This window comes from Mycolicibacterium fallax, from assembly GCF_010726955.1.
In the GTDB taxonomy this organism is placed as follows: domain Bacteria; phylum Actinomycetota; class Actinomycetes; order Mycobacteriales; family Mycobacteriaceae; genus Mycobacterium; species Mycobacterium fallax.
Map to the genome: position 1 here is coordinate 2848725 of NZ_AP022603.1, position 56155 is coordinate 2904879.

A 56155-nucleotide genomic window follows, 5' to 3' on the forward strand; every position below is an offset into this window, starting at 1 on the left:
CGCCGTCGATGCTGACGACGGCGCGGCTGCCCTCGACGTCCAGATCGATGTCGCCGTCGAAGTCCAGCAGGTCCAGCAGCTCCTCCAGGTAGTCCCCGGCGATCTCACCCTCGGCGACCAGACGATCCTCGGGATCGCTCCCGGAATCCTCGGCCGTCTCCGCGGCGTCGTCCACCCCGCCGTCTTCCATCCCGGCGTCTTCCGCCGCGGATTCCTCGATCTCGAGTTCGCTCTGCTCGGTATCCATCACGATCAGCTCCTCATCTTCCGATACATCTGTGGTCAGCCCCTCTTCTTGGTGCCCTTGGCGGGCCCGCCGCGGCGGCCTCCGGCCCGTTTTCCACCCCGCTGGCCCTGCGGGCCGCGGGCGTTCGCAGCACCCTTACCCGCAGCACCTTTGCCCGCGGTGCCCTTTCCGGCACTGCTCGGTTCGGTCGCGGCGGCAGCCTCGATCGCAGCGACCGGCTCCGGCGCGGCCTCCAGCGCCGGGACGTCGTCCTCGGCGAACAGGTTCGTCGACGCCTCGGCGGACGCCCGGATCCCGGCGTCGCGAACCTGCGCGGACACCTCCTCGGTGCTGTCGCCGAGGTACAGGTTGGCGACCTGCTGCAGCGCGGCCTCGTACAGCCGGCGCAGCGTCTTGGCGGCCTCGCTGTCCTCACCGAGTTCGCGGGCCGCCTCGGCGGCCAGCTCACGCAGCTTCGACACCCCGCGGCCGGCCTCCTCGGCCCGCTGACGGCTGGCGGCGCGGTCACGCATCCGGCCCTTGCCCCGGCCGGCCGCCGCGATCATCAGCAACCGGGCATGTACCAGCGCACCGCCCGGCCGGTATCCACCGGGCAGCACAATGCCGCCCGGGGCGTCCTCATCCGGCCAGCCGCCGACGGCGTCCCAGACCTCCAGCGCGCGGCGGGCCTGCGCGGCCGCCGCATCGTTGCGGCCCATCCGGTGCAGCGCGGCCGCGGCCTGCAGGTGGATCCGGAACCGCAGATCCTGATCGAGATCGGCGTAGTTCCGATCCCACAGCGCCAACAGGGCCTCGTCGTCGGTGACCCGCTGGGAGACCTTTTCCCACTCCCCCAGTCGGTAGGCGGCGTCGATCTCCACCGCGCGCATCTCGACGAAGCCGGCCAGATCTTCCCGGCCCGGGTCCTGGTCGAGGACTTCCTTGATCATCGGGGTGGCGCGCTCGGAGGCGTAGAGCCGGCGCTGATTGACCTCGACGCGGCCGGTGTCGGCCAGTTCCGGCCGCTCACAGAGCCAGTCGGCGACCTCCGCGGCCAACCCGCCGGGACGCTGATCGCCGCCGGCGGTGCGCAGGCGGTTCTTGTCCAGATAGGTGATGACCCGCTCCGCAGTATCCAGCCCCTGCTTCTTCTGGCCGCTGTCGTACTGACTGACCGCCTTGCGGAACTCCGCGAGCGGATCCATCTTCGCCGGCACAGTGATCGGCTTCTGCCCCGGCCGCGGCGCGTTGGCCTTGGTGGCGGCCTTCTTCCGCTCCAGCGCCTCGGCCTCTTCGTGCTCGATCTTGCCGAAGACGTAGTGCTGCTGGCCGAACGTCCAGATGTTGTTGGAGAACCAGTACAGAATGATGGCCAGCGGCAGGAACGGCCCGCCGACGACGACGCCGAGCGGGAACACGTACAGCGCGAGCTTGTTCATCATCGCGGTCTGCGGGTTCGCCGCCGCCTCCGGGCTCTGGCGCTCCACCGACGCTCGGCTGTTGAAGTAGGTCGCGATGCCCGCGGCGATCATGATCGGCACACCGACGGCGATCACCGCGCCGCGGCTGAAGACCTCGAAGGCCTCCAAGCCGGAGGTCTGGATCATCGTGCCGCCCAGCGGTGCGCCGAACAGATTCGCGCTGAGGAAGTTGCGGACATCCTCGGCGGAGAAGAAGTAGTTCGCCGTGTTGGCGTTGTCCTCGACGGTCAACTTGGTCAGACCAAAACCACCGACAGTCCGGTTGAAGGACCGCAGCACGTGGAACAGACCGATGAACACCGGCACCTGCGCCAGCATCGGCAGACAGCCCAGCAGCGGGTTGAAGTTGTGTTCGCGCTGGAGCTTCTGCATCTCCTGCGCCATCTTCTGGCGGTCCTTGCCGTACTTCTTCTGCAGCGCCTTGATCTGCGGTTGCAGCTCCTGCATCTGCCGGGTCGTCCGGATCTGCTTGACGAACGGCTTGTAGAGCAGCGCGCGCAGGGTGAACACCAGGAACATCACCGACAATGCCCAGGCGAAGAAGTTCGTCGGCCCGAGCAGGAAGCCGAACAACTTGTACCAGAGCCACATGATCCCCGACACCGGGTAATACACGTAGTCCAGGCTGAACCAGTTGAAATTAGACATGGAACTCGTTCCTGTCGTCGAGACCCCGACGACTCTCTGGGACCGCAACCGCGGGCTCAGGGATCGGATCCCATCCGCCGCGATGCCATGGACCGCACTTGGCCAGACGGATCGCCGTCAACCAGGTGCCGCGAAACAATCCGTGCGCAACCAACGCCTCCACCGCGTAGCTGCTACAGGTCGGGGTGAACCGACAGGTCGGCAGCCGCATCGGAGAGATCATGTGCCGATACAGTTCGATCAGATAGACCAGCACGCACACCGCCAGGCCCGGTCGGGCCGGCGCCGCATCCTCGTCCTGCCGATTCGTCATGTCCGAATCCGGCGGCGAAGTCCGACGCGAAGCTGGCGTTCCAGATCCGCAGATGAGCTGTCCCGACTGCCCGGGAGTGCCCGGATCACCAGTCGATCGTCGGGCTCAAGTTCGGTCAGCAACCCGGCCATCACATGGCGGAGCCGGCGCGACACCCGGTGTCGAACGACCGCATTCCCGACGGACTTGCCGACGACGAGCCCCACGCGTGGACCCGGCGCGTCGTTCGCGTCGGAAGAAACCGCACCGCGATACAGATGCAGCACCACATCGGGTTGCCCGGCCCGAACACCGTTCTTGACGGTGTGGCCAAACTCGGTGGACCGCGTCATCCGGTGCTGAGCTGGGAGCACAGTCCCCGCCTGCCCGGCTGCGATCAGGCGGTCAGCGAGCGACGGCCCTTGCCGCGCCGAGCGGACACGATGGCGCGTCCGGCACGAGTGCGCATCCGCAGCCGGAATCCGTGCACCCGCGCACGACGCCGGTTGTTCGGCTGGAAGGTCCGCTTGCCCTTGGCCACGGCTGTGTCTCCTCGTCAACATTCTGGCGACCAGTCCCCCAGCGGCACATCACCGCTGAGCAACCAGGCCGCCGCTTTCCAAGCTTCGCGCGTCCCGCTCGCTAACCGGCGCGGTCCCCGAGAAGTCTCGGGTCGCAGCCGTATCGCCCATGGGCGGGCGACTGTTCGAGGGTACTTAGGCCTGTTCGCCCGGTCAAACCACGCCGCGACGACCTCGGGGAACACCGGCAATTGTTACCGATCGGTTGGCAGCCCGAGACAAACCTGTTAGCTTCTGCCAGATCGCTTTTCAACGAAGCGTCCACACAACTCCATGACGATGCCAGCCCACCGGCCGATATCCGTGTCACCGCAGGTCACAGCGTGTGTCGCATGAAATCGCCCGGCTCCTCCGATACCGGTGGCACAACTGTCCACACCTGTGGATAACCTTGTGGACGAATGTTCGTCTCGGACCGCGATCGGACCGGCCGAAACCACTTTGACCTAGGGGGATCACGTATGACCGATGATCCCGCCATCTCATTCGCCGTCCTGTGGACCGACGTGGTCGCCGAACTCAACGGCGACGACGGCACCGCCCCGGTCCTGACCCCGCAACAGCGCGCCTGGCTCAAGCTCGTCCGACCGTTGAACTTCGTCGAGGGCTTCGCGCTGCTTTCGGTGCCGAGCGGATTCGTGCAGAACGAAATCGAACGGCACCTGCGCAGCCACATCGTCGACGCACTCAGCCGCCGGCTCGGACAGCCCGTGGAACTCGGTGTGCGAATCGCCCCGCCGGACGCCGACGACGAGGATCCCGCGGCCTCCCCCGCCTCCGAGGACCTCGAGGAGGAGGTCCGCGACGACGACGAAGTCGACAACGCGCATGACAACTGGCCGAATCATTTCGCGCCGGATCGCAGCCAGATCGGCTCCGACGCTTCGGAGGCCAACAGCCTCAACCGTCGCTACACCTTCGACACCTTCGTCATCGGCGCGTCCAACCGGTTCGCGCACGCCGCCGCGCTGGCCATTGCCGAGGCACCGGCTCGGGCCTACAACCCGTTGTTCATCTGGGGTGAATCCGGTCTCGGCAAGACCCACCTGCTGCACGCCGCCGGCAACTACGCCCAGCGGCTCTTCCCCGAGATGCGGGTCAAGTACGTCAGCACCGAAGAATTCACCAACGACTTCATCAACTCGCTGCGCGATGACCGCAAGGTGGCGTTCAAGCGCAGCTACCGCGACATCGACATCCTGCTGATCGACGACATCCAGTTCATCGAGGGCAAGGAAGGTATCCAGGAAGAGTTCTTCCACACCTTCAACACCCTGCACAACGCCAACAAGCAGATCGTCATCTCCTCGGACCGTCCGCCCAAGAAGCTGGCCACCCTGGAGGACCGGCTGCGGACCCGCTTCGAATGGGGTCTGATCACCGACGTTCAGCCGCCCGACATCGAAACCCGCATAGCCATCCTGCGGAAGAAGGCGCAGATGGAGCGCCTGGACGTGCCCGACGACGTGCTCGAACTCATCGCCACCAGCATCGAGCGCAATATCCGTGAGCTCGAGGGCGCGTTGATCCGGGTGACCGCGTTCGCCTCGCTGAACCGCACCCAGATCGACACCGCGCTGGCCGAGATCGTGTTGCGCGACCTGATCGCCGACGCCGGCACCATCCAGATCAGCATCGCCACGATCATGGCGGCCACCGCGGAGTACTTCGACACCACCGTGGAGGAACTGCGCGGACCGGGTAAGACCCGCTCGCTAGCCCAGTCCCGGCAGATCGCGATGTACCTGTGCCGTGAGCTCACCGACCTGTCGCTGCCGAAGATCGGCCAGGCATTCGGCCGCGACCACACCACGGTGATGTACGCGCAGAAGAAGATCCTCAAGGAGATGGCGGTTCGCCAGGAGATCTTCGATCACGTCAAGGAACTCACCACCCGGATCCGGCAGCGTTCCAAGCACTGAATCGCTCCAAGCCCTGAATCGCTGCACGCCCTCAGTGGCTCCACGCCCGGAATCGGCCGCAATTCCGCGACACACCCCCACGACACGCCCAACCGTGGACGCCGCACCGGTCGCCGCGGTCAAGAAACTTCAGTCACACCCACCACAGGCGTTTGCACACCGGGGTGGGGACCGCCTGTGGACTACCGGGGGCCAATCCTGCGGGCCGGCTGTGACCAACCTGGACAACCGCCCGTCATCCACACCCACTCGCTCGGCCGCTGCGAGTTATCCCAACCGGCCACACAGTCTGATCTCCCGGTTGAACTGGGTGAACCCTGGGTTATCCCCAGATTGCACAAGGGCTAATACTGATACCGGTATATCTATCTAGATTCTTCTCAGAAGTAGCCCGTTGGGGATCAACGCCGCACAGCGGCGGCGGCCCGGGCCCGCGCCCGGCGGATCCGGGTCGGCCGATCCGCTTTCAACTTTGCGGAGAAAGCTCTACGGTTGTGATTCGATCGCCGATGTCGCCGCCAGGCGCCTCCGATCGGCGCAACCGTGGGTAATCCCCGTTCAGGTGGACTTCTTCGGCTGCGCGTTGCTCGTGATGGAAGCGAAAGGGACACTCCGTAGATGGTGGTTACACCGTGACCTCGACTGTCGGTCTGAGCGATCTCCGGTTCCGTGTCGTTCGTGAGGACTTCGCCGATGCCGTGGCCTGGGTGGCCCGCAACCTGCCGTCTCGGCCGACCGCGCCGGTGCTGGCCGGGGTGCTGCTGACCGGCACCGACAACGGCCTGGTGGTGTCCGGCTTCGACTACGAGGTCTCCGCGGAAGTTCGCGTCGCCGCTGAAATTTCCTCCCCGGGAAGCATTTTGGTCTCCGGTCGGCTGCTCTCGGACATCACCCGCGCGCTGCCGGGTAAGCCCGTCGACGTCAGCGTGGAAGGCACCCGGGTGCTGATCAGCTGCGGAAGTGCGAAGTTTTCGCTGCCCACCATGGCGGTGGAGGACTACCCGGCGCTGCCGGAGCTGCCCGAAGAGACCGGGGTGCTCTCGGCCGAGGAGTTCGCCGAGGCGATCAGCCAGGTCGCGGTCGCCGCGGGCAAGGACGACACCCTGCCGATGCTCACCGGCATCCGGATGGAGATCCTCGGCGAGACCGTGGTGCTGGCCGCCACCGACCGGTTCCGGCTTGCGGTACGGGAGCTGACCTGGTCGACCACCGGTGGCACCGAGGCCGCGGTGCTGGTGCCGGCCAAGACGCTGGCCGAGGCCGCCAAGGCCGGCGCGTCGGGCACCGAGGTGCACATCGCCCTTGGCGCCGGACCCAGTGTCGGTACCGAGGGGTTGCTCGGGATTCGCAGCGACGGCAAGCGCAGTACCACCCGGCTGCTGGACGCCGAGTTCCCGAAGTTTCGGCAGCTGCTGCCCGGTGAGCACACCGCGACCGCGACGATCAACGTCGGTGAGCTCGCCGAGGCGATCAAGCGCGTCGCGCTGGTTGCCGATCGCGGCGCCCAGGTCCGGATGGAATTCGCCGAGGATTTGCTGCGGCTGTCGGCCGGCAGCGAGGACGCCGGCCGCGCCGAGGAAGAACTCTCGGTGGAGTTCGCCGGGGAGCCGCTGACCATCGCGTTCAACCCGACCTACCTGACCGACGGCCTGGCCGCGCTGCATTCCGCGCGGGTGTCGTTCGGTTTCACCACGTCCAACAAGCCCGCGGTGCTGCGTCCGGTCGCCGATGACGCCGACCCGATCTCCGGTCCGGGGCCGTTCCCGGCGCTGGTGTCGGAGTACGTCTATCTGCTGATGCCGGTGCGGCTGCCGGGTTGATCACCCCCGGACCGGGATGTGTACGTACGTCAGCTCGCGTTGCGGGACTTTCGGTCCTGGTCCGCGGTGGATCTCGAATTGTCGCCGGGCCGAACGGTATTCGTCGGCTCCAACGGTTTTGGCAAGACGAATCTGATCGAGGCGCTGTGGTACAGCGCGACGCTCGGTTCGCACCGGGTGGCCAGTGATGCGCCGCTGATCCGGTCCGGCGCCGAGCGCGCGGTGGTCTCCACGATCGTCGTCAACGAGGGCCGCGAGCTGGCCGTCGACCTGGAGATTGTCACGGGCCGGGCCAACAAGGCCCGGTTGAACCGGTCGCCGGTGCGCAGTCCCCGCGAGGTGATCGGGGCGGTCCAGGCGGTGTTGTTCGCCCCCGAAGATCTGGCGTTGGTGCGCGGTGAACCGGGGGAACGACGGCGCTATCTCGACGACCTGGCGACGTTGCGCCGGCCGCGGATCGCCGGGGTTCGGGCGGATTACGACAAGGTGCTCAAGCAGCGCACCGCGTTGCTGAAGTCGGCGACCGGGGGCCGCTGGCACCGCGATCCCGGTGTCATCTCGACCCTGGAGGTGTGGGACCAGCAGTTGGTCGCGCACGGCGCGCAGCTGATTGCGGCCAGGCTCGAGTTGATCACCGAGCTCGCTCCGCAACTCGTCGGCGCCTATCACCGGTTGGCGCCGGCGTCGCGGGCCGCGGCCATCGGCTACCGCAGTGCGGTTCCGGCGATCGGCGAGGGAACCGCGAGTACCGTCGCGGATCTGGAAACCGCACTGCTGGAGGAACTCGCCCGTCGCAGAACTGCCGAGCTGGAGCGCGGGATATGCCTGGTCGGGCCGCATCGCGACGACCTGGAGCTGCGGCTGGGGGACCAACTCGCGAAGGGATTCGCCAGCCACGGCGAATCCTGGTCGATGGCGCTGTCGCTGCGGCTGGCCTCCTATGAACTGCTCCGCTCGGAGGGCACCGAGCCGGTCCTGCTGCTCGACGATGTGTTCGCCGAGCTCGATGTGGCGCGGCGCCGGGCGTTGGCCGAGGTCGCCGCGGCCGCCGAGCAGGTGTTGATCACCGCGGCGGTCGGCGACGACATCCCGGATAATTGGGATGCCCGCCGGATCGGCATCGACCTGCGGGATGTCGACGGACAGCGAACATCGGCGATGATCGAATGAGGTTCGGATGACTGCGGACAACGAGAACCAGCCGGGCACCGGCGCCGAGGATCCGGATGCGCCCCGGGGCATGGATCTGGTTCGCCGCGCCCTCGAGGAGGCCCGCGGTGCGGCGCGCACCCAGGGCAAGGATGTCGGTCGTGGCCGGTACTCCCCCGCCGAACCCCGGAAAGACCGCAGTTCCGGTCGGCGGCGGCGCTGGTCCGGGCCGGGCCCGGACAGCCGCGACCCACAGCCCTTCGCCTCGGCGAGCCGCGACCTGGCCAAATCACGGGGCTGGACACCACGGGTGGCGGAAGGAACGGTGCTGGGCCAGTGGTCGGTGGTGGTCGGTGAGGACATCTCCGCGCACGCCAGCCCGACCGGTCTGCGGGACGGAATACTGAGTATCACTGCGGAATCAACGGCCTGGGCCACCCAGTTGCGGCATATGCAGGCGCAACTTTTGGCCAAGATCGCCGCGGCGGTCGGGGACGGCGTGGTGACCAGCCTGCGGATCACCGGGCCGGCGGGGCCGTCCTGGCGCAAAGGGCCGCGCAGCATGCCCGGGGGTCGCGGACCCCGCGACACCTACGGCTGATTGTCCGCTGATTGCCCCGAGAACGCCGAATCGATCGATCTGAAGCGAAATGACGCACCCACCGCGGCGATAATCCGCCCACGGCGCAATTAGCGCGGTGGAAACGCGGCCTGAGCACCGGTGCTGTCGGCTGGGCACGGTAGACTATGCAGGAAACTCGCCTGCGCCGTGATCGGCCCGCAGGCCCCGTGAACTCCAAGGAGAGCGTCCGAACGTGGCTGCCCAGAAGAAGAACGCTCCCGCCGAGTACGGCGCCGACTCCATCAAGGTTCTCGAGGGTCTGGAAGCGGTCCGCAAACGTCCGGGCATGTACATCGGCTCCACCGGCGAGCGCGGTCTGCACCACCTGGTCTGGGAAGTCGTCGACAACGCGGTCGACGAGGCGATGGCCGGTTACGCCAGCAAGGTCGACGTCCGCATTCTGGAAAACGGCGGCATTCAGGTCACCGACGACGGCCGCGGCATCCCCGTCGCGATGCACGCGACCGGCATCCCGACCGTCGACGTCGTGATGACCGTGCTGCACGCCGGCGGAAAGTTCGAAGAGGGCGCCTACCAGGTTTCCGGTGGTCTGCACGGTGTCGGTGTGTCCGTCGTCAACGCGTTGTCGACGCGGCTGGAAGCCGATATCTGTAAGGACGGCCACGAGTGGTTCCAGGTTTACAACCGGTCGGTCCCCGGCACCCTGCGTCAGGGCGAGAAGACCACGAAGACCGGCAGCACCATCCGATTCTGGGCGGATCCGGACATCTTCGAGACCACCGTCTATGACTTCGAGACCATTGCGCGGCGGCTGCAGGAGATGGCCTTCCTCAACAAGGGCCTGACCATCGAACTCACCGACGAGCGGGTCACTCCCGACGAGGTGGTGGACGAGGTGGTCAGCGACACCGCCGAAGCGCCCAAGACCGCCGAGCAGCAAGAAGCCGAGAAGTCCGCGCCGCACAAGGTCAAGCACCGGGTCTTCCACTACCCCGGCGGCCTGGTCGACTACGTCAAGCACATCAACCGGACCAAGAGCCCGATTCAGCAGAGCATCATCGACTTCGAGGGCAAGGGTACCGGCCACGAGGTCGAGATCGCCATGCAGTGGAACTCCGGCTACTCCGAATCCGTGCACACCTTCGCCAACACCATCAACACCCACGAGGGCGGCACCCACGAGGAGGGCTTCCGTTCCGCGTTGACCTCGGTGGTGAACAAGTACGCCAAGGACAAGAAGCTCCTCAAGGACAAGGACCCCAACCTCTCCGGCGATGACATCCGCGAGGGACTCGCCGCGGTCATCTCGGTGAAGGTCAGCGATCCGCAGTTCGAGGGTCAGACCAAGACCAAGCTGGGTAACACCGAGGTCAAGTCGTTCGTCCAGAAGACCTGCAACGAGCAGCTCACCCACTGGTTCGAGGCAAACCCGGCTGAAGCCAAAACCGTTGTCAACAAAGCAGTTTCATCTGCCCAAGCCCGGCTCGCCGCACGTAAGGCCCGTGAATTGGTGCGGCGCAAGAGCGCAACCGATCTCGGCGGCCTGCCGGGCAAGTTGGCGGACTGCCGATCGACCGATCCGAAGCGTTCGGAACTGTACGTGGTGGAGGGCGACTCCGCCGGTGGCTCGGCCAAGAGCGGCCGCGACTCGATGTTCCAGGCGATCCTGCCGCTGCGCGGCAAGATCATCAACGTCGAAAAGTCCCGTATCGACCGGGTTTTGAAGAACACCGAAGTCCAGGCGATCATCACCGCGCTGGGCACCGGTATCCACGACGAATTCGACATCGAGAAGCTGCGCTATCACAAGATCGTGCTGATGGCCGATGCCGACGTCGACGGCCAGCACATCTCGACGCTGCTGCTCACGCTGCTGTTCCGGTTCATGCGTCCACTGATCGAGAACGGCCACGTCTATCTGGCGCAACCGCCGCTGTACAAGCTGAAATGGCAACGCCAGGAACCGGAATTCGCCTACTCCGATCGCGACCGCGACGCGCTGCTGAAGGCCGGCGCCGAGAGCGGCAAGAAGATCAACAAGGACGACGGCATTCAGCGTTACAAGGGTCTTGGTGAGATGGACGCCAAGGAACTCTGGGAGACCACCATGGATCCGTCCGTTCGGGTGCTGCGCCAGATCACCCTCGACGATGCCGCATCAGCCGACGAATTGTTCTCGATCCTGATGGGCGAGGACGTCGAGGCGCGCCGCAGCTTCATCACCCGGAACGCCAAAGACGTTCGCTTCCTTGACGTTTAACCACATCGCGCATATCGAAACTCACTAGAGACGTAACCGAGGAATAGATGACAGACACCACGCTTCCGCCCGGAGACGGCCCCGCCGACCGGATCGAACCGGTCGACATTCAGCTGGAGATGCAGAACAGCTACATCGATTACGCGATGAGCGTGATCGTCGGGCGCGCGCTGCCCGAGGTCCGCGACGGCCTCAAGCCGGTGCACCGCCGGGTGCTGTACGCCATGTACGACTCCGGCTTCCGGCCGGATCGCAGCCATGCCAAATCCGCCCGTTCGGTGGCCGAGACGATGGGTAACTACCACCCGCACGGCGACTCGTCGATCTACGACACCCTGGTGCGGATGGCCCAGCCCTGGTCGCTGCGCTACCCGCTGGTCGACGGTCAGGGCAACTTCGGTTCCCCGGGCAACGACCCGGCCGCCGCCATGCGCTACACCGAAGCTCGGCTTACCCCGCTGGCGATGGAGATGCTGCGCGAAATCGACGAGGAGACAGTCGATTTCATTCCCAACTACGACGGCAGGGTGCAGGAGCCGACGGTTCTGCCGAGCCGGTTCCCGAACTTGCTGGCCAACGGCTCCGGCGGCATCGCCGTCGGCATGGCCACCAACATCCCGCCGCACAACCTGCGCGAGCTGGCCGAGGCGGTCTACTGGTGCCTGGAGCACCACGAGGCCGACGAGGAGGCCACCCTCGAGGCGATGATGGAGCGGGTCAAGGGACCCGACTTCCCCACCCACGGGCTGATCGTCGGCTCCTCGGGCATCTCCGATGCGTACCGGACCGGCCGCGGCTCGATCCGGATGCGCGGCGTGGCCGAGATCGAGGAGGACAACCGCGGGCGCAGCTCGCTGGTCATCACCGAGTTGCCGTACCAGGTCAACCACGACAACTTCATCACCTCGATCGCCGACCAGGTGCGCGACGGCAAGCTGGCCGGCATCTCCAACATCGAGGACCAGTCCAGCGATCGGGTCGGCCTGCGCATCGTCGTCGAGCTCAAGCGCGACGCGGTGGCCAAGGTGGTGCTGAACAACCTCTACAAGCACACCCAGCTGCAGACCAGCTTCGGGGCGAACATGCTGTCCATCGTCGACGGGGTCCCCCGGACCCTGCGGCTGGACCAGATGATCCGCTACTACGTCGCCCACCAACTCGACGTCATCATCCGCCGGACCACCTACCGGCTGCGCAAGGCCAATGAGCGGGCCCACATCCTGCGCGGCCTGGTCAAGGCCCTCGACGCCCTCGACGAGGTCATCGCGCTGATCCGGGCGTCGGCGAACGCCGACGTGGCCCGCAGCGGCCTGATGGAGCTGCTCGACGTCGACGAGATTCAGGCCCAGGCCATCTTGGACATGCAGCTGCGGCGGCTGGCCGCGCTGGAGCGCCAGCGGATCATCGACGATCTGGCCAAGATCGAGGCCGAGATCGCCGACCTGGAGGACATCCTGGCCAGGCCGGAGCGCCAGCGCGGCATCGTCCGCGACGAGCTCGTCGAGCTGGTCGAGAAGTACGGCGACGACCGGCGGACCCGGATCATCGGCGCCGAGGGCGAGGTGACCGACGAGGATCTGATCGCCCGCGAGGACGTCGTCGTCACCATCACCGAGACCGGCTACGCCAAGCGGACCAAGACCGACCTGTACCGCAGCCAGAAGCGCGGCGGCAAGGGCGTGCAGGGCGCCGGACTCAAGCAGGACGACATCGTGGCGCACTTCTTCGTGTGCTCCACCCACGACTGGATCCTGTTCTTCACCACCCAGGGCCGGGTGTACCGGGCCAAGGCCTACGACCTGCCCGAGGCGTTGCGGACCGCACGCGGCCAGCACGTGGCGAACCTGCTGGCGTTCCAGCCCGAGGAGCGCATCGCGCAGGTCATCCAGATCAAGAGCTACGAGGACGCTCCGTATCTGGTGCTGGCGACCCGCAACGGGCTGGTGAAGAAGTCGCGCCTGACCGACTTCGACTCCAACCGCTCCGGCGGGATCGTGGCGATCAACCTGCGCGACGGCGACGAACTGGTCGGCGCGGTGCTGTGCTCGGCCGAGGAGGATCTGCTGCTGGTGTCCGGCAACGGCCAGTCGATCCGGTTCTCCGCCACCGACGAGGCGCTGCGGCCGATGGGCCGGGCCACCTCCGGTGTGCAGGGCATGCGGTTCAACGAGGACGACCGGCTGCTGTCGCTCAACGTGGTCCAGGAGGGCACGTATCTGCTGGTGGCGACGTCCGGCGGCTACGCGAAGCGCACCGCGATCGACGAGTACACCGTGCAGGGCCGCGGCGGCAAGGGCATCCTGACGATCCAGTACGACAAGCGCCGCGGCGCGCTGGTCGGGGCGCTGATCGTCGACGACGACAGTGAGCTCTACGCGATCACCTCCGGGGGCGGGGTCATCCGCACCACCGCGCGGCAGGTGCGCAAGGCCGGCCGCCAGACCAAGGGCGTTCGGTTGATGAACCTCGGCGAGGGCGACACACTGATAGCGATCGCCCGCAATGCCGAGGAGTCCGAGGACTTCGATCCGGCAGCCGATGGCGAGTAACCACTCGGCACCGTCGAGCGGCAGACACGAGGGAGCAGCGTGACGTCACCGAATGAGTCCGGATCGACGACGCCGTCGGAACCCGCCGGCGGCAGCGGGCAGCGGACGGGTGAGCACGCCGCCCGCCCGGTGCCCCGGCCCGGTGAGGCCGGCGCGCCGGTGCCGCGGCTGACCGAGTCCGGCGAGGCGCCGCCCTGGCAGCGCGGTTCGGGACGGGCGCAGACCTCGGGTCCGCGCCCGGTCGCCGAGCCGGACGCCCGGGCCAAGGCCCGGGTGACCGCGCACACCGGCCCGGCCGAGCCCAAGCGGCCCGCCGCCGACGCGGAGGGCGCTCGCGCCGAGGCCGGCCGCCCGGACGGTGCCCGTCCGGAGCCTGGACGCGCGGAGGCGACCCGCGGCAAGGATTTCGGCAGTGAACTGCCGGACCTGTCCGGTCCGCGGCCGGTCCGCAAGCCGGCGGCCGACCGGGAGCAGGAGTCCTCGCGGCCGGCCGGCCGACTTCAGGTGGGTGCGCGGTCCAAGACCTCCGGTCCGGTGCGCGCCAGCATGCAGATTCGCCGGATCGACCCGTGGAGCACCCTGAAGGTGTCGCTGCTGCTGTCGGTGGCGCTGTTCTTCGTCTGGATGATCGCGGTGGCGATCCTCTACCTGGTGCTCGGCGGCATGGGGGTGTGGACCAAGCTGAACAGCAACGTCGGCGACCTGCTGAACAGCGCGGGCGGGACCGGCGGTGAACTGGTCTCGGCGGGCTCCATCTTCGGTGGGTCCCTGCTGATCGGCCTGGTGAACATCGTGGTGCTGACCGCGCTGGCGACCATCGGGGCCTTCGTCTACAACCTGAGTACCGACATCGTGGGCGGAATCGAGGTCACCCTGGCCGACCGGGATTAGCCGGTTTGGTCGCGGCCAACGTGTGCGGTAATCTCGCTGCGCGGTTGTTCGCAAACGGGCCTATAGCTCAGGTGGTTAGAGCGCTTCGCTGATAACGAAGAGGTCGGAGGTTCGAGTCCTCCTAGGCCCACCGGCTTTCGCCGGCGGATTACCCCGGCACGAAAGGTCCCCGTGACTGCGCTGATACGGATCCTCCTCGCGGCGGTGGTAGCGGTCGGGGCCGCGGTCGCGTGGTCACGATTCCGCGGTGAGGTGTGGCACTGCATCCCCGAGGAGACCGAACAGCCCGCCGGTCGGCGGGTCGAGGGGCCTTAGCTCAGTTGGTAGAGCGCTGCCTTTGCAAGGCAGATGTCAGGAGTTCGAATCTCCTAGGCTCCACAAGTAATCGGCGGTGCTCGACGCCCGACAGGCTTGTCACCGAACCCGGCACAGCCGGCCCGTCGTCCGATAGCGTTGCGGACATGACTCGTAGCGCAAGCACCCGCATCCTCGGTGCGGCCGTCGGTGCCCTGGTCCTCGGCTTCGGCGGGGTGGCCTGCGGCACGAGTAACGACGAGCCGGAGCCGACCACCTCCACCACGACGACCAGCCCGTCTGCCGCGACGACCGTCAGTACGGCGCCGGCCGCCCCGACGGCGACCGAGACCGCCACCGGCACCCCCACTCAGACCGTGACGGTCACCTCGACGGTGCCGATGATGCCGAACCCCAACGGTGACGGCACCGAGGTGCCGTGCGAGGGCACCATCTGTACCAATCCCAACCACGGCGCGGGCACCGATCCGGCCGAAAACGGTGGCGCGGAGATGCCGAACCCCAACGGCGACGGCAGCGAGGTGCCGTGCGAGGGCACCGTCTGCACCAACCCCAACCACGGTGCCGGCGACCCCGAGGATGGCCCACCGGAGCCCGGCCAGACCGAGTTCACCGGGCCCGACGACGGCAATTGAGCGGCGGTGCGTCCGGCACGGGCCTGGCGGCCATGAGGTACGTCGGTGGTGTCCTGGGCTGGGCGGTGGTGGCCGCGGCGGCGGCGACGCTGGCCGGGTGCGGCGGGCAGACGTCGGGCGCCGGCCCGGTGCTGCCGCAGCGCCCCGACAACACCTCGGTGACCTTCCCATCGGCGACCACGCCGACGCTGCCGTGTAATGAGAAGGTCTGCATCAGCCCGGCCCCGCGCACGCCCAACACCGCGCGGCGCACCGCGACCGCCACGAAGAGCGACACGGCCGCCACCGAAACGGTGACGGTGACCGAAACGGCCCCGGCGACGTCGCCGCGGCACTGACTAGGGCCGCGGATCGACCTCCACGCTCGGCGGCAGCGGTGAGGGCTCGGGCTGCTGCGAGCGGCGGATCACCGTGACGGCGATCGCCGCCCCGGCGAGGGAGACCAAAGTGATGCCGGCGATCAGGCCGATGCGGCGCACCCGCCGGGACTTGCCGGCCTGTGTGATGGCCTCGGGCAGACCGGCCACCACCTCCTGGGCGGCGGAGAGCTCCTCGGACACCAACTGCTGGGCGACCTCGATCTGGCGGTGCAGTTGCGCGCGCTGCAAGCGAACCTGGGCGTTGGCGGTGGCTGCTCGCGCGCTGGCCACACCCAGCCCGACGATGCCGCGGCCGATGTCAACCGGGCCCATCGCGGTATTGGCCAGGCCACGGGTCAGTCGCCGCCCGGGCGTCAGCCGGGCCTCCAAGGTCGAAGTCATCCGCCACACCCTTCCTGCCGTCACTGCACTGCTTGCTCACCCTGCCACCCGGCAGGACGATTTGGGGCGGAACAGTTTTCAAACCCACCTCTGGGCGGATGGCACAGCGCCAGCACCGGATAGATCGCGAACGCGTTGAGCGCGGGCTCGGACCGCACTGCCCATGGTGCCTCACCGGCCGCGGTCAGGCCGATATTTCGCCTCCCGGGCGATGGCAACTCCGGATAGCTGGTGGACCTGTGCGCCGTCTGCGGGCGGCCGGGTGGCAGACTGTGCAGCCGTGACCAGTCCCATTCAGACCGCAACCGCCACGCTGCACACCAATCGCGGCGACATAAAGATCGCGCTGTTCGGCAACCATGCCCCCAAGACCGTCGCCAACTTCGTCGGCCTGGCCCAGGGCACCAAGGAGTACACCACCGAGAACGCCTCCGGCGGCAGCTCCGGACCGTTCTACGACGGCTCGGTGTTCCACCGGGTCATCGACGGCTTCATGATCCAGGGCGGCGACCCGACCGGCACCGGCCGCGGCGGCCCGGGCTACCGGTTCGCCGACGAGTTCCACCCCGAGCTGGTCTTCGACAAGCCGTACCTGCTGGCGATGGCGAACGCCGGGCCCGGCACCAACGGCTCGCAGTTCTTCGTCACCGTCGGTCAGACCCCGCACCTGAACCGTCGCCACACCATCTTCGGTGAGGTTGTCGACCCGGAGTCGCAGAAGGTCGTCGACGCGATCGCCACCACCGCCACCGACCGGTCGGATCGGCCCGCCGAGCCGGTGGTCATCGAGTCGATCACCATCGCCTAGGCACCGAGCAGCACTGTCGCGAGCGCTCATCGCGGTACGGATCCCGACGGAAACCCGTACCTCGGTGAGCGCTCGCGCTATTTGGGCGGACGCGGCGCGCGGGGTGCGGCGTAGCCGGCGGCGGTCAGCGCGTCCAGCACGGCGATCGGGTCGGTGCCCAGATCCCAGCGGGTGTAAACCCGCAACCATTCGCCGGCGGCCTCCAGCTCGAGCATCCGCTGCCGACGGCCGAACCGTCGGAACTCGGTGACCCGGATCAGCTCCAGATCTTCCCGGGTCAGGGTCTGCGCGCCGAACCAGCCGCGCAGCACCAGGCCGTCGGCGGTGATGGCCAGCGTCGGACGGGACCGCCAGGTCGCCGCGGCGAACAGCAGCAGGCCCGAGCCCACCAGCACAGCCAGCCACTTACCCGGCTCGTCGGTGACGAGCGTCAGCCCGCAGGCCAGCAGCGCGGCGCCGCCGACACCCAGCGCGACAATGCTGGCTGGGGCCGGCGCCCACTCAGTCTGTCCGGCCGCGGCCATCGCTGTCCCCAATCCGTCGAACCGACTTATCCACAGCGGTTATCCCCAATGTGGATGAACTACACGCATGTGATTGTGCAGGTGGCAGCGCTGCGGTCACCGCCACCGCATGGTCAGCAGCAGCCCGGTGATCATGAAGGCGAACGCGATCGCGTAGTTCAACGCGCCCAGGTCGGCCATCCACTGCAGCACCGCGGGCACGTCGAGGCCGCTGGCGCCGAGCTGGAACACGATCAACCAGAGCAGGCCGAACAGCATCAAACCGATGAACAGCGCGACAAACCACACGCTGGAGGGCCCACTCTTGACCTTCACCGGGGTACGGCTCACCGACCTGACGGTGAAATCTGTCTTCTTGCGGACCTTTGACTTGGGCATGGCTACCTTCGCGACTGGTGCACCGGGTGCGAGGATGGAATCCTTACGAGACTAACGCAGCGCCGTACCCAGCGAGAATTCCACTCCGGAGGCCCGATGACCCCGCCGCGCCGATCACCGTGGCGATTCGGCGTCCCGGTGGTCTGTTTGTCGGCCGGTTTACTGCTCGCGGCCACCCACGGGGTGTCCGACGGGGCAGACATCCGGCGCAGTGATGCACCCCGGTTGGTGGACCTGGTTCGTGACTCCCAGCGCTCGGTCGATCGCCTGACCGACGAACGCGATCGGCTGGTCGGCGAGGTCGACAGCTTCCACGGCCGCTCCGCCGACGCGGCGCTGGCCGCGATGAAGCTCCGGTCGGCCGAACTGTCCGAGGTCGCCGGGCTGGACCCGGTGCACGGTTCCGGGCTGGTGGTGACCCTGACCGACGCCCAGCGCGACGCCAACGGCCGCTTCCCCCGCGACGCCTCCCCCGACGACCTGGTCGTGCACCAGCAGGACATCACCGCGGTGCTGAACGCGCTGTGGAGCGCCGGAGCCGAGGGGATCCAGATTCAGGACCAGCGGCTCATCGCGGGCTCGTCACCGCGCTGCGTCGGTAACACGCTGCTGCTGGGCGGGCGCACGTACAGTCCCCCGTACACCATCTCCGCGGTCGGCGACCCCGCCGCCATGCAGGCGGCGCTGGCCGCCGCTCCCCTGGTGACGCTGTACCGCCAGTACGTGGTGCGGTTCGGGCTGGGCTATCGCGAGGAAGTCCGCGACAACCTGCAACTGGTCGGGCACGTCGAGCCGGTGCGGATGGCCCACGCGGTGCCGCTGGGCCCCATCCCCTACTGAGAATATTCGGTGGTGCGCGGGCGGTAACCTGGGTCCGTGCAGATCTTGGTCGTCGACAACTACGACAGCTTCGTGTTCAACCTGGTGCAGTACCTGGGCCAGTTGGGCGTGACGGCGCAGGTCTGGCGCAACGACGACGAGCGGTTGGCCGACCCGGCCCGGGTCGCCGCGGAGTTCGACGGGGTGTTGCTGAGCCCCGGGCCCGGAACCCCGGAGCGTGCCGGCGCGTCCATCGCCCTGGTCCGGGCCTGCGCGGACGCCGGTACCCCGCTGCTCGGCGTGTGCCTGGGGCACCAGTCGATCGGGGTGGCCTTCGGTGCCACCGTGGACCGCGCCCCCGAGCTGCTGCATGGCAAGACGAGCACCGTGTTCCACTCGAATGTCGGTGTGCTGCAAGGACTTTCCAGTCCCTTTACCGCAACCCGGTACCACTCGCTGACCATCCTGCCGGACACCGTGCCCGCGGTGCTTGAGGTCACCGGCGCCACCGAGGGCGGCGTCATCATGGCGGTTCGGCACGTCGACCTGCCGATCCACGGGGTGCAGTTTCATCCCGAGTCGATCCTCACCGAGGGCGGCCACCGGATGCTGGCCAACTGGCTCGGCTACTGCGGGCAGCGCCCCGACGAGGCGCTGGTGGCCCGGCTGGAGGACGAGGTCCGCGCGACCGTGGCCGCCGCGACCGCCCACGCCTGAGCCCTCCTCGCGGCAAGCCGCTCGTCGGATCAGGCCGAAAACCTGCGCCTGAGGAGACGTCAGGCGGCGAAACTCAGCGTGATGCTGCTGCCGAAGTTCACCCCGGAGCCCGCCGGCGGACTCTGCACGACCACGGCGTTGCTCTTCTGCCCGCTGTCGCGGACATCGCCGCCCTTGTCCAGCATGCCGGTCCAGCCCAGTGCCCGCAGCCGCGGTTCGGCATCGGTCCAGAACATCCCGGACAGATCCGGCATGGTGAACTGGTTGCCCCGGGAGACCTGCAACTCGATCACGGTGTCCATCGGGACCACGGCGCCGGTCGGCGGATTGGTGCCGACGATCTGGCCGGCCGGAGCGGTGTTGTCCACCGGCACCTGCGTGGTGCGGGTGAAGCCGTAGACGGTGAGGTTCTTCTCCGCCAGCTCCACCGTCTGACCGCGCAGCAACGGCACCTCCTTGGTGGCCGGGCCGGTCCCGACGATCACGGTGATCTCGTTGGTGATCGCGGAGGTCTGCCCGGCCGGCGGCACGGTGCCCACCACGTGATCCTTGAGTTCGGGTGTTGAGGGGGACGGGGTCTGCTTGAACCGGGTGAACCCAGCCGACTTCAGCTTCTGCACGGCCTGGTCGTAGGTCAGCGATGCGACGGTGGGCAGCTCACGCTGCTCGGGCCCGGTGGAGATCTTGACGGTGATGTCGTCGCCCGCCCCGGCGTTGCTGTTGGCCGGCGGATCGGTCTTGATGACGTGGTCCGGCGGGACCTCGGAGTCCGGCTGCTGCTGGGTGCGGGGATTGAACCCGAGGTTCGACAGCGTGGCGACGGCGTCGGCCGATGCCTGCCCCCGCACGTCGGGCACCTGGACGTCGCGGACGTTGCCGCCGAAGACGTTCAGCGCGATGGTGACGACGACGGTCAGCACCGCCAGCACCGCCACCGCGATCAGCCAGCGGGCCACCGGCGGGCGATCGCCGGAAACCCGGGGCAGTTCATCGGTGCGCTCACCGGTGCGCGACAACGGCGCGGCCTGCGACGGCGCGGACAGGATCGATGAGCGTTCGGCGTCGGTCAGCACCTTCGGGGCCTCCGGCGCATGCCCGCTGTGCACCCGGATCAGGTCCGCGCGCATCTCCGCGGCGCTCTGGTACCGGTTCTCCGGGTTCTTCGCCAGCGCCTTGAGCACCACCGCGTCCAGGAACGGCGACAGCCCGGGCAGCCGGTGCGACGGCGGCACCGGATCCTCCCGAACGTGCTGGTAGGCGACCGCAACCGGGGTGTCACCGACGAACGGCGGCTCGCCGGTGAGGATCTCGTAGAGCACGCAGCCCAGCGAGTACACGTCCGAGCGGGCGTCGACGGGCTCACCGCGGGCCTGCTCGGGCGACAGGTACTGGGCGGTGCCGATCACCGCGGCCGTCTGGGTGACGCTGCTGGAATCGGCAAGGGCCCGCGCGATGCCGAAGTCCATCACCTTGACCGCTTTGTTCTTGCTGATCATGATGTTGGCCGGCTTGACGTCACGGTGGATGATGCCGTGCTGGTGGCTGAAGTTCAGCGCCTGGCAGGCGTCGGCGATGATCTCGATGGCACGTTGCGGGGCGATCGGGCCCTCGGTGTGCACGATGTCGCGCAGGGTTACCCCGTCGACGTACTCCATGACGATGTAGGGCAGCGGCCCCGCGGAGGTCTCGGCCTCGCCGGTGTCGTAGACCGCGACGATTGCCGGGTGGTTCAGCGCCGCGGCATTCTGCGCCTCGCGACGGAACCGCAGGTAGAAGCTCGGGTCGCGGGCCAGGTCGGCGCGCAGCACCTTGACGGCGACGTCACGGTGCAGGCGGGTGTCGCGGGCCAGGTGGACCTCGGACATCCCGCCGAATCCGAGGATCTCGCCGAGCTCGTAGCGGCCGGACAGATGCTGTGGGGTTGTCATGTCGGTATCTCGTCGCTTGCAGTTGGCAGCAGCAGTATGGCGGTCGCCAGGAAGCGCTGCTGCTCGCTCACAGAATGACCCGGCAGTTGCCGCTGAGTCCAACCGGACGGCTCTGCGGGGACCGGCTCGGCGGTTTGCGGGGGCGGGGTCACGGTGTTGGTGATGGTCTGGCGCGGCGTCTCGGTCTTGTTTCCGTGGTTGACCAGGATCACCACCGCGATGATGATCGCCAGCGTGCCGAGCACCCCGGCGGCCCACAGCAGGGCCCGCTGTCCGGAGGAGAAGCTGCGCCGCGGCGGCGCCGGTCGATGACTGCCTGCGCCGGAACGCGGCCGCATTGCGGTGGCGGCGCTGCGTGGTTCGGCGGGTGCGACCGGCCGGTTCGCACCGCTGCCGGGGATGGTGGACGGGGTTGCCCGGCCCAGCGTCGGGTTGGTGTTCGGTCGGGGCGGACGGCGTCCGGCCCGCACGGCGGCGACGGCGTCGCCGAACTGGCCGCCGCTGCGGAACCGGGAGCCGGGGTTCTTGCTCATGGTGATCTCGATGAGCTCGCGCACATTGGGCGGCAGGTCCGACGGCAGCGGCGGCGGTGGCTCCTTGATGTGCTTCATCGCCACCGTCAGCGCGCCGTCGCCGGTGAACGGGCGACGACCCGACAGCGCCTCGTAGCCGACCACGCCGAGGGAGTACACATCGGAGGCCGGGGTGGCATCGTGCCCGAGCGCCTGCTCGGGGGCGATGTACTGGGCGGTGCCCATCACCATGCCGGTCTGGGTGACCGGGGCGGCGTCGACGGCCTTGGCGATGCCGAAGTCGGTCAGCTTCACCTGGCCGGTGGGGGTGATCATGATGTTGCCGGGTTTGACATCGCGGTGCACCAGCCCGGCGGTGTGCGCGACCTGCAGCGCCCGGCCGGTCTGCTCCAGCATGTCCAGGGCGTGCCGCAGCGACAACCGGCCGGTGCGCTTGAGCACCGAGTTCAGCGGTTCACCGTTGACCAGTTCCATCACCAGGTAGGCGGTGCGGCCCTCGCCGTCCATGTCGGTCTCGCCGTAGTCGTGCACGCTGGCGATGCCCGGGTGGTTCAGCATGGCGACGGTGCGTGCCTCCGACCGGAACCGCTCCACGAACTCGGGGTCCGAGGAGTATTCGGCCTTGAGGACCTTGACGGCGACACGGCGGCCCAGTCGGCTGTCGACCGCCTCCCAGACCTGGCCCATGCCGCCGGTGGCGATCAGCCGCTGCAGCCGGTACCGGCCGGAGAGCGTCACTCCTACCCGGGGGCTCATGGCGTTCCTCCCTGCAATGCCGCGCCGATTACCGCGCGACCGATCGGTGCGGCGACCGCTCCCCCGGTCGCCGACAGGCGTTCGCCGCCGTTTTCCACCACCACCGCGACCGCCACCTTGGGTGCCTCGGCCGGGGCGAACGCGATGTACCACGCGTGCGGCGGGGTGTTTCGCGGGTCCGTCCCGTGTTCGGCGGTGCCGGTCTTGGACGCGATCCGGACCCCCGGGATTGCCCCGGTTTGCTGGGTGTACTGTTCGGCCGCGACCATCAAATCCGTTAGCTTAGTCGCGATCTCCGGAGACACCGCACGCCGCTGCTCGCTGGGGGCGGTGGTGTCGAGATTTGCCAGGTTCGGGCCCTTGAGCCCGGCGACCAGATACGGCCGCATCATCATCCCGCCGTTAGCCACCGCGGCGGCCACCTGGGCGTTCTGCAGCGGGGTCAGGGCGACGTCCTTTTGCCCGATGCTCGACATCGCCAGCGCGGCCGCGTCGGGCAGCGGGCCGATCGTCGACGGCTCAACCTGCAGTGGAATCGGATCGGTGGGGGAGTCCAGCCCGAATGCGGTCGCGGTCTGGCGCAGCGCGTCCGCGCCGACCCGGGTACCCAACTGCACGAACGCGGTATTGCAGGACCGGGCGAAGGCGTCGCGCAGCGAGGTCGTCGGGGTCGGGCCGCACGGGGTGCCGCCGAAGTTCTCCAGGTGCGCGCTGCTGTCGGGCAGCGGGATCGACGCCTGCGAGGTGAGCTGGTCGTCGGGGGAGACGCCAGCCTCCAGCGCCGCCGCGGTGACCAGCACCTTGAAGGTCGAGCCGGGCGGGTAGGTCTCGGAGATGGCCCGGTTGGTCAGCGGCGAACGCGGGGCATTCGGGGCCGGCGCAGGATTGAGTTCGGCCCAGGCGGCCGCCTGCTCGTCGCTGTTGTGGGAGGCCAGCCGATTGGGGTTGTACGACGGCGCGGACACCATCGCCAGGATCTTGCCGGTGGCCGGCTCCAGGGCCACCACCGCCCCGCGGCACGGCCCGTTGTCGCAGCCCTCGGCCATGGCGTCGAACGCGGCGCGCTGGACCCGCGGCACCAGGGTGGTGTCGACGTTGCCGCCGCGGGGATCGCGACCGGTGAAGAAGTCGGTCAGCCGCTGGCCGAACAGCCGCTGGTCGGAGCCGTTGAGGATGGGGTCTTCGGCCCGCTCCAGCCCGGCGCTGGCGTAGCGCAGCGAGTAGAACCCGGTGACCGGGGCGTAGACCTCCGGCTCCGGATAGACCCGCAGGAAGCGGTACCGGCCGTTGGTGGCCTCGGAATACGCCAGCAGTTGCCCGCCAGCGGAGATCTGGCCGCGCTGGCGGGAGTACTCGTCGAGCAGCACCCGCTGATTGCGGGGATCCGCGCGCAAACCGTCGGCGGTGAACACCTGGGTGAAGGTGGCGTTGAGCAGCAGCAACACGATCAGGACCATGATCGACATGGCGACCCGGCGCAGCGAGGTGTTCATAGCTTGTCCATCACCTCGGTGCGGGCCGCCGCGATCGGCGTCTGCGACTTGCGCGGCTGGGTGACCAGCGGGCGTCGCGCCGCGTGCGAGATCCGCACCAGCAGCGCCAGCAGCAGGTAGTTGGCGACCAGCGAGGAGCCGCCGTAGGACATCCACGGGGTGGTCAGGCCGGTCAACGGGATCAGCTTGGTGACGCCGCCGACGACGATGAACAGCTGGATGCCCAGGGTGGCGGCCAGCCCGGCGGCCAGCAGCTTGCCGAAGCTGTCCCGGACCGCGATGGCGGTGCGCAGGCCGCGCACGATCAGGATGGTGTAGAGCATCAGCACCCCGGCCAGTCCGACCAGGCCGAGTTCCTCGCCGACGGCGGCGATGATGAAGTCGGTGGACGCGGCGGGCACGGTGTTGGGTTGGCCGTTGCCCAGGCCGGTGCCGAACACGCCGCCGGTGGCGAAGCTGAACAGTGACTGCACCATCTGGTAGCCGGCGCCGTCGGGGTCGGCGAACGGGTCCCACCAGGTCTGGACCCGGACCCGGACGTGCCCGAACAGGTGGTAGGCCAGCACCGAGCCGGCGGCGAACAGGGTCAGTCCCAGCACCACCCAGCTGAGCCGGTCGGTGGCGATGTAGACCAGCACCAGGAACGACGCATACAGCAGCAGTGAGGTGCCCAGGTCCTTCTCCAGCACCATCACCCCGACGGACAGGATCCAGGCCGCCAGCAGCGGGGCCAGGTCGCGGGGCCGCGGCAGGTCCATGCCCAGCACATGTTGCCCGGCGCTGGTGAACATGTTGCGTTTGGCGACCAGGACCGCGGAGAAAAAGATCAGCAGCAGGATTTTCGAGAACTCCGCCGGCTGGATGGAGAAGCCGGGGAACTGGATCCAGATTTTGGCGCCGTTCTGCTCGGAGTACGCCTTCGGCAGCAACGCCGGGATGACCAGCAGGATCAGACCGGCCAGGCCGCAGACGTAGCCGTAGCGGGCCAGCTGGCGGTGGTCGGGCAGCAGGATCAGCACGGCGATGAAGCCGGCCACCCCGACCAACGTCCAGAGCATCTGCTGGCCGGCGCCGGGCCCGCTGATTTCGGCGGAGCGGTTGGCCAGGTCGAGCCGGTGAATCATCACCAGGCCCAGCCCGTTGAGGACGGCCACGACGGACAGCAGGATCGGGTCGGCGTAGGGGGCGAAGCGGCGGATCGCGACGTGCGCCGCGGCGAACAGCACCAGGAACGCCAGCGGGTAGCTGATCAGGTCGGGGGACAGGCCCTGGTCCTGGTTGAGCTCGACGATCAGCAGGGCCAACGCGGTGAGCAGGGCGGCGAAGCACAACAGCGCGAACTCGGTGTTGCGCCGGTTCGGCTGTGGCTCGACCACGGCCACCGGCTGCTGCGGTTCGGTCGTCGTCACGCCGCTTCCCGGCAGTCGGTGCCCGGTACCGGTGCCGCGGTGGTCGGAGCCGGAGCCGGCGTCGTCACCTTGGGTCCGTGCGGCACCGGGGTCGCCGATGGCGCCTCGGGGAGTTCGGTGTCGTCGGCCGCGGTGTCCGGACGGTTGCCGGGCGCTGGGGGAGCGGTCGTGGTCGCCGGGGCGGGCGGCGCCGACGTGGTCGGGGTGGCCGAATCCGTCGGGCTGGCCGACGGGGTAGGGGCGGTGGCGCTGGTGGCCGGGCCCGGCGCGGGCGGCTTCGGTGCTTGCTTTCGGGGGGCGGGCACCGGGCACAGCGGCAGCAGCGAGGTGTCGGCCAGCTGGTGCAGCTGACGGATCGCGTCGTCGAGGGTTCCGGTGGGCAGACCCTGGCTGACCTGGTTGCGTTCGGACGGGCGCAGGTCCTGCATGCGCATCAGCCGGCAGCCCGGGGCGTCGTCGCCGTAGCTGATCTGGGACAGCTCCCCGCGCTCGTTGAGGCAGCCCTGGAAGTGCGGGGACTGCAGCGAGATACCGAGGATCGACCCGGGCACACCGCGCATGATCGACACGGTGTCCTGGTGGGACGCCACGTAGTAGTTGCTGCGGATGATGCCGGTGGTGGCGATGGCGGCGAGAACCAGCAGCACGATCAGGATCGCGGCGATGGTAAGCCGACGCCGTCCCCGTGGCTTGCGCGGCGGGGACGGCTCGGGTTGGGGTTCGGGGCGCGGGGCCGGTGGCTGGCGTTGGTTGATCGCCGACGCCCGCCCGGCGGCGGTGTTCGGTGGCGCCGACGCCTCGTCGATGCCGGAAACGGCCCCGGCGAGGATCGGTTGGGTCTGGCCGGCGAAGTCGTCGTCGACGACGTCGGCGACCACCACGGTGACGTTGTCGGGGCCACCGCCGCGCAGCGCCAGCTCGATCAGCCGGTCGGCCGCGGCGGTGACGTCGGGGAGCTGTAGGGCCTCGTGGATGGTCTCCTGGCTGACCGGATCGGACAGGCCGTCCGAGCACAGCAGGTAGCGGTCGCCGACCCGGGCCTCCCGCATGATCAGGGTGGGCTCGACCTCGTGGCCGGTCAGCGCCCGCATGATCAGCGAACGCTGGGGATGGCTGTGCGCCTCCTCGGCGGTGATCCGACCCTCGTCGACGAGGGTCTGCACGAAGGTGTCGTCCTTGGTGATCTGGGTCAGTTCACCGTCGCGCAGCAGGTAGCCGCGGGAGTCACCGATGTGCACCAGACCCAGCCGGTTGCCGGCGAACAGGATCGCCGTCAGCGTGGTGCCCATGCCGTCGAGCTCGGGTTCGGCCTCCACGTGCTCGGCGATCGCCGCGTTGCCCTGGTGGACGGCGTCGTCGAGCTTGGACAGCAGGTCGCCACCGGGCTCGTCGTCGTCGAGGTGGGCGATGCCGGCGATGACCAGCTGGGAGGCCACCTCGCCGGCGGCGTGGCCGCCCATGCCGTCGGCGAGCGCAAGCAGCCGGGCACCGGCGTACACCGAATCCTCGTTGTTGGATCGGACCAGGCCGCGGTCGGAGCGCGCGGCGTATCGCAAGACCAGTGTCACGGGCGCAGCTCGATCGCTGTCTTGCCGATTCGCACCGGTGTGCCTAGGGGAACTCGTACCGCCGTCGTCACCTTCGCCCTGTCAAGGTAAGTACCGTTGGTCGATCCTAAGTCCTCCACGTACCACTCCGATCCGCGTTGTGAGAGCCGCGCGTGCCGTGTCGACGCGTAGTCGTCGGTGAGTACGAGATTGGAGTCGTCGGCGCGACCGATGAGCACAGGTTGGATGCCGAGCTTGATTCGGGTGCCGGCCAGCGCGCCGTCGGTCACCACCAGGTAGCGCGCCACGTTGCGACGCTGCCGGGTCGGCAACAGCGCACCGCGCAGCGCCAGGCCGCGACGCGCCATCACCGAACCGCTCGGCGCGTAGAGATCGGTCCGCAGCACGCGCAGCACCGACCAGATGAAGACCCACAACAGCAACAGGAAACCGGCACGCGACAGCTGCAGCACGATTCCCTGCATCTGCCGTCCTTCCGTCCTGATCGCTCCCGAATGCTCCGGCCGCGGAAAACTCACGATACTTGGGTGGCGACCGCGGCCGCGGGCAAGCCCGCCGGAACGATCAGTGCACGCGGACGACGATCTCGGAGTGGCCCAGCCGGATCACGTCGCCGTCGGCCAGCTGCCACTCCTGCACCGGCGCATTGTTGACGGTGGTGCCGTTGGTGGAGTTGAGGTCGGCGAGCAGCGCGACGTGGCCGTCCCAGCGGATCTCCACGTGCCGACGCGAGACGCCGGTGTCGGGCAGCCGGAACTGGGCGTCCTGGCCGCGGCCGATCACGTTGGCGCCCTCGCGCAGCTGGTAGGTGCGGCCCGAGCCGTCGTCGAGCTGCAGCGTCACCGTCGCGGCGCCAGCCGAAGCGCCGGCGTAGCCACCCTGGTCATAACCGCCCTGGTAGTCGCCGTAGCCGCCGCTGGACTGGCCGTAGCCACCCTGGTCCTGCTGGGGCTGGCCGTAGTCCTGCTGGCCGTAGCCGCCCTGATCGTGCTGCGGCTGCCCGTAGTCCTGCTGGCCGTAACCGCCCTGGCCGGCGTCCTGCTGGCCGTAGCCGTAGTCCGGCTGCTGGGGCTGGCCGTAGCCGCCGCCTTGGGGCTGGCCGTAGTCCTGCTGGCCGTAACCGCCCTGGGGCTGGCCGCCCTGCGGCTGACCGTAATCCTGCTGGCCGTAGCCACCCTGGTCCTGCGGGGGCTGGCCGTAGCCGCCGCCCTGGGGCTGGCCGTAATCCTGCTGGCCGTAACCGCCCTGCTGACCACCCTGCGGCTGGCCGTAGTCCTGCTGGCCGTAACCGCCCTGGCCGGCGTCCTGCTGGCCGTAGCCGTAGTCCGGCTGCTGGGGCTGGCCGTAGCCGCCCTGCTGACCACCCTGGGGCTGGCCGTAGTCCTGCTGGCCGTAACCGCCCTGGCCGCCCTGCTGGCCGTAGTCGGGCTGGCCGTAACCACCCTGCTGGCCACCCTGGTTGCCGTAGTCGGGCTGCTGGGCCGGGTACCCACCGCTGTGCTGGCCGTAGCCGCCCGGCTGGCCCTGGTCGGGCTGGCCGTAGCCACCCTGCGGGCCGGGCTGGCCGTAGCCGCCCTGGCCGCCCTGCTGGCCGTAGCCGCCACCGGGCGGCGGGCCGTAGTTGCCCTGCGGCTGCCCGTAACCACCGCTGGGCGGCTGCTGGCCGTAACCGCCGCTGGGGGGCTGGCCGTAGCCCTGGTCGTAGCCGCCGCCGGGACCGGGCTGCTGGCCCTGCTCGCCGTAGGGAGCTTGCGGATCGTGGCCACGCTGCTCCTCGGGGGAACGGCTGTAGTCGTAGTAGTCGCCGCCCTGCCCCTGGTTACCGCGGCTCGGGTTGTCGGTCATCGGTGGTACTCCTGGTTCTGCGGTCAACGTCTGTTCTGATCGTGCTGAGTGGGGATCCGCTGCGCCACGGGTGCCGGCTCGGGTGGCGTCAGGGTTGACGATCCCGCGCGCCCGTACCTGTCCGGTGTGCAGGTGAGGGGACCGTGCAAATCTGACGACCACATCACCATACGTTTGCCATCCCTGCTCACCCAGATATCCCTCCAGATGCCTAGCAAAAGTATCCGAAGTGAGATCGGGATCGGCGAGCGCCTTGTGATGGTCGGCCGCACTGAGGGTAATGACGTAATCGTTGGGCGCCAACAACTGTCCGCCCTGCAGGGCGCGGACCCCGTCGGTGGCCTCCCGGCGCAATGCCGATTGGATTTCCTCGGGGATCACCGACCCGCCGAACACCCTGGCAAAGGCGTCGCCGACGGTCGACTCGAGACGGCGATCGAATCGCTGCACCAGTCCCATCGTCACCGCCCGTCTCGGTCTAGGAGCGCGGCCCGGCAGGCCGGGACGGCCCACCGCAGCGTGTCGCACCACTGTGTTGTTTCAGGACAATGGTAAGGGGAGCATCGCCTCCTCCGGCACCACGGAAATTGTGAGAATCCGATCAGTGCAGGTCAGCGGCTTGGCGTTGGCCGAGATGGGGCGCTGAGCGGGCGGTTTGGACGACGGGCGAAGCCCCTGATAGGCTGCCCGGGTTGCTCAGGGCGAGTGGCGGAATGGCAGACGCGCTGGCTTCAGGTGCCAGTGTCCTTCGGGACGTGGGGGTTCAAGTCCCCCTTCGCCCACAGTGAGCGGTTCTACGAACTGCGACGCCAATGGTCACGAACTCAATTTGGGTTCGTGACCATTGTGTTTTGCAGGCGTCGGGGTACCGGGGGAGTGCATCGCCGCGGTTTGACCCCGCTGGTCGCGGCGGCCTGGTCGGTGCGGAGGCATATACATAGTCTGTGGCCGCGACCGAGGAGCCCGAAATGTCAGACACGTTTCTGCCAGAGCCCGGCGCCACGGCCGAGGCGGTTCAGATCGGCCTGTGCGCCGGTGGCCTGGTCCGCACCTGGCGCGGTTCGGGTGAATCGAAGCTCTGGTCGCTGGCCGATGCGGCGCAGCTGAGGTTGCGTCAAGGGACCGGCGTGATTGCCCGCACCGAGCAGGAACAGAATCGCTACCGCGAGATTGGGTTGCTTGACGAGGACTCCGGGACGCTGCTGATTCGCGGCAGGCACCCGGTATCCACCGAGGACGGCACCGTCCAGTTCGACGCGACGGTGCTGGGGCTGGAACCGGCGAGGGAACCCTCGACGTCGGTGTACGACGATGCGCGCGGCGTGCTGGCGCAGGCGGTCGCGTTCACCGCCCGGACCGAAAACGGATTCCTCCTGGTCGAGGCGGGCGGATGGGACGCAGCGCCGCAGCCCTACTGTCTGTTTGTGGTGACCGGGCAGGGCGGGGACCCCGTCGTTCTCATCGAGACGGCGCCGCCGCCGCACGGGTCGAAGATCTGGGAGCAGCACATCGTCGCCGGGGCCGACGGCAGCACCGTGCGGGCACCGGCGAACCCCGCCTCCCTCGACGCGGCGCCGGTCATCATGCTCGACGCCTGTGCCACCTGGGCGATCCCGCCGTGGGACCTCGCGTTGACCTTCGGGATACGCCCGACCGCCGGTTGACCGGCGATCCGGCAGCGACGGGTTCGGGCGTACCGCGACGGGACACGGGGCCCAACGGGGACGACGGTTATCCGCCAGACGGGTCCAGGGCCAGGTCAGCGACGACGATGGAGTGGTCGGAAATCTTGGCCCGCCGGACCTCGTGGATGTGTTTGGCCGAGGTGATCGCGTCCCGCAGTGGGGCCGACACGAAGACATAGTCGAGCCGGAATCCGTTGTGGTCCTCGGAAACGCGGAGCTCCTTGTTGGTTCGCCTTGAGTACCAAGTGAATTCGCGGGCGTCGGGATGCAGGCTGCGCCACGTGTCGACGTAATTCTCCTGCTGCTGCAGCACCCGGATGTAGTCGGAGTGCACAAACGGGGTGCCCTCGGCATCCGCGGGCAAGCCGGTGTTGAAGTCGCCGAGGATCACCACCTGCTCGTCGTGGTGCCGGTGCGCGTAGGCGATGACGTCCTGCCAGAACAGTTCCTTGCGGCGCTTGCCCGCGACGACGGTGCCGTCCTTGCCGGACTTGCTGTCGTCGGATCCGGGAATGTGGACGCTCAGCACCCGCAGGTTTTTCTCTCCCAACGACACCGACAGCCAGCGCTCTTTGTCGTATTCGGGTCCCGCCGACTCCCGGGTCAGCGGCCATTTCGAGGCGACCAGGACGCTGTTGACTCCGGCTTGATCGCAGGTGGTCTCCAGGTAGGGGTAACCGTGGTCGACCAACCGGCGACGGATTTCCGCAAGATTCTTGGCCGTCACCTCGGTCAGGGTGATGACGTCCGCGCCGAGCTCTTTCAGCTCGGCGATGATCGACGGGAGACGAGATCCGCCCCCGCGCTGAATGTTCCACGTCACAAATCGCATGCTGTTTCCCCCTCGGTCCGAGCCGTCCTCCACGGCCTCCGGCGGCCGAAGCTAACAGGTCGGTCCGACAGCGGCGGTGAACCGATCCGGCCTGAGCGCCGCCACGCCGCAGGCGGGGAGGGCGCCAGAAGCGGTTGAACATCATCAATGTCGGAGGCGGCCCCTACGGTGGTGTGCAAACCACGGGGAGGGGATCTGAAATGGCGGAAAACGAACGGGACCTGGTCGCCGATGCGACGCCGCAGGTGTGCTTCAACCTCTGGGCGTTCTGCGACCCGGACACCGGTCTGGTCATGGAGATCGCCGCGAAGCGCTACGTCATGGGCGGAAGTGACCGGGAGAAGGCGGCGGTGCTCAAGCATCTCGCCGGCGCGGACTTCTACTCGGTGGAGCGTCGCTTCGTGCCCGAGCGGTTCACCCTGGTGGGCCCGTCCGGGCAGCTGATCGAGGGTGCGGTCCCGGTGAACGATCTGGATGTCGATGCCGTGTTCGCTCCGCTGATCGTCGAGCTGGCCGCTATCCCCAAGCAGGTCAGGCAGGTCAACGGTCGCTGGGAGGAGTACGTTCCGCAGGTTCTGGGTCAACCGATCTGGGTGCTGACGGTGGTACTGGAGACCGAGGACGGCCGCCTGGTGCCCTGCTAGGGGTGTCTCACCGGTGATACCGTGAATTTATGGAGGCGGTGACGGTGCGAGATCTCCGCAACAACGGCGGTGAAGTGCTGCGTCGGGTCGAGCGTGGCGAACGCTTTGTGGTCACGCGCGACGGGACCCCGGTTGCCGAGCTGCGACCGCTGCCGCGTCCCAGGGTGAGCGCCGGCGAGTTGATCCGTCGGCGGGCGAACCTTCCGGCGGTCGATCCCGTCGCGCTGCGACGTGACATCGATGAGCTGATCGATCCGTCGCTGTGAGCCAACCGGCACGACGCGGAATGTTGGACACCTCCACGGTGCTCCTGCTCGGGCAGCTGTCCGACGCGGCCGAGTTGCCCGAGGAGTCGGTGATCAGTGCGGTGACCCTGGCCGAGCTCTCGGTGGGTCCCCATCTGGCCCGGGACGACGCCGAGCGCTCCGCCCGCCAGCAGCACCTGCAGCAGGCGGAGGCGGACTTCGAGGTACTGCCCTTCGACGGGGATTGCGCCCGGGCGTTCGGCGCGGTGGCCGCGGCGCTGCGCAGCGCGGGTCGCAAACCGGCGGCGCGCGCCTACGACGCGTTGATCGCGGCCAGTGCGATCGCGAATGCGATACCGCTCTACAGCTGTAACCCACGTGATTTCGCGGGCATCCGACGACTGGACCTCCGAGAGGTCAGCCCGCCCCGGACCTAGGTGTTCAAGCGGCCTAGCGTTTTGCGATGCCGTCGTCGATCATCTGCTGGAAGTGGTCGACGACGCTCTGCTCGGCAGGCATGAACTCGATGCCCAGTTCGTCGCGGGTGCGCGAGTTGTCGTACCGCACCGGCCAGCCGACGTTGCGCTCCACGTACGGACGGGTCAGCCCGGCCGCCGGGGCGGACAGTTTGATCAGGAACTTCGGCAGTTCAATGCGCGGGAACGTCCAGCGGTTGCCGAACTTGCGGCGCAGCGCGTTGCCCATGTCGAGCAGGCTGATGGTCTCGGCGTTGGCGATGTAGCGGCCGCGCGCCGACGGGGTGTAGCCCGCGGCGATGTGGATGCGGGCCACGTCGCGCACGTCGACCACACCGACCTGCAGGGCGGGCGCCCCGAGCGCCATCGATCCGTCGATGAAATGCGCCATCGTCGTCATGCTGCCGGAGACACTGCTGGTGGTCAGCGACGGCCCGAGCACCAGGCCGGGGTGCACGGTCACCAGGTCCCAGCGGTCCTGGGCCTCGCACATCGCCCAGGCGGCCTTCTCCGCGACGGTCTTGGAGTAGTTGTATTCCTGGTGGTTCGGGGTGCTGGTGGTGTTCCAGTCCGCATCGGTGAAGCGGTCCTTGCCGCGCATGTCGACGTTGTCGCCGCAGATGGCGACCACGCTGCTGGTCAGCACGACGCGTTTAACCGACTCGGTGCGGTTCACGCTGTTGAGCACGTTGCGGGTGCCCTCCAGCGCGGGCCGGATCAGCTGCTCCTGCGGGTTGTCGAGGCGGCCCATCAGGAACGGCGACGCGGTGTGCATGACCAGTTCGCAGCCGGCCATCGCCTCGTCGAAACTGCCGTCGTCGAGCAGATCCGCCCGGTGCAGGGTGAGCCGGCCGGGGTGTGCGTCGGCGAGCGCGTGCAGGTGCTCCAGGCCGGTCGGCTTGTCCGGGTTGCGCACCGTGGCGCGCACCGTGCGGCCGTCTTCGAGCAGGTAGCGGACGATCCAGCCGGCGACGTAGCCGCTGCCGCCGGTGACCAGTACCGGGGCGCTCGGGTCGATGTCGGTCATGATGCTCCTTGCCAGGTCGCTCAGGTGGTGTCGGTGATTGGCGACGCCGGAAGACCGCCGCCAGTCCGGCGCGGTCGGGCGCCGGGGGACCACCGGGTTGTGGCCATCTTGCTACAGACTGCCAGCGGCGGCAGGGCGCCGGGGCACCGCCTTGGGACCGGGCACCCGGCCGGTCCGGTGTGCGACAGGCTGGGGTGACAAGGGTGCGGACGGCGCGTCGTCTCAGGACGGTCCGAACGGATCGAAGTCCATCGGGTTGAGGCCGGGGCCAGCACCTGGGCCGGGGTGTCCGGCCGGTGCTGCGGCGGGGGCTGGCCACGCGGCCGGGGCGGCCGGTGCTGGCGGTGGTCCGGCGGCAGCCGGCACCGGCGCCGGGGGTGGTGCCGGTGCCTCGTCGGGTGCCCCCGCCGGCAGCAGCAGCATCAGCACCGTGACGACGACGCAGAGCGCGGTGCCGGTGGCGGCAACCCGAAGCAGCAGCGACAGCCAGGCCAGCTCGCTGCCGGGGCCGGCGATCCACACCCAGCCCGCAGCCGCGGCCAGCAGGGCGCAGCCGATAAGGGTGGGCATCCGACCGCCGCGCATCCTCCGGCCGCACCGGACGCTCTGCAGCAGCACCGCGGCACCCACCGCAGCGAGGCCGGCGGCAACCGCGACCAGTAGCGTCCCGCTGGCTTGGGCGAACATCTTCAGTTCCGGGATCGCCAGGGCGGTCGCGGCGGCGACCGTCACCAGCAGTGCTCCGGCCCCGGAGAAGGCGTAGCCGGCGACCGCGGGTCGGCCGGCGGGAAGGTCCGTGCGGGGCAGGGAAAGCTGGGGCCGGCGCAGCCGCCGACGGGACGGCGCCTCCGGGGTCGCAGCTGGGGTCGGCGCGTGCGACAGCGGCTGCTGGAGCGGCGGGCCCGGCAGGGGCGCGGGCGCCGGAGCGTCGAACGCCGCGCCGCCGCCACCGGGGAAACCGCCGAATGCGCCATCCCCGAATGCGCTGCTGCCGAACGGGTCTGGCTGAGCACCGCCACCGCCGAACGGGTCGTCCCCGAAGGATTGCCCACCGCCCGGTCCGGGGCCCGCCGGGGCGGACGTCTCCCAGGGCCGCCGGCCGCCGGCCGGCTCGGCGTAGCCTTCGGGGCGGCTTGGCCGCTGCGGGTTGCCCCGCCCCGAGTTCCGGTTGTTGCCAGCGCCTCCGGCGTTCTCCCAGGGATTCGGCATGTCAGGCTCCCATCCCACGTCGGCGGCGTCGGGTTACCAGGACGATGCCGGCCACCACCCAGATCGCCATTGGCAGCATCGTCGCGGCATAGAACACCGGGCGTGACGGCGCGGGTGCGGCGATCACATACGGCGTCCACGGCATTGACCGAGGGGACCACACCTGGTCCAGGGGCACCGGGCTCACCACGCTGCCGAGCCAGACGTGCTTGCCGCCGTCGGTGGAGACCGGACCGTTGATGGAGGGCCGACCGCCGGTGGCCATCGCGGCGTACTTCTGCTGGAACTCCGCCTCACCGATCTCGGTGGTGCTCACCTTGCTGAAGTCGACGCCGCCCCAGGTACTCGTCCAGGTGGTACCCGAGCCGTCGGTCCAGCTGAAACTCGCCTCGCCGTTGTGCAGCGAGTGGACGAAGCTGTTGAACACCGTCATCGGGTCCCACGGATCGATCCACTTGTCGACGTTGTTGCTGTTGATGATCTTTGAGTACTGCGACGGCTTGACGGCGTTGCGCTTGCGGTACCACTCGGCAGCCACCCGGCTGGCATACACCCGGCGCAGGTCGGCGAAGTTCGGCGCGTTGTTGATCCGGTCGATCAGCGCGGGCAGGATCATGCTTTCGTACAACTTGCCGTTGCTCGTGGTGACCGCAGGATCCTGACCGTCGCACATGTCGGTGCCGGGGGTGACATCGCTGTCGTCGTGCCCGATGTTGACGGTCAGTGGCGTGTCGATGACGTAGAGCTGATCGCCATCCTCGTGCACCACCGCGGGTGCGGGTTCGATCCACAGCCGGCGGCCGAGGTAGCACTTGCGGCCGCCGAGGGCGTCGACGAAGTGCTTGCCGAGCTCGGTGTCGTTCTTCTGCAGCCGCGCCGACTCCTTCTTCATCTCCAGGTCGGCCACGAGCAGCACGCGACCGGCTTCGGTCTTGCCGAACACCGAGTCGACGATGCGGTCGGGTTCGGACTCCTTGAGATTCACCCAGAACTTCTCCGGCGAGACGGCCATCCACACGAAGAAGGCGTCCATTGCCATGTCTGCGTTGCGCCGACCGCCGTAGGAAGCGACCGGCTGGGCCAGCGCGTCCGCGCGGAATGCGTACTGCGTCAGGGGTTTGCCACCGGCTGAATCGGACACATAGCGCATCTCCAGGGTGGAGAAGTCGATGCCGCCAAGGTCACCGGTGGCAGTGGTGGCCGGGCCCGAGACCGGGCTGGATGGGGCGACGGGGCCTGACGCCGGCGCCGGTTGGTAGACCGGGGGTGGTGGGGCGTTGGCGGGTGCGGGTTGGTAGATCACCGGTGGTGGGGCGTTGGCGGGTGCGGGTTGGTAGATCACCGGTGGTGGGGCGTTGGCGGGTGCGGGTTGGTAGATCACTGGCGGTGGGGCGCCAGCGGGGTCCGGTAGGGATTCAGCCGGAGCGTTGGTTTCCGGGGCGGCAATCGGAGCCGGGGCGTTTACGGGTGCGGTCGGACGCGCCGGTATCGGCGCCTTGCTGGTGACCGGTACCTGTGCGGTGGCCGGCGCCTGCTCGGTGGGCGGTGTCTCGGCAGGCTGAGTCGGCTCGGACGCCGGGCTCTGTTCCTCGGCCTCAGCCTCGTCCTGGTCGTACTGCGCCGCCATTTCCGCCAGCTCCCGCTGCATTTCAGGTGTCGCGGCGGATTCGTCGAGGACCGGGATGGGGGAGGGGCTGGTCGGGTCGGCCGGAATCTGTCCCCGGCCATAGGCCTTCGATGGGATGTACTTCGCGCAGAAGCCGGGCGGCATCTTCACACCCTCGGTTTTCCGGAGCTCGTCAACGGCGTCGGCGAGCCATTTCAGTGTCGCGTCGGTCGGTTTCTCGCCGAACATCAGCACCACCTTGGCGCCGAGCTCGCCGGCGCGCTTCATGTGGTCGAAGAACTGCTTGCGGGCGTGGTCGCCGAGGCTGGCCCCGGATTTGGCCTCGACCAGCGTCCACAGTTGCTTGGGCACCGCATTCGAGATGTTGGTGAGGTCCAGGACCGAGTTCGGTCCGGGCAGGGTGGAAACCCCGGGAATGCTCTTGCTGAGTTTCTTGTTCGCGATCCACGTGTCGTCGAGCTTCCACAGCCCATCCTTGAGGAACGTCTCGAAGGCCGGGCCCACTCGGCGGTTCGTCTGCAGCTGAATGTAGCTGTCCAGCCACTCCTGCCAGTCCAGCTGGCTGACGTTTTCGCCCTTGTCGCGCTTCGCCTGCTTCTGGCGCAGATAGCGCTTCCAGCGGGCCTTCACGCCCTCCGGGGTGTTCACATTGGAGTTCTTCCCGCCCTTGATGCCCGCCCGTTCGTTGAGGGCGCCGAGCTCTTTCGCCGTCGGTTCCGGGAGCTCGGCCAGGCTGGGGTCGAGCGCGTCGTACTCGTACGGGATGGGCTCTTCGGTGGTCGACTCCGTCGCGTCGTAGCCGGGCAGCTCGAAGCCCGGCGAACAGTCGCCGTATCCGCCGTAGGCCGCGTTCCCTTCCGCTGCGGCGATCGAAAAGCTCTGCAGCAGAAGTGAAACTGCCAACAGCAACGTCGCGAGGAGGCGGGGCAATCGCAGCGAGCGGACGGCCCGGGTCGAGCGCTGAAGGTTCACCTCCTCAGGCTAAATTTGGGATGACGACCTTCCGCGCACCAATTTTTTCGGCGATTTCCGGGTTCGACAAGTTGGTGACGCCGACCGGCCGCGCCGCGCCCTAGGCTTGCCGGTATGACTGCGCAATCGTTGGCCGCCGCCTGGGAGGACGGGCTCTCCCCGGCACTGGCGGGCCTGGCCGCGGTGTTGGAACCCCACGACGTGGAGCTGGACTATTCCGTCGAGTCGCTGCGGGCCCTGGAGGGTTTGGTGCTGGGGTTGTTCGACACCCCGCAGGACGTCCTGGCCGAATCCGATCGGGCTCTGGTCCGCGGCCTGCTGGCCTACATCGGGTTGACCCTGGTGCACCTGGCCGGCGGCAACTGGGGCTGGGACGACGAGGCGGGTTTCGCGCTGCGTGGCCGGCCGGAGCTGCCCGAGGCGCAACTGGCCGGGGCAGTCGCAGCGCAGCGCTGGGGCTGGGACGGCAGTGTGGAGGCCCCCGGGCTGCCCGTCGCGGTGCCGCCGGAGAACCTGGGCTTGGCGCCGATTTCGCCGCTGCACACGCTGCTGCGCGTCGTCGCCGAGCGGTCCGGCGGCGAGGGCGCGCTGGTGCGGGCCTACCGAGATTGGCTGGCGGTGGTGGGCAGCGCGCCGACGACCGGGGTGGTCGGCATCGACATCTACGACCGCCCGAAGCCCTCGCCGCTGCTGGACAGTTGGCTGGCCGAGCGGCGGGCCGACTTCGCGGCCTGGTCGGCCCGCTACCCGGGTAACTGGGATTTCAGCCCGGACTCGGTCGACGAGCTGCTGCAGGTGGTGCGGGCGCAGACCCCGACGGCCGAGGAATTCAACGAGCCGGCCAATGCCGATCTGGCGGCCGGTGCGTCCTGGTACCTGGGCGAGATGCTGGTCCGGGGCGCGCCGTCGTTGTGGATCTATATGGACTACGACAACCTGGTGCTGAGTCGGCTGGTCGACGAAGGAGACTCGCGGTTGGCCTGCTACTCGGTGCAGAGCGCCGACGACGTTGCGTATCTCACCCCGTTCTATCTGCTTCAGTACAGCCTGGAGACCGGTCGGCCGGAAGCCCGAACGTCGTACGACACCTGGTGCGCCTTCGTCGACCCAGGGGCGGCACCGGCCTGATCGCCGGCTACCCGGGTGTGGGCAGCAGTTCGGCGACCGCGCTCAGCGGCACCGGGCCCAGCTCCCAGGCGTCGACGCCGACGTGGATGGCGTGTCCGCGGACCCGCTGGCCGCTGTGGGTGTGGCCGTGCAGCAGCCACACCCCGAGGTTCGGCAGCCGCCACTGCTCGTAGCGGTTGTGCGTGTCGGCCGGGTCGGTGGAGTCCTGATACGGGAAGTGCGACAACAGCACCTCGACGCCGCCGATCCGGCGGCGGGCGGCCAGCCCGACGGATTCGAACACCTTCAGGTAGTCCGGCAACAGCGCGGTGGCGTCGCGGTGCATGGGGTGCACGCCGTCGTGATTGCCGGCGATCAGCCGCTTGGTGCCGGGCCGCTCGGCCAGCCAGCGCAGGGCCCGCAACTGCGCGCCCTTGCCGCCCGCGGACAGGTCACCGAGCACCCAGACCAGGTCGACATCGGTCACCGCCGCGTCCCAGCGCCGCGCGAGTTCGGCGTCGTGGTCCTCGACATCGGTGAACCCGCGCAGCTCGGCGACCTTGAGATGGCCGATGTGCGGGTCGGCGGTGAACCAGCTCTGGCGGCGCGGCATGAGTCAGTCGAGCGCCACCCCGACCAGATGCCCGATCGAGTAGGTGACCAGCAGGGCCAGGGTTCCGCCGATCACGTTGCGCAGCACCGCCGGCCGCGCCGGGGCACCGCCGAGGCGGGCCGAGACCACCCCGGTGACGGCCAGCGCGGCCAGCACCGCGCCCGCGGTGATCGGGATCCGCAGTTCCGCGGGGGGCCACAGGATCGCCAGCAGCGGCAGCAGCGCGCCGATGGTGAACGCCAGCGCGGAGGAGAACGCCGCCTGCCAGGGGTTGGTCAGCTCGGTCGGGTCGATGCCGAGTTCGGCCTCGGCGTGCGCGGTGATGGCGTCGTGGGCGGTCAGCTCCTCGGCCGCCCGGCGCGCGGTCTCCGCGGACATGCCCTTGGCCTGCAGCAGGCCGGTCAGCTCGTCGAGCTCGGCGTGCGGATCGTCGCGCAGCTCGAGGCGCTCCTTGTGCAGCAACGCGCTTTCGGTGTCGCGCTGGGTGCTCACCGAGACGTACTCGCCGAGCGCCATCGACACCGCGCCGGCCAGCAGCCCGGCGACACCGGCGGTCAGGATCGGGGCGCGCTCGGCGGACGCGGCGGCGACACCGACGACGATGCCGGCGGTCGAGACAATGCCGTCGTTGGCGCCCAGCACCCCGGCGCGCAGCCAGTTCAGCCGGGCCGCCACCGAACCGGTGTGCGGTTCGGCCGGATGCGGGACGGTGGTCACGGTCTGACCCTAGAGACGGCCCCGCAGCTGCGCCAGCAAAGCAAGCCTTGTCATACCGGAGTGTGGTCGAGCAGGGCGGCGCGGACCTCGCAGGCGGTGTGCTGCTGCCAGAGCGCCTGCACCGGCAGCAGCAGCGGGGGCTCGAGTTCGACGACGACGACCCGGCCGCCGACGGCGGGACCGGGCTCGGCGGTGACCAGCGCGACGGCGCCGGTGGTCAGCGGGGCGGTCACCATCGCCGCGCCCTGCACCCGGCTCACCACGAAATCGGGCTCGAAACCGCAGCGCCGGCAGGCCGCCATCAGGAAGTCGCTGAAATAGGACGCCCCCGGCGGCGCCCACAGCGCCAACGGCTCCCCGGCCAGGTCGGGCAGCGTGATCGCGGCCGCCGCCGCCAGCCGGTGGCCGGCCGGCACCGCGGCGCGGACCCGGTGATAGCCGAGCAGCGCCGAGGCCAGGTCACCCCCGGTGGCGACCCCGCGGCGCAGGCCGAGGTTCAGCGTCCCGTCGAGCACCCCGGCGGCCAGCCGGTCCGGGTAGCACTGACGCAGCGTGAACGACATCGTCGGGAAGGCGGCGATGGCCGGCTCGAGCAGGGCGTAGACCTCGGTGCCGTCGAGCGCCGGACTGTGCCCGACCACCCATTCCCGGGCGCGGCTGCCGGCGGCCCGGACCCGCTGGCCGACGGTGTCGGCGGCGGCCAGCAGCGGCCGGGATTCGGTCAGCAGGGCGTGCCCGGCCGGGGTCAGGCTGATCCGCCGGCCGGCCCGGGACAGCAGCGCGACCCCGAGCTCGGCCTCCAGCCGGCGCACCGAGGCGCTCAACGCCTGCTGGCTCAGGTGCAACTCGGCGGCGGCGGCGGTGAGGCTGCCGGCGTCGGCGACGGCGGCGAACTGTCGGATGCGGCGAAGGTCGGCGACCACATCCACAACCATAAGTTGTGAATACCGCGAAAAAAACTGTTTCCCTCTTGTGTAGAGCGCGATTAGCGTCGGGCCGGTGAGCGAACTCAAGGGCAAGACGGCGGTCGTCGCCGCAGGCGGAAAGAACCTCGGCGCACTGATCAGCACCGAGCTGGCCGGCCGCGGGGTGAATGTGGCCGTGCACTACAACAGCGCGGCCAGCGCGGCCGAGGCCGAGGCGACGGTGGCGGCGGTGCGGGCGGCCGGCGCCGATGCGGTGAAGGTGCAGGGCGATCTCAGCGTCCCGGCCAACATCACCGCGCTGTTCGACGCGGCCGTCGACGCCTTCGGCTCGGTGGACATCGCGGTGAACGCCGTCGGGAAGGTGCTGCGCAAACCGATCGTGGACATCACCGAGACCGAATATGACCAGATGTTCGACGTCAACGCCAAGGCGGCGTTCTTCTTCCTGCAGGAGGCCGGGCGTCGGCTCAACGACGGCGGCTCGGTCACCAGCATCGTCACCTCGCTGCTGGCGGCGTTCACCGACGGCTACTCCAGCTACGCGGGCTCCAAGAGCCCGGTCGAGCACTTCACCCGGGCGGCGGCCAAGGAGTTCGGGGTCCGTGGCATCAACGTCAACAACATCGCCCCCGGGCCGATGGACACCCCGTTCTTCTATCCGCAGGAAACCCCGGAGCGGGTGGAGTTCCACAAGTCCCAGGCGATGGGCAACCGGCTGACCCGGATCGAGGACATCGCCCCGCTGGTGGTGTTCCTCGCCGGTGACGGGCACTGGACCAACGGGCAGACGCTGTTCGTCAACGGCGGCTACACCACCCGCTAGCCGGCCGCCCAGGTCTTGGCGGCGTCCAACTCGGCCAGTGCGAAGGTCTTCATCTCGCCGGGCACCAGCCAGGCCATCGCGTGGATGGCGTGGGTGGCCCAGGTCAGATCGGTGACGATCGCGATCCGCCGGAACTGCTCGTGATGGCGGATCAGCGCGCCGAAGCCGACCTTCATGTCCTCCAGCAGCGCGCCGGGGCCAAACCCCGCGTAGTCATCGGCGATCACCTCCACCAGGCGGAACTCGTTGTCGCCGAACGACTTCTCCAGTTCCGGGACCGCCGCGAGATCCTCGCGGTGCAGCTTGCCGGACACCCGGATGCCGGCGACACCGGTGGGCATATCGGGTAGCAACTCAATCATGGCGGCCTCCTTCGCGGGTCACCTTTGACGGTACGCCGGGACGGCGGGATCGTCCCTGGCGCACACTGTTAGCGCGGCCGCGCTGTGGTGGTCCGCTCCCAGATGTGCGAGAGGACCGCAGGATGACCGCCACCCCGTCAGCTCCGCTCACCGTGCGGGAACTCACCGTCCGCGGAGTGCTGCTCGGCGGCGCGATCACGCTGGTCTTCACCGCGGCCAACGTCTACCTCGGGCTGAAGGTCGGCCTGACGTTCGCCACCGCCATTCCCGCGGCGGTCATCTCGATGGCGATCCTGCGCAACTTCGCCCACCACTCGATCGTGGAGAACAACATTGTGCAGACCGTCGCCTCGGCGGCCGGCACCCTCTCGGCGATCATCTTCGTGCTGCCCGGCCTGGTGATGATCGGGTGGTGGACGGGCTTCCCGTACTGGACGACCGCCGCAGTCTGCGCGGTCGGCGGCATCCTCGGGGTGATGTATTCGATCCCGCTGCGCCGGGCCCTGGTCACCGGATCGGATCTGCCGTATCCGGAGGGGGTGGCCGCCGCCGAGGTGCTCAAGGTCGGGGACAGCACCCAGGGCGCGGCGGAGAGCCGTACCGGCATCCGGGCGATCACCGTCGGGGCGCTGGCCGCCGCGGGGTTCCTGCTGCTGGCCAACGTGAAGCTGTGGTCGGCGTCGGTCGCCGGCTACTTCCGGGTGGGGGCCGGGGCCAGCATGTTCGGCGGCAGCCTGTCGCTGGCGCTGATCGGCGTCGGGCACCTGGTCGGGGTCAGCGTCGGGGTGGCGATGCTGGTCGGCCTGGTCATCTCGTTCGGGGTCCTGCTGCCGATCCGGACCATCGGGGAGCTGGGCTCGGGGCTGCCGCTGGCCGACGTCGTCGACACGGTGTTCGTCGACCAGGTCCGGTTCATCGGGGCCGGCACGATCGCGGTGGCCGCGGTGTGGACCCTGATCAAGATCGTCGGCCCGGTCGTCCGCGGCATCACCGAGGCGCTGGCCTCGGCCCGGACCCGTCGGGACGGCGGGTTCGTCCAGGTGGTCGAGCGTGACATCCCGTTCCCGATGGTGACCGCCACGGTGCTGGTGATGCTGGTGCCGATCGCCGCGCTGCTGGCCGCGTTCGTGCACGGCACCGTGCTGGCCGGCCACTCGGTCGGGATCATCGCGGTCAGCCTGGTGTTCGTCTTCGCCATCGGGCTGGTCATCGCCGCGGTGTGCGGTTACATGGCCGGGCTGATCGGCTCGTCGAACAGCCCGATCTCCGGGGTGGGCATCCTCGTCGTGCTGATCGCCGCCTTGCTGATCAAGCTCACCTTCGGCGCCGCCGACGACGACCAGTCCGCCGCGCTGGTCGCCTACACACTGTTCGCGGCGGCGATCACCTTTGGCGTGGCCACCATCTCCAACGACAACCTGCAGGACCTCAAGACCGGCCAGTTGGTCGGCGCGACGCCGTGGAAGCAGCAGGTGGCGCTGGTGATCGGGGTGCTGTTCGGCTCGGCGGTCATCCCGCCGGTGCTGGACCTGATGCAGAGCGCGTTCGGGTTCATGGGCACCCCGGATGCCGGACCCGAGGCGCTGGCCGCCCCGCAGGCCGCGCTGATCTCCTCGCTGGCCGACGGCGTGTTCGGCGGATCGCTGGACTGGGGCCTGCTCGGGCTGGGTGCGCTGATCGGCGTCGCCATCATCGGCGCCGACGAGGTGCTGGGCCGCACCGGCCGGTTCCGGCTGCCGCCGCTGGCGGTCGGGATGGGCATCTACCTGCCGATGTCGCTGACGCTGATCATCCCGATCGGCGCGTTCCTCGGGCTGGCCTACAACCGATGGTCGGAGCGGTTCGCCGATGCCGAGCGACGCCGGCGGCTCGGGGTGCTGCTGGCCACCGGGATGATCGTGGGGGAGAGCCTCTACGGCGTACTGTTCGCCGGCATCGTGGCGGGCACCGGCAACGAGAACCCGCTGGCGGTGGCCGCGCTGGACACCGGCGGGTATGGGCAGGTCATCGGCGTGGTGGTGTTCGCCCTGCTGGTCGGCGGGCTGTACCGGTGGACCCGGAAGGGCGCGGCGGCCGGGGCCCCCGAGCCGGTCTAGGCCTTATCACACCGGGCGCCCAATCCCTGGCGCCGCGCGCATCGATAGTGCAACAATTGCATAACGGCGGCAGGGTGCCGCGGGCTTCGCTGGGGGAGGCGTCAGATGAGGAAAGTAATGATTGCGGCGGCCGCAATTGGTGTGGCCACCACCGGGTGGTTCGTGTCCGCGCCGGTGGCCAGCGCCGAATGCGTCGGACCGAACACCGTCATCATGGGCCACGGCGGCGGCCGCTGCGACCATCCGTCGGATCAGCCCGACGGCAGCTTCGTGCGGTGCGACACCACCTACGTGTTCGGCTTCGGCGGCACGAACTGCTACCGGGTGGCGGCAGGCACGCCGTAGCGGCTGACCGTTCGTCGGGCTAGCCGGGTTGCGGGCCGGTCGCGACGGGTCGGGCCGGTTCGCCGGACCACTGCGACCAGGAACCGGGGAACAGCGCGGCGTCGTGACCGGCGACGGCCAGCGCCAGGATCTGGTGGCAGGCGGTCACCCCGGATCCGCAGTACACCGCGGTCGGACCGGCGCCGACGCCCAACCCGGCGAAGCGTTCCCGAAGTTCGGCGGCGCCCCGGAAGGTGCCTTCGGGATTGAGGTTGTCGGTCGTCGGCGCCGACACCGCGCCCGGGATGTGCCCGGCCCGCGGATCCAGCGGCTCCTCGTCGCCGCGATAGCGGGCCGCGGCCCGGGCGTCGAGCAGCAGGCCGCCCGGATCGGCGGCCACCGCCGCGGCGGCATCGGCGTCGACGGTCCGGCCGGGATCGGCCGGGGTGAGCGTGACGGTGCCGGGGGCGGGCGCCTGCTCCCCGGTCTCCGACGGGAGGCCGGCCCGCAGCCAGGCCGACCAGCCGCCGTCGAGCACCCGGACGTCGCGCACCCCGGCGGATCGCAGCAGCCACCAGCACCGGGCCGCGGCCAGCGCATTCCAGTCGTCGTAGACCACCACCGGGTCACCATCGCGCAGACCCCAGCGCCGGGCGGCGGCCTGCAGCGCGCCCGGCGCGGGCAGCGGGTGGCGTCCGGCGCCACCGACCGCATGGTCGCTGAGCTCGGCGTCCAGGTCGACGTACACCGCCCCGGGAATGTGCCCGGCCCGGTAGTCGGCGCGGCCGTCCGGGGTGGCGAGGGTCCAGCGCACATCCAGGATCCGCGGGCGGGATTCGCCGGCGCAGCGCGCGGCCAGCTCGGCAGCCGAGATCAGCCAGCTCATCTGCCCGAGGGTACCGCCGCCGGTAAAACGCCGGTGCGCGAATCGTCCGGGCGTGCATTGTCTGTGCGTGAATCGCCCGGGGGTGAATCGTTCGTGTTTGAATCCGGGGCATGACGACCACCGACCCGCTGCCCGCCGGGCCCGCCGACATCACCGCCGCCTGGTTGTCCGCGGCGCTCGGCATGACGGTGACCGACGTCGAGGTCGCCCCGCTGGGGACCGGCCAGACCGGGGCGACCTACCGGATCCGGCCCAGCTACGCCGGACCCGCCGGCCCGCCGACCCTGGTTGTCAAGCTGCCGTCCCAGCAGGACGAGGTGCGGGACCGGGTGGCGCTGGGGTATCGGGCCGAGCACGCCTTCTACGCCGGCGCGGCAGACACCCTGGCGGTTCCCACGCCGCACGCCTATCTGTGCGAAATCGACCGGGACGGCGCCGATTTCGTGCTGTTGATGGACGATCAGGCACCGGCGGAACAGGGCGACCAGATCCGCGGCTGCACGGTAGAGGAGGCGGCGCTGGCGGTGACGGCGCTGGCCGGGCTGCACGGGCCGCGCTGGTGCGATCCGGCCTGGCTGGACTTCCCGGGGGTGACGATGCCGCGGGCCGACGCCGACTTCGCCGCCGGGGTGGGGATGGCCGCGCAGCTGGCGGCGGCCACCACGGTCGAGCGCCTCGGTGGCCGGATGAGCGCGGCGGACCGGGCCACGCTGCTGGCCACCGCGGACGCGACCGGCACCTGGCTGCAGCTGGAGCCGGACCGCTTCGCGCTGCTGCACGGCGACTATCGGCTGGACAACCTGTTGTTCGATCCGGCGCGCAGCCGGATCACCGTGGTGGACTGGCAGACCATCGCCGTCGGGCTGCCCGCTCGCGACCTGGCGTACTTCCTGGGCACCGGGCTGACGGTGGCCGATCGCACCGCGGCCGAACGGGACCTGGTGCAGCGCTATCACGCCGCGCTGCTGACCTACGGGGTGAGCGACTACGGCGCCGAAACCTGTTGGCGCGACTACCGGTTGGGTACCCCGCAGATCACCTTGATCTCGTCGTTCGGGGTGGCGTTCGCGGCCTCCACCGAGCGCGGCGACGACATGATGCTGGCGATGCTGGCGCGGGGCTGCGCGGCGATCCGGGAGCTGGGCACCCTGGAGTTGATCGCCGAGCTGGCCTGACCGCTCAGGCGGCCGATTGCCGGGCCGGCAGATGCAACACCGTGGCGATGTCGCCGCCGGCCGGCAGGGTGCGCCGCCGCAGCAGCGGCTGGTTCTCCGGCAGTTCGCGGGGGGTGACCTCGCCGGTGGCGATGCGGCGCAGCTGCTCGTGGGCGCGGGCGAGTTCGTGCCGGCGGCGCCACTGGTTGCCGGGCAGCTTCACCCCCGCCCACACGCCGAACGCCTCCTGCTGCTCGAGTGCGTAGCGGGCGCAGCGGCGCTGCTGGGCCAGCGGGCAGCGCCGCAGGCACAGCGTCCGGGCCTGCAGCGCGGCGAGCTCGTAGGCCCGGGCCTTGGCCGGCCCGTCGCCCGCGTCGTCGTCGGGGTAGCCGAACCAGAGGTCGGGATTGGCGGTACAGGGCTGTTGATTCATGATCTGCTCCCTCCGGGCGGATCAAAAACGATGATGGAATCGTATATCTCATCGCCGCAATCGGCAACGAATCCATACACAGAAACAGATATCCACAGGCCCGCCGGGACGCTGTGTACGATTCGGGAATGCCGGGAGCGGGTAGATGAGCCGGGAGGCGGCGGGTGCGGCGATCAGGGCGCTGCGGGAGTCCCGGCAATGGTCGCTGGCGGATCTGGCCGCGGCCACCGGGGTCAGCGTGATGGGCCTGAGCTACCTGGAGCGCGGCGCCAGGAAACCGCACAAAAGCACAGTTCAGAAGGTTGAAATCGGTCTCGGGCTGCCGCCCGGGAGTTACTCGAGGCTGGCGCTGAGCGAGGATCCGGATGCCCTGCTGGCCGAGCTGCTGGCCGCCGAAACTCCGGAGCCGGCCGCCGTCCGGGTCGATCGCAATGTGGACGTCGGGGTGCTCCAGGGGTACGCCCGGGCCCAGCTCGACGCGCTGCGGACCGTCATCGCCCGGTTGCCGCCGAAATCATCAAACGAATACGAGACGTATATTCGTTCTGTGATGACGCAGTGCGCGACGGCAGAGCTGCTGGCGGCCGACTCGTGGCGGGTGGCCGTCAACGCCGGCAGCGCCCCGGAGGGCCCGCTGCTGGAATGTTTGCGCGAGCTCGACCGGATCCGGGTCGAGTTGGTCGGCCGGCTCCCGGACGGGCTGCCGGCGCGGTTCGAGGCGGCCCGGCTCCGTTCGGGCCTGCCGGATCGGGTGATCGCCGCGCTGCTCGGCGTCGACGACGACGAGCTGTGGCGGCTGCGGACCGCCGGTGTCGTACCGCCCGGCGCGGCGCGGCGAATCCAGGACTTCATCGAGGTCTGGAGGTCGGGGCAGCCCGACCGGTAATCAGGAGGTTGGCATGGGCGAGCTGGAGATCCTGGCACGCGCGCACGACCTGTTCGCCGGTGAGCCGGCGGCCGCCGTGCCCGACGCCCGAGATGCCGGCGGGCCGATCGCGCGACTGACCGGAGCGCTGCGGCGCGGTGGCACCCCGGACGGCTACCGCCGCTACGTGGATGGCACCCGCATCGAGTTCCGCACCGCCGCCGACACCGACGACCGGATCGCCGAACTGCTGCGCGGGGCCCGGGCCGATCACGCGGCCGGCCGCGACGGCACCGCGCGGATCCTGGCCGCCGCGCGCCGGGACCAGCCGGAGTTCTACGACTCCCCGGTGGCCCAGCGCGAGGCGCTGCGGCGCAGGGTGCAGCGGCTGCGTGATCAGTATCGACTGGTCGCCCGGGCCCGTAGCCGGTCCCGGCGTCGGGCCGCGCTGTTGCGCGCGCTGCGCTACCGGGCCCGGCGCCGAGTCCAGTTGAGCCGGCTGCGGCCGCCGGGTGGTGCGGCCGAACGGGCGGTGCGCGCCGCGATGTCCAAGCTCGGTCGGCCCTACGTCTGGGGCGCGGAGGGCCCGGACAGCTTCGACTGCTCGGGCCTGGTGCAGTGGGCGTATCACCAGGCCGGGATCAACCTGGACCGGACCACCTACGACCAGATCAACGCGGGCGCGCCGGTGCCGCGGTCGGCGATCCGGCCCGGCGATCTGGTGTTCCCGCACACCGGCCACGTCCAGATCGCCATCGGCAACGGCATGGTCATCGAGGCGCCGTACTCCGGCGCCAACGTCCGGATCAGCCCGCTGGGATCGGCGATCGCCATTCGTCGGCCCGGCTGAGCGGTGAATCGGTCCGGCTGAAAAGCCGTGAATCGGTCCGGCTGCAAAGCGGTGAATCGGTCCGGCTGAAAGCCGTGAATTGCCGCGGCCCTGTGCCGGGCGTACGGTGACGCCATGTCGGACCAGCCGGACGGGGCTGCGGTGGCGCGCGGGTTGCAGGCGCGCCTGGCCGCCGCCGTGGCGGCCGACCGGGCCCTGGTCGCCACCATCGCCGACGCCCACCGGATCGCCGCCGCGGCCCGTCGCCGGCTCGAGGACATTGGCGCGCGGGTGCAGGGCCTGCTGACCGAGCGCACCGAGCTGCCGCTGGACGCCCCGCTGGCGGTGCGCCGCGCACTGACCGCGAACCTGCGCGAGATGGAGACCGTGGTGGCCGAGACGGCGGCCGCGGCCGCCGCGAAAACCGCTGCGCTCAAACAGCTTTCCGGCGCCTACCGGGCCGCCGGACCGTCGTCCACAGGCTGAGCCGGACTGAATTGGCGGCCGCGCCGGTACGGCGTAGCGTCCGCGCTATGACCAGCCGCCGGCTCCGCCGCGGGGCGCTCCGATGAGCAGCTACGCCGAGGTGGTGGCCGCCATCGACCAGGTCACCCGCGCCACCGGCGATGTGGACTCCTGGAAGATCGACCTGGATCCGACGATCACCGATCTCACCGCACTGGCGCAGCGGCCGCAGGTTTGGGACGTGGTGCTGGAGTCGCTGTGGCGGCGCTACCCGACGCTGTTCGATCCGCTCACCCATCTGCCGGTCTCGGTGCTGCCCGGAACCCGCGACGTCGGCCCCGCGCCGCTGCAGGGCGACGGTGCCGAGGCCATCCGCACCGCCGAAGCCGCTCTGACGAAACAACATTCGACGGTGGCGATGCTCGACCTGCAGGTCATCACCGCGGTGCTGTCCGCGCACGCCACCACCGCGGCCGGGGCCAGGGCGCTGGCCGCCCTGCAACGCGACATCGAATCCGCCGTGCGCACCCGCACCGATCTGGACACTCCGGCCGGTGCTCGGGACTTCCAGCGCTACCTGATCGGAAAGCTCCGCGAGATCGGTGCGGTGGTGGAGGCCGCCGGGCTGGACGCCACCTCCAAGGCGACGCTGGCCGGAGCCTGGAACGCGCTGTACGACGCGGCCACCGGGCCGGCGAAACCGGATCCGGAACCCGACCCGCCGGTGGCACCGCAACGCCCGGCACCGCCCGCCGCGCCCGGTCCCCAGGCGCCCCCCGCCGCGCCGGGCGGGCTGCCGGGGGAGCCGCCGCCCTACGGTGAGCTGCCGGGGGAGCTGCCGCCCTATGGCGACGTCCCGCCCTACTCGGACCTGCCGCCAGAGGCACTCGCCCCGGCCGCCGCACCGCCGGTGAACACCGGCGCCCCGGCCCCCGCACCGGCGGCCGCTTCGGCGCTGCCGCTGCCCGCCCTGCCGAGCCTGGGCGGGCCGATCGGCGGCGAGAGCGCCGCCGCGCCCAGCGGCAGCCTGCGACCGGCCGGCCTTGACGCGCTGTTCGGCCCCGAGCCGCCCCTGGCCGAGGACCTGCCCGGGCAGCGCTCGACGGCTGAGGACCTCGACCCCGATGAGCCCGACGCCGACGAGTCCGACCCCGATGAGTCCGATCGTGCTGATGCCGACCGCGGGGATGCCGACCCGGGTGAGCAGCCGGAGCCGCCGCGGACCGTCGAGCTGCCCGGCGGCGATCGGATCAGCGTCGCCGACCCGAAGCTGGCCGCCGCCCTGACCGCGACGCTGGCCGGCACCCCGCTGCGCGAGGCGTTCACCGCCCAGGGCATCGTGCTGCCAGAACCCGGCAGCCCGGTCCCGCAGCCGCTGGACCCCGGGCGGATCCGGACCGGCGACATCGCGGTGTTCAGTGATCGACTGGCCGTTGCGCTCGATGACACCCGGGCCTGGCACGACGGCCAGATCCAGCCGATCGCGAACGTCTCCGGGCCGAGCTTCCTGGGCTGGCAGCACCTGCCGACCGTCGGCGCGGCCGCCGTGCCGCCCGGTCAGCCCGGCCAAACCCCTGCACCCACCCGTCCGGCCGCCTAATGTCGGACCTGCCGAAAGGAACACCGCGATGGGCGAGTACATCGACATCGATCCGGCCGAGCTGTCCCGGCTGGCCAAGCGGCACGGCGAGGCCGCCGGGTATCTGCGCGCGGTCCCGGCCAACCACCCGGAGATCCAGGCCAGCGTGGACTCGCTCGGCCCGATCTTCGCCGAATTCTCCGATGCCGCCAGGGATCTGCTGGAGCAACGCCGCCGTTGCTACCAGGTGCAGGCCGACGAGCATGAGTTGCTCGCCGAGCACCTCGGCGCCACCGCCGCCCTGTGGCGCGACCACGAGCAAACCGCCACCGGGCTCATCCGGAACGTCCTCGACGAGACCTGATGGCCCACCCCGATCCGGCGTTCGACGCCGCGCATCCCAGCGGCCGGGTGCTGTTCCGCAGCTGCCGCGGCGGCTACCTGGATTCGGTGATCCTGACCGAGGCCGCACTCGACGCCGACGCGGACACCCTCGCCGAGGCCATCCTGCGCACCGCCGACGTGTCCTACCTCAAGGCGCTGATGGCGGTTCGGGCGGAGATCATCGCGGCGGGCCACAGCCCGTCGGCGGAGCTGGCCGGTCCGGCCGATCTGCGCGCCGCCACCCGGCGGCTCGCCGAGCACCGGCTGGGGCCGGAGGCCGACCGGGTCGGTGGGGTCAGTCAGTACTGACGGGCCCAGGACTGCACGGCCGCCGGATCCGGCACCACGTCGGCGGGCGGCTCGACCGGCTCGGCGCCGAACAGCGCCAGCGCCCGCTTCAGCAGGGCGCGCACCTCGTCGAGCTGGTGTTGCAGCGTCACATCCGCCATCACCGAACGGTACTGCGGCGCACCGCCGGCCACAATTCGATCGCAAACATCCTTGGGACAACGGGGTCGGCGGTCGTACGCTGAGGGGCGGGGATGGTGACGATATGACGTTCGCCGACGGGGACGCCGCAGCGGGGCGCGAGGGCAACGCAGCGGTCGACGCCGTGCTCCGGGACCTGCGGGAGGCCGCCGACCGGTGGGAAGCCCTGGTCGCCGAGGCCGAAACCATCACCTACGCCGTCGATCTCGGGGACCTGCGGGCCGTCATCAACGCCGACGGCAGGCTGCTGGACCTGGTGCTGGCGGCGGGCACCGTCACCGAATACACCCACGACGAGCTCAGCGAACGCCTCAACGCCGCGTTCGCCGTGCTGCGCGAGGAGGCCCGCGCCGACAACGCCGCCCGGTACGGAAGCGAACTCCGGTGAGCGGCCGGGGTCGGTTCCGGGATCGGCGGCGGCCATGCCGCTGAACCTGTCCAACCGGGACCAGAACTCCGGCCACCTGTTCTACAACCGCCGGCTGCGGGCCGCCATCACCCGATTCTCGGTGCGGATGAAGCACGACGACCGCAAACAACAGGCCGCCCTGGTGCTCGGGGTGGTCTTCGTGTTGATCGGCATCGGCTGGATGGCCCTGCTGCACATCATGAAACCGGCCGGGCTGACCGGCGACTCCGACATTGTCGGGGACCGCCGCACCGGGGCGGTCTACGCCCGGATCGACGGGCGGTTGCACCCGGCGCTGAACCTGACCTCGGCGCGGCTGGCCACCGGCACCGCGGGCGTGCCGACCTGGGTCGGCGCCGCCGAGATCGCCCGGCATCCCACCGGGCCGCTGATCGGGATCCCGGGGGCGCCCGAGGACCTCGCCGTCACCGGCGGCACCTCGGCCTGGACGGTGTGCGACACCGCGCCGGCGCGGGCCAATGCCACGCCGCTGGTCACCGCCATCGCCGGAGCGCTGGACCCGGCGGGCCCGGCCCCGCCGCTGCCGGCCGGCCGCGCGGTGCTCGGCGTGCACGACGGCCAGACCCTGCTGATCTGGAACGGCCGGCGCGCCCGGATTGATCCGGCCGACCGCACCCTGAGGTTCAACCTGGGCCTGGACCCCGGCCGCACCCGCGCCGTACCGATCTCCAACGCCCTCTACGACGCGCTGCCGCCGAGCGAGCCGATCACCGTGCCGGTCGTCCCGGGCGCCGGCGACCCGTCGCGCTGGCTGCCCGGCACCCCGATCGGCACCGTGCTGACCACCCGGGACGCCGCCGGCGCGGGCAGCGGGTTCTACCTGCTGCTCGGTGCGGGGGTCCAGCAGATCAGCGGCTTCGTCGCCGACTTGCTGCGCACCGCCGGGCCGGAAGCCGCTGCCCTGCAACCGATCTCGCCGGACAGACTGGTCGGGATCCCCGAGGTGGAGTCACTGGCCGTCGACGACTATCCCGACGGGCCGGTGCAGTTCGTCGACACCGACGCCAACCCGGTCACCTGCCTGAGCTGGGAGAAGCACGGCGCCGACCGGCAGGCCGCGATCGGGGTGCGGTCCGGGCGCGGACTGCCGGTGCCGGCCGGGCAGGACGCCCGACTGGTGCGGCTGGTCCGCGATGACCGCGCCCCCGAGTCGGTGGAGGCCGACCAAACCCTGGTGCTGCCCGGCGCCGCCAACCTGGTCGCCACCACCAGCGAGCTCCCGGCCACCGAGACCCGGGAAAGCCTGTACTGGATCTCCCCGCAGGGCGTCCGGTTCGGCATCGAATGGGATGACCAGACACTGTCCGCGCTCGGGGTGGACGCGGCCGCGGCCGTGCAGGCGCCCTGGCCGCTGATCCGGGTCTTCGCCCCCGGCCCGGCGATCGGCCGGGATGCCGCGCTGCGCGAGCATGACGCGCTGCCGGGCGGGGGTTGAGGTGTCCAAACGGGGCTTCGTCCGGGCCCCGCGCGTCCCCGCCCCGACGGTGCCCCCGATTCGGGTGGCGGTGCCGCCGCCGCTGGCGCTGCCCGAGCGCGAGCCCCGCAACATCCTGCTGATGATCGCCATCCCGGCGCTGCTGGTCGGCATCATCGGGACCCTGGTGGTGATGTACACCTCCGGGGTGCGCTCGCTGCAGTCCGGGTTCTTTCCGATGATCGGGCTGGTCGGGTTCGGCGCGATGATGTTCAGCGGCCGGTTCGGCCGCACCCGCAAGGTCGGCTGGGGCGAACAGGAGAAGGACCGGCGCGGCTATCTGCGCCAGCTCGACGAGGACCGCGACGAGATCCAGCGGGCCGCCGCGGCGGCCCGACGCGCCCGGCTGTTCACCCACCCCGACCCGCAGCGGCTCGACAGCGTGATCGGCGGCCCGCGGATGTGGGAACGCCGGCCCACCGACCCGGACTTTCTTGACGTGCGCCTCGGCATCGGGATCCAGCAGTCCGGTGAGGCCGCGGTGTCGTTGCAGTGGCCCGAGGTTCCGATCGGCGAGGAACTCGAACCGGTCACCGGTGCGGCGCTGCGCGACTTCATGTTGGAGCAGACCAAGATCCGGGGCATCGGCAAGGTGCTGAGCCTGCGCTCGCGGCCCGGCTTCAGCATCGTCGGCGCCGATCCGGCCGCCGTCGCCGCCCTGGCCCGGGCGCTGCTGTGCGGGCTGGCCGTCGCGCACAGCCCGGCCGATCTGAAGATCATGGTGGTCACCCGGCACCCGCAGCGCTGGGACTGGCTGGTGTGGCTGCCGCACAACCAGCACGACGAGATGTTCGACGCCTGCGGGCTGCGCCGGCTGGTGTTCGCCACACCGACCGACCTGGAGGAGGCCCTCGACGCCGAGCTGCATCGCAAGGGCCGCGGGCCGTGGGAACCGCCGAACGCCGCCAGCCCGGTCTCGATGCCCTCGCCGATGGAGGCCAGCCGCGCACCCGGACCGCACTGGCTGATCGTCGACGACGGCACCGGCAGCCCGGACGCCTGGGAGGGGGTCACCGGACAGAAGGGAATGGCCGGGATCACCGTGCTGCGGCTCGCCGCGCGGCGTGGCATCGGGGTCGGATTCGGTTGCCCGGACGAACGTTTCGAGCTGCACGGCGCGATGCTGCGGCACCGCGGAGCGTTCTACGCCGTCGCCGACCAGCTGGCCGCGTCGGCCGCCACCCGGTATGCCCGGGCGATGGCCCGCTGGTCGCCGTCGACGGCCGCCGAGCGGGAAACCTCGGGCGGGGGCACCGAGCTGCTGCGCGCGCTGGGCATCACCGACCTGCGCAACCTCGATGTCGACCGGTTGTGGTCACAGCGCCGGGGTCGCAGCGACCCGAAGTGGGCGATGATCCCGGTCGGCGTCGGCCCGGGCGGACGCCTGCAGCACATTGTTCTGCGGGCCAAGGACTTCGGTGGATTCGGTTTCCATTCGGTGGTGATCGGCACCTCCGGCTCGGGCAAGTCCGAGTACTTCCTGGCGCTGTGCAACGGGATCGCGCTGACCCACTCGCCGCAGACCTTCACGGTGATCTTCGTCGACATGAAGTTCGAGTCGGCCGCCCAGGACCTCGCGGGCCTGCCGCATGTGGCCGGCTCGCTGTCCAACCTCGGCAAGGATGATCGGCACCTCGCCGAACGAATGCGCACCGCGATCAACGGCGAGATCGCCCGGCGCTACCGGCTTTTCAAGGAGGCCGGGGCGCGGGACGCCAACGAGTACGAGGAGATGCGGCTGGCCGGCCGGGACCTGGAGCCGGTGCCGATCCTGCTGGTCATCATCGACGAGTATCTGGAGCTGTTCCACCACCACCCGGACTGGATCGACCTGGTCATCCACATCGGCCAGGAGGGCCGCGGCTGCAACGTGTTCTTCACCCTCGGCGGCCAGCGGCTGGACCTGTCCTCGCTGAGCAAGGTCAAGAGCAACATCGCCTTTCGGGTCGCGCTGCGCGCCGAGACCGCGGAGGACTCCCGCGACGTGATCGGCAGCGACGCCGCGCTGCACCTGCCGTCGGCGGACAACGGGTACGCACTGCTCAAGGTCGGTCCCCGCGACCTCGAGCAGTTCCGCTGCTTCTACGTATCGGCGCCGTTCGTGCTGCCCAAGCCGGCCACCGGGCCGGCGACGGTGGACCTGAGCTTCGCCCGGCCGCGGGCGCTGACCTGGGAGTTTCAGCCGCTGTCGGAGGCCGACAGCGCGGCGCTGGCCCGCGTCGACGCCCCCGAGCAGCCCGATGAATTCCTCTACCACCCCGACGGTTTCAAGAAGATGAAGCTGCTGGAGGTGATCCGCGACGCGCTGATCGCCCATCCGGCGCGCGCCCCGCACCGGATCTGGCTGCCGCCGCTGGAGGAACCGGAACCGATCGACCGGCTGGTCACCCGGTGGCGGGGCCGGGACTGGCGGGACGGCTACGGCGACAACCCGGGGCTGGTGTTCCCGGTCGGGATGGCGGACTTGCCCGAGGAGCACGCGCAGCGGGTGCACGTCGTCGACGCCGAGATGGACAACGTGATGGTGGTGGCCACCGCCCAGCGCGGCAAGTCCAGCACCCTGATGACGCTGATCACCGCCGCGGCGCTGC

At 69.8% G+C, this 56155-nt stretch carries 55 protein-coding genes, 3 tRNA genes and 1 pseudogene (2 of these 59 only partly in view); 33 read left to right on the top strand and 26 right to left on the bottom strand.

Annotated features, from left to right (window positions below):
- From G6N10_RS13590 to rpmH, 5 genes and pseudogenes are all read right to left on the bottom strand, one after another.
- Positions 1-190 carry the beginning of a Jag family protein gene (locus G6N10_RS13590; RefSeq protein ID WP_234810434.1) on the bottom strand. 332 nt of this gene lie to the left of the window's left edge, so 190 of the gene's 522 nt are visible here — the first part of the coding sequence; its start codon is at positions 188-190; the stop codon falls past the left edge of the window.
- A 1166-nt stretch (positions 191-1356) separates the two neighbouring features.
- A pseudogene (gene yidC, locus G6N10_RS20730) lies at positions 1357-2355 on the bottom strand (membrane protein insertase YidC); the annotation flags it as partial.
- Positions 2348-2668, bottom strand: a complete 321-nt coding sequence (yidD, locus tag G6N10_RS13600) for a membrane protein insertion efficiency factor YidD (RefSeq protein ID WP_085092947.1) — start codon at positions 2666-2668, stop codon at positions 2348-2350. The pseudogene yidC and the gene yidD, both read right to left, overlap by 8 nt.
- Positions 2665-3021, bottom strand: coding sequence for a ribonuclease P protein component (gene rnpA / locus G6N10_RS13605; RefSeq protein ID WP_085092945.1), 357 nt, complete (start codon positions 3019-3021; stop codon positions 2665-2667). The genes yidD and rnpA overlap by 4 nt, the downstream gene beginning before the upstream one ends.
- A 23-nt stretch (positions 3022-3044) precedes the next feature.
- Complete coding sequence (gene rpmH / locus G6N10_RS13610; protein ID WP_073695092.1) at positions 3045-3188, bottom strand: 50S ribosomal protein L34; 144 nt, start codon at positions 3186-3188, stop codon at positions 3045-3047.
- Positions 3189-3689: 501 nt separating this feature from the next.
- On the opposite strand from rpmH, the gene dnaA reads away from it, so the two are divergent.
- The 11 genes from dnaA (at position 3690) to G6N10_RS13665 (ending at position 15690) form a co-directional block, all read left to right on the top strand.
- Complete coding sequence (gene dnaA / locus G6N10_RS13615) at positions 3690-5150, top strand: chromosomal replication initiator protein DnaA (RefSeq protein ID WP_085092943.1); 1461 nt, start codon at positions 3690-3692, stop codon at positions 5148-5150.
- A gap of 632 nt (positions 5151-5782) precedes the next feature.
- Positions 5783-6970 (top strand): DNA polymerase III subunit beta, encoded by a 1188-nt coding sequence (gene dnaN / locus G6N10_RS13620; protein ID WP_085092941.1) that lies wholly within the window; start codon positions 5783-5785, stop codon positions 6968-6970.
- Positions 6971-6988: 18 nt separating this feature from the next.
- On the top strand, positions 6989-8140 hold the full coding sequence (gene recF / locus G6N10_RS13625; protein WP_085092939.1) for a DNA replication/repair protein RecF: 1152 nt from the start codon (positions 6989-6991) through the stop codon (positions 8138-8140).
- A 7-nt stretch (positions 8141-8147) separates the two neighbouring features.
- Entirely contained in the window at positions 8148-8720 is a 573-nt protein-coding gene (locus tag G6N10_RS13630) for a DUF721 family protein (RefSeq protein WP_085092937.1), read from the top strand.
- Between the two features lie 214 nt (positions 8721-8934).
- Positions 8935-10962 (top strand): DNA topoisomerase (ATP-hydrolyzing) subunit B, encoded by a 2028-nt coding sequence (gene gyrB, locus G6N10_RS13635; RefSeq protein ID WP_085092935.1) that lies wholly within the window; start codon positions 8935-8937, stop codon positions 10960-10962.
- A 47-nt stretch (positions 10963-11009) separates the two neighbouring features.
- Positions 11010-13511 (top strand): DNA gyrase subunit A, encoded by a 2502-nt coding sequence (gene gyrA / locus G6N10_RS13640; RefSeq protein WP_085092933.1) that lies wholly within the window; start codon positions 11010-11012, stop codon positions 13509-13511.
- Between the two features lie 39 nt (positions 13512-13550).
- Positions 13551-14402, top strand: a complete 852-nt coding sequence (locus G6N10_RS13645; RefSeq protein ID WP_179962838.1) for a DUF3566 domain-containing protein — start codon at positions 13551-13553, stop codon at positions 14400-14402.
- 56 nt (positions 14403-14458) lie between these two features.
- A tRNA-Ile gene (locus tag G6N10_RS13650) sits at positions 14459-14532 on the top strand.
- Positions 14533-14707: 175 nt separating this feature from the next.
- A tRNA-Ala gene (locus G6N10_RS13655) sits at positions 14708-14780 on the top strand.
- 83 nt (positions 14781-14863) lie between these two features.
- Positions 14864-15352 (top strand): hypothetical protein, encoded by a 489-nt coding sequence (locus G6N10_RS20470; protein ID WP_234810426.1) that lies wholly within the window; start codon positions 14864-14866, stop codon positions 15350-15352.
- A 32-nt stretch (positions 15353-15384) separates the two neighbouring features.
- Positions 15385-15690, top strand: a complete 306-nt coding sequence (locus G6N10_RS13665; RefSeq protein ID WP_085092931.1) for a hypothetical protein — start codon at positions 15385-15387, stop codon at positions 15688-15690.
- Here G6N10_RS13665 and cwsA read toward each other — a convergent pair whose 3' ends face one another.
- Complete coding sequence (cwsA, locus tag G6N10_RS13670) at positions 15691-16113, bottom strand: cell wall synthesis protein CwsA (protein WP_085092929.1); 423 nt, start codon at positions 16111-16113, stop codon at positions 15691-15693.
- Positions 16114-16375: 262 nt separating this feature from the next.
- On the opposite strand from cwsA, the gene G6N10_RS13675 reads away from it, so the two are divergent.
- Positions 16376-16921 carry a peptidylprolyl isomerase gene (locus G6N10_RS13675; RefSeq protein ID WP_085092927.1) on the top strand — a complete coding sequence of 182 codons (546 nt, stop codon included), beginning with the start codon at positions 16376-16378 and terminating at the stop codon, positions 16919-16921.
- A gap of 77 nt (positions 16922-16998) precedes the next feature.
- Here the strand turns inward: G6N10_RS13675 and G6N10_RS13680 are convergent, their stop codons facing one another.
- Both G6N10_RS13680 and crgA read right to left on the bottom strand, forming a co-directional pair.
- A complete protein-coding gene (locus G6N10_RS13680) occupies positions 16999-17445 on the bottom strand; it encodes a PH domain-containing protein (RefSeq protein WP_085092925.1) in 447 nt (148 codons plus the stop codon).
- A 96-nt stretch (positions 17446-17541) separates the two neighbouring features.
- The gene (gene crgA, locus G6N10_RS13685; protein WP_085092923.1) at positions 17542-17823 is read right to left on the bottom strand and encodes a cell division protein CrgA; all 282 of its coding nucleotides are present in this window, start codon (positions 17821-17823) and stop codon (positions 17542-17544) included.
- 96 nt (positions 17824-17919) lie between these two features.
- Here crgA and G6N10_RS13690 point away from each other — a divergent pair, with 96 nt between their 5' ends.
- Both G6N10_RS13690 and G6N10_RS13695 read left to right on the top strand, forming a co-directional pair.
- Entirely contained in the window at positions 17920-18663 is a 744-nt protein-coding gene (locus G6N10_RS13690; RefSeq protein ID WP_085092921.1) for a DUF881 domain-containing protein, read from the top strand.
- 36 nt (positions 18664-18699) lie between these two features.
- On the top strand, positions 18700-19359 hold the full coding sequence (locus G6N10_RS13695; RefSeq protein ID WP_085092919.1) for an aminodeoxychorismate/anthranilate synthase component II: 660 nt from the start codon (positions 18700-18702) through the stop codon (positions 19357-19359).
- A gap of 59 nt (positions 19360-19418) precedes the next feature.
- On the opposite strand, the gene pknB is transcribed toward G6N10_RS13695, so the two are convergent.
- From pknB to G6N10_RS13730, 7 genes are all read right to left on the bottom strand, one after another.
- The gene (pknB, locus tag G6N10_RS13700) at positions 19419-21287 is read right to left on the bottom strand and encodes a Stk1 family PASTA domain-containing Ser/Thr kinase (protein WP_085092917.1); all 1869 of its coding nucleotides are present in this window, start codon (positions 21285-21287) and stop codon (positions 19419-19421) included.
- Positions 21284-22576, bottom strand: a complete 1293-nt coding sequence (locus G6N10_RS13705; protein ID WP_085092915.1) for a protein kinase domain-containing protein — start codon at positions 22574-22576, stop codon at positions 21284-21286. The genes pknB and G6N10_RS13705 overlap by 4 nt, the downstream gene beginning before the upstream one ends.
- Entirely contained in the window at positions 22573-24069 is a 1497-nt protein-coding gene (pbpA, locus tag G6N10_RS13710) for a D,D-transpeptidase PbpA (protein WP_085092913.1), read from the bottom strand. The genes G6N10_RS13705 and pbpA overlap by 4 nt, the downstream gene beginning before the upstream one ends.
- Positions 24066-25478 carry a peptidoglycan glycosyltransferase RodA gene (locus G6N10_RS13715; RefSeq protein WP_085092911.1) on the bottom strand — a complete coding sequence of 471 codons (1413 nt, stop codon included), beginning with the start codon at positions 25476-25478 and terminating at the stop codon, positions 24066-24068. The genes pbpA and G6N10_RS13715 overlap by 4 nt, the downstream gene beginning before the upstream one ends.
- Positions 25475-27046: a PP2C family protein-serine/threonine phosphatase gene (locus G6N10_RS13720; RefSeq protein WP_085092910.1), complete on the bottom strand. Its 1572-nt coding sequence runs from the start codon at positions 27044-27046 to the stop codon at positions 25475-25477. The genes G6N10_RS13715 and G6N10_RS13720 overlap by 4 nt, the downstream gene beginning before the upstream one ends.
- Positions 27043-27510, bottom strand: coding sequence for an FHA domain-containing protein FhaB/FipA (locus tag G6N10_RS13725; protein ID WP_085092908.1), 468 nt, complete (start codon positions 27508-27510; stop codon positions 27043-27045). The genes G6N10_RS13720 and G6N10_RS13725 overlap by 4 nt, the downstream gene beginning before the upstream one ends.
- A 100-nt stretch (positions 27511-27610) precedes the next feature.
- Positions 27611-29350, bottom strand: coding sequence for an FHA domain-containing protein (locus tag G6N10_RS13730; protein ID WP_085093137.1), 1740 nt, complete (start codon positions 29348-29350; stop codon positions 27611-27613).
- A gap of 240 nt (positions 29351-29590) precedes the next feature.
- Here G6N10_RS13730 and G6N10_RS13735 point away from each other — a divergent pair.
- Both G6N10_RS13735 and G6N10_RS13740 read left to right on the top strand, forming a co-directional pair.
- A tRNA-Leu gene (locus tag G6N10_RS13735) sits at positions 29591-29673 on the top strand.
- A 162-nt stretch (positions 29674-29835) separates the two neighbouring features.
- Positions 29836-30555 (top strand): hypothetical protein, encoded by a 720-nt coding sequence (locus tag G6N10_RS13740; RefSeq protein ID WP_085092906.1) that lies wholly within the window; start codon positions 29836-29838, stop codon positions 30553-30555.
- A gap of 67 nt (positions 30556-30622) precedes the next feature.
- On the opposite strand, the gene G6N10_RS13745 is transcribed toward G6N10_RS13740, so the two are convergent.
- Positions 30623-31408, bottom strand: a complete 786-nt coding sequence (locus tag G6N10_RS13745; RefSeq protein ID WP_133055082.1) for an endonuclease/exonuclease/phosphatase family protein — start codon at positions 31406-31408, stop codon at positions 30623-30625.
- A 200-nt stretch (positions 31409-31608) separates the two neighbouring features.
- Here G6N10_RS13745 and G6N10_RS13750 point away from each other — a divergent pair, with 200 nt between their 5' ends.
- From G6N10_RS13750 to G6N10_RS13760, 3 genes are read left to right on the top strand one after another with little or no spacing between them, the layout of a single operon-like run.
- Positions 31609-32052, top strand: a complete 444-nt coding sequence (locus G6N10_RS13750; protein WP_085092902.1) for a hypothetical protein — start codon at positions 31609-31611, stop codon at positions 32050-32052.
- A gap of 29 nt (positions 32053-32081) precedes the next feature.
- Positions 32082-32318: a type II toxin-antitoxin system Phd/YefM family antitoxin gene (locus G6N10_RS13755; protein WP_179962839.1), complete on the top strand. Its 237-nt coding sequence runs from the start codon at positions 32082-32084 to the stop codon at positions 32316-32318.
- Positions 32319-32338: 20 nt separating this feature from the next.
- Positions 32339-32734: a PIN domain-containing protein gene (locus tag G6N10_RS13760; RefSeq protein WP_085092900.1), complete on the top strand. Its 396-nt coding sequence runs from the start codon at positions 32339-32341 to the stop codon at positions 32732-32734.
- A 13-nt stretch (positions 32735-32747) separates the two neighbouring features.
- Here the strand turns inward: G6N10_RS13760 and G6N10_RS13765 are convergent, their stop codons facing one another.
- From G6N10_RS13765 to G6N10_RS13775, 3 genes are all read right to left on the bottom strand, one after another.
- Positions 32748-33800: an SDR family oxidoreductase gene (locus G6N10_RS13765; protein ID WP_197745642.1), complete on the bottom strand. Its 1053-nt coding sequence runs from the start codon at positions 33798-33800 to the stop codon at positions 32748-32750.
- A gap of 222 nt (positions 33801-34022) precedes the next feature.
- Entirely contained in the window at positions 34023-35009 is a 987-nt protein-coding gene (locus G6N10_RS20045; RefSeq protein ID WP_109750385.1) for a hypothetical protein, read from the bottom strand.
- A gap of 1 nt (position 35010) precedes the next feature.
- A complete protein-coding gene (locus G6N10_RS13775; protein ID WP_163742435.1) occupies positions 35011-37539 on the bottom strand; it encodes a hypothetical protein in 2529 nt (842 codons plus the stop codon).
- 183 nt (positions 37540-37722) lie between these two features.
- Here G6N10_RS13775 and G6N10_RS13780 point away from each other — a divergent pair, with 183 nt between their 5' ends.
- Positions 37723-38736: a hypothetical protein gene (locus tag G6N10_RS13780; protein WP_085092896.1), complete on the top strand. Its 1014-nt coding sequence runs from the start codon at positions 37723-37725 to the stop codon at positions 38734-38736.
- Between the two features lie 7 nt (positions 38737-38743).
- Here the strand turns inward: G6N10_RS13780 and G6N10_RS13785 are convergent, their stop codons facing one another.
- From G6N10_RS13785 to G6N10_RS13795, 3 genes are read right to left on the bottom strand one after another with little or no spacing between them, the layout of a single operon-like run.
- Entirely contained in the window at positions 38744-39328 is a 585-nt protein-coding gene (locus G6N10_RS13785; protein WP_234810425.1) for a metallophosphoesterase family protein, read from the bottom strand.
- A gap of 3 nt (positions 39329-39331) precedes the next feature.
- The gene (locus G6N10_RS13790) at positions 39332-40045 is read right to left on the bottom strand and encodes a VIT1/CCC1 transporter family protein (protein ID WP_085092894.1); all 714 of its coding nucleotides are present in this window, start codon (positions 40043-40045) and stop codon (positions 39332-39334) included.
- A gap of 50 nt (positions 40046-40095) precedes the next feature.
- Positions 40096-40980 (bottom strand): LysR family transcriptional regulator, encoded by an 885-nt coding sequence (locus G6N10_RS13795; RefSeq protein ID WP_085092892.1) that lies wholly within the window; start codon positions 40978-40980, stop codon positions 40096-40098.
- A gap of 64 nt (positions 40981-41044) precedes the next feature.
- Here G6N10_RS13795 and G6N10_RS13800 point away from each other — a divergent pair, with 64 nt between their 5' ends.
- Positions 41045-41794 (top strand): SDR family oxidoreductase, encoded by a 750-nt coding sequence (locus G6N10_RS13800; RefSeq protein WP_085092890.1) that lies wholly within the window; start codon positions 41045-41047, stop codon positions 41792-41794.
- Here the strand turns inward: G6N10_RS13800 and G6N10_RS13805 are convergent.
- On the bottom strand, positions 41791-42156 hold the full coding sequence (locus G6N10_RS13805) for a SpoIIAA family protein (RefSeq protein ID WP_085092888.1): 366 nt from the start codon (positions 42154-42156) through the stop codon (positions 41791-41793). The two genes, G6N10_RS13800 and G6N10_RS13805, sit on opposite strands and share 4 nt — an antisense overlap.
- A 122-nt stretch (positions 42157-42278) precedes the next feature.
- Between G6N10_RS13805 and G6N10_RS13810 the strand changes: the two genes are divergently transcribed.
- Positions 42279-44252, top strand: a complete 1974-nt coding sequence (locus G6N10_RS13810; protein ID WP_085092886.1) for an OPT family oligopeptide transporter — start codon at positions 42279-42281, stop codon at positions 44250-44252.
- A gap of 105 nt (positions 44253-44357) precedes the next feature.
- Positions 44358-44597, top strand: coding sequence for a hypothetical protein (locus tag G6N10_RS13815; protein WP_085092884.1), 240 nt, complete (start codon positions 44358-44360; stop codon positions 44595-44597).
- Positions 44598-44616: 19 nt separating this feature from the next.
- On the opposite strand, the gene G6N10_RS13820 is transcribed toward G6N10_RS13815, so the two are convergent.
- On the bottom strand, positions 44617-45462 hold the full coding sequence (locus G6N10_RS13820) for a sulfurtransferase (protein ID WP_085092882.1): 846 nt from the start codon (positions 45460-45462) through the stop codon (positions 44617-44619).
- A gap of 110 nt (positions 45463-45572) precedes the next feature.
- Here G6N10_RS13820 and G6N10_RS13825 point away from each other — a divergent pair, with 110 nt between their 5' ends.
- Positions 45573-46637, top strand: a complete 1065-nt coding sequence (locus G6N10_RS13825) for a phosphotransferase family protein (RefSeq protein ID WP_085092880.1) — start codon at positions 45573-45575, stop codon at positions 46635-46637.
- A gap of 4 nt (positions 46638-46641) precedes the next feature.
- Here G6N10_RS13825 and G6N10_RS13830 read toward each other — a convergent pair whose 3' ends face one another.
- Positions 46642-47049, bottom strand: coding sequence for a WhiB family transcriptional regulator (locus tag G6N10_RS13830; protein ID WP_085092878.1), 408 nt, complete (start codon positions 47047-47049; stop codon positions 46642-46644).
- A gap of 145 nt (positions 47050-47194) precedes the next feature.
- On the opposite strand from G6N10_RS13830, the gene G6N10_RS13835 reads away from it, so the two are divergent.
- The 6 genes from G6N10_RS13835 to G6N10_RS13860 all read left to right on the top strand — a co-directional run bounded on the left by G6N10_RS13835 (position 47195) and on the right by G6N10_RS13860 (position 51480).
- A complete protein-coding gene (locus tag G6N10_RS13835) occupies positions 47195-47935 on the top strand; it encodes a helix-turn-helix domain-containing protein (RefSeq protein ID WP_085092876.1) in 741 nt (246 codons plus the stop codon).
- 13 nt (positions 47936-47948) lie between these two features.
- A complete protein-coding gene (locus G6N10_RS13840) occupies positions 47949-48764 on the top strand; it encodes a C40 family peptidase (protein WP_085092874.1) in 816 nt (271 codons plus the stop codon).
- A gap of 114 nt (positions 48765-48878) precedes the next feature.
- Positions 48879-49229 (top strand): DUF4226 domain-containing protein, encoded by a 351-nt coding sequence (locus G6N10_RS13845; protein WP_085092872.1) that lies wholly within the window; start codon positions 48879-48881, stop codon positions 49227-49229.
- A gap of 82 nt (positions 49230-49311) precedes the next feature.
- Positions 49312-50808: a DUF4226 domain-containing protein gene (locus G6N10_RS13850; RefSeq protein ID WP_085092870.1), complete on the top strand. Its 1497-nt coding sequence runs from the start codon at positions 49312-49314 to the stop codon at positions 50806-50808.
- A gap of 28 nt (positions 50809-50836) precedes the next feature.
- The gene (locus G6N10_RS13855) at positions 50837-51151 is read left to right on the top strand and encodes an ESX-1 secretion-associated protein (protein WP_085092868.1); all 315 of its coding nucleotides are present in this window, start codon (positions 50837-50839) and stop codon (positions 51149-51151) included.
- Positions 51151-51480 (top strand): DUF2694 family protein, encoded by a 330-nt coding sequence (locus tag G6N10_RS13860; protein ID WP_085092866.1) that lies wholly within the window; start codon positions 51151-51153, stop codon positions 51478-51480. The genes G6N10_RS13855 and G6N10_RS13860 overlap by 1 nt, the downstream gene beginning before the upstream one ends.
- On the opposite strand, the gene G6N10_RS20050 is transcribed toward G6N10_RS13860, so the two are convergent.
- Positions 51471-51620, bottom strand: coding sequence for a hypothetical protein (locus G6N10_RS20050; protein WP_165757649.1), 150 nt, complete (start codon positions 51618-51620; stop codon positions 51471-51473). The genes G6N10_RS13860 and G6N10_RS20050 overlap by 10 nt on opposite strands.
- 104 nt (positions 51621-51724) lie before the next feature.
- Here G6N10_RS20050 and G6N10_RS13865 point away from each other — a divergent pair, with 104 nt between their 5' ends.
- The 3 genes in view from G6N10_RS13865 to eccCa are tightly spaced (at most 34 nt apart) and all read left to right on the top strand, a layout consistent with a single transcriptional unit that may run on beyond the window.
- The gene (locus tag G6N10_RS13865) at positions 51725-52048 is read left to right on the top strand and encodes a DUF2710 family protein (protein WP_085092862.1); all 324 of its coding nucleotides are present in this window, start codon (positions 51725-51727) and stop codon (positions 52046-52048) included.
- Positions 52049-52082: 34 nt separating this feature from the next.
- On the top strand, positions 52083-53525 hold the full coding sequence (gene eccB, locus G6N10_RS13870; protein WP_085092860.1) for a type VII secretion protein EccB: 1443 nt from the start codon (positions 52083-52085) through the stop codon (positions 53523-53525).
- Position 53526: 1 nt separating this feature from the next.
- Positions 53527-56155: the 5' portion of a type VII secretion protein EccCa gene (gene eccCa / locus G6N10_RS13875; protein WP_234810424.1), read on the top strand. The gene runs 1448 nt beyond the window's last position; 2629 of the gene's 4077 nt are visible here — the first part of the coding sequence; the start codon lies at positions 53527-53529; the stop codon falls past the right edge of the window.

Bases quoted from the DNA above. Each gene is read 5' to 3' on its own strand.
- yidD (WP_085092947.1), bottom strand. From the start codon at position 2,668: ATGACGAATCGGCAGGACGAGGATGCGGCGCCGGCCCGACCGGGCCTG.
- dnaA (WP_085092943.1), top strand. From the start codon at position 3,690: ATGACCGATGATCCCGCCATCTCATTCGCCGTCCTGTGGACCGACGTG.
- G6N10_RS13630 (WP_085092937.1), top strand. From the start codon at position 8,148: ATGACTGCGGACAACGAGAACCAGCCGGGCACCGGCGCCGAGGATCCG.
- gyrA (WP_085092933.1), top strand. From the start codon at position 11,010: ATGACAGACACCACGCTTCCGCCCGGAGACGGCCCCGCCGACCGGATC.
- G6N10_RS20470 (WP_234810426.1), top strand. From the start codon at position 14,864: ATGACTCGTAGCGCAAGCACCCGCATCCTCGGTGCGGCCGTCGGTGCC.
- G6N10_RS13665 (WP_085092931.1), top strand. From the start codon at position 15,385: ATGAGGTACGTCGGTGGTGTCCTGGGCTGGGCGGTGGTGGCCGCGGCG.
- cwsA (WP_085092929.1), bottom strand. From the start codon at position 16,113: ATGACTTCGACCTTGGAGGCCCGGCTGACGCCCGGGCGGCGACTGACC.
- G6N10_RS13680 (WP_085092925.1), bottom strand. From the start codon at position 17,445: ATGGCCGCGGCCGGACAGACTGAGTGGGCGCCGGCCCCAGCCAGCATT.
- crgA (WP_085092923.1), bottom strand. From the start codon at position 17,823: ATGCCCAAGTCAAAGGTCCGCAAGAAGACAGATTTCACCGTCAGGTCG.
- G6N10_RS13690 (WP_085092921.1), top strand. From the start codon at position 17,920: ATGACCCCGCCGCGCCGATCACCGTGGCGATTCGGCGTCCCGGTGGTC.
- pknB (WP_085092917.1), bottom strand. From the start codon at position 21,287: ATGACAACCCCACAGCATCTGTCCGGCCGCTACGAGCTCGGCGAGATC.
- G6N10_RS13705 (WP_085092915.1), bottom strand. From the start codon at position 22,576: ATGAGCCCCCGGGTAGGAGTGACGCTCTCCGGCCGGTACCGGCTGCAG.
- pbpA (WP_085092913.1), bottom strand. From the start codon at position 24,069: ATGAACACCTCGCTGCGCCGGGTCGCCATGTCGATCATGGTCCTGATC.
- G6N10_RS13725 (WP_085092908.1), bottom strand. From the start codon at position 27,510: ATGCAGGGAATCGTGCTGCAGCTGTCGCGTGCCGGTTTCCTGTTGCTG.
- G6N10_RS13730 (WP_085093137.1), bottom strand. From the start codon at position 29,350: ATGGGACTGGTGCAGCGATTCGATCGCCGTCTCGAGTCGACCGTCGGC.
- G6N10_RS13745 (WP_133055082.1), bottom strand. From the start codon at position 31,408: ATGCGATTTGTGACGTGGAACATTCAGCGCGGGGGCGGATCTCGTCTC.
- G6N10_RS13750 (WP_085092902.1), top strand. From the start codon at position 31,609: ATGGCGGAAAACGAACGGGACCTGGTCGCCGATGCGACGCCGCAGGTG.
- G6N10_RS13755 (WP_179962839.1), top strand. From the start codon at position 32,082: ATGGAGGCGGTGACGGTGCGAGATCTCCGCAACAACGGCGGTGAAGTG.
- G6N10_RS13760 (WP_085092900.1), top strand. From the start codon at position 32,339: ATGTTGGACACCTCCACGGTGCTCCTGCTCGGGCAGCTGTCCGACGCG.
- G6N10_RS13765 (WP_197745642.1), bottom strand. From the start codon at position 33,800: ATGACCGACATCGACCCGAGCGCCCCGGTACTGGTCACCGGCGGCAGC.
- G6N10_RS20045 (WP_109750385.1), bottom strand. From the start codon at position 35,009: ATGCCGAATCCCTGGGAGAACGCCGGAGGCGCTGGCAACAACCGGAAC.
- G6N10_RS13780 (WP_085092896.1), top strand. From the start codon at position 37,723: ATGACTGCGCAATCGTTGGCCGCCGCCTGGGAGGACGGGCTCTCCCCG.
- G6N10_RS13785 (WP_234810425.1), bottom strand. From the start codon at position 39,328: ATGCCGCGCCGCCAGAGCTGGTTCACCGCCGACCCGCACATCGGCCAT.
- G6N10_RS13795 (WP_085092892.1), bottom strand. From the start codon at position 40,980: ATGGTTGTGGATGTGGTCGCCGACCTTCGCCGCATCCGACAGTTCGCC.
- G6N10_RS13805 (WP_085092888.1), bottom strand. From the start codon at position 42,156: ATGATTGAGTTGCTACCCGATATGCCCACCGGTGTCGCCGGCATCCGG.
- G6N10_RS13810 (WP_085092886.1), top strand. From the start codon at position 42,279: ATGACCGCCACCCCGTCAGCTCCGCTCACCGTGCGGGAACTCACCGTC.
- G6N10_RS13815 (WP_085092884.1), top strand. From the start codon at position 44,358: ATGAGGAAAGTAATGATTGCGGCGGCCGCAATTGGTGTGGCCACCACC.
- G6N10_RS13820 (WP_085092882.1), bottom strand. From the start codon at position 45,462: ATGAGCTGGCTGATCTCGGCTGCCGAGCTGGCCGCGCGCTGCGCCGGC.
- G6N10_RS13825 (WP_085092880.1), top strand. From the start codon at position 45,573: ATGACGACCACCGACCCGCTGCCCGCCGGGCCCGCCGACATCACCGCC.
- G6N10_RS13830 (WP_085092878.1), bottom strand. From the start codon at position 47,049: ATGAATCAACAGCCCTGTACCGCCAATCCCGACCTCTGGTTCGGCTAC.
- G6N10_RS13835 (WP_085092876.1), top strand. From the start codon at position 47,195: ATGAGCCGGGAGGCGGCGGGTGCGGCGATCAGGGCGCTGCGGGAGTCC.
- G6N10_RS13840 (WP_085092874.1), top strand. From the start codon at position 47,949: ATGGGCGAGCTGGAGATCCTGGCACGCGCGCACGACCTGTTCGCCGGT.
- G6N10_RS13845 (WP_085092872.1), top strand. From the start codon at position 48,879: ATGTCGGACCAGCCGGACGGGGCTGCGGTGGCGCGCGGGTTGCAGGCG.
- G6N10_RS13850 (WP_085092870.1), top strand. From the start codon at position 49,312: ATGAGCAGCTACGCCGAGGTGGTGGCCGCCATCGACCAGGTCACCCGC.
- G6N10_RS13855 (WP_085092868.1), top strand. From the start codon at position 50,837: ATGGGCGAGTACATCGACATCGATCCGGCCGAGCTGTCCCGGCTGGCC.
- G6N10_RS13860 (WP_085092866.1), top strand. From the start codon at position 51,151: ATGGCCCACCCCGATCCGGCGTTCGACGCCGCGCATCCCAGCGGCCGG.
- G6N10_RS20050 (WP_165757649.1), bottom strand. From the start codon at position 51,620: ATGGCGGATGTGACGCTGCAACACCAGCTCGACGAGGTGCGCGCCCTG.
- G6N10_RS13865 (WP_085092862.1), top strand. From the start codon at position 51,725: ATGACGTTCGCCGACGGGGACGCCGCAGCGGGGCGCGAGGGCAACGCA.
- eccB (WP_085092860.1), top strand. From the start codon at position 52,083: ATGCCGCTGAACCTGTCCAACCGGGACCAGAACTCCGGCCACCTGTTC.